General features: G+C 64.2%; 39 protein-coding genes. 18 read left to right on the top strand and 21 right to left on the bottom strand.

What is annotated here, in order from left to right; translation table 11 throughout:
- The first annotated feature begins 227 nt into the window (after nucleotides 1–227).
- A complete protein-coding gene (locus tag QM672_RS28380; RefSeq protein ID WP_367622519.1) occupies nucleotides 228–2,543 on the top strand; it encodes a xanthine dehydrogenase family protein molybdopterin-binding subunit in 2,316 nt (771 codons plus the stop codon).
- 132 nt (nucleotides 2,544–2,675) lie between these two features.
- On the opposite strand, the gene QM672_RS28375 is transcribed toward QM672_RS28380, so the two are convergent.
- A complete protein-coding gene (locus QM672_RS28375) occupies nucleotides 2,676–3,104 on the bottom strand; it encodes a VOC family protein (RefSeq protein ID WP_367622520.1) in 429 nt (142 codons plus the stop codon).
- A 69-nt stretch (nucleotides 3,105–3,173) separates the two neighbouring features.
- Nucleotides 3,174–3,986 (bottom strand): helix-turn-helix domain-containing protein, encoded by an 813-nt coding sequence (locus tag QM672_RS28370; protein WP_415086627.1) that lies wholly within the window; start codon nucleotides 3,984–3,986, stop codon nucleotides 3,174–3,176.
- 251 nt (nucleotides 3,987–4,237) lie between these two features.
- Between QM672_RS28370 and QM672_RS28365 the strand changes: the two genes are divergently transcribed.
- Nucleotides 4,238–4,849: a helix-turn-helix domain-containing protein gene (locus QM672_RS28365; RefSeq protein ID WP_311940376.1), complete on the top strand. Its 612-nt coding sequence runs from the start codon at nucleotides 4,238–4,240 to the stop codon at nucleotides 4,847–4,849.
- Here QM672_RS28365 and QM672_RS28360 read toward each other — a convergent pair.
- From QM672_RS28360 to QM672_RS28345, 4 genes are all read right to left on the bottom strand, one after another.
- Complete coding sequence (locus tag QM672_RS28360; RefSeq protein WP_415086625.1) at nucleotides 4,839–5,945, bottom strand: S-adenosylmethionine:tRNA ribosyltransferase-isomerase; 1,107 nt, start codon at nucleotides 5,943–5,945, stop codon at nucleotides 4,839–4,841. The two genes, QM672_RS28365 and QM672_RS28360, sit on opposite strands and share 11 nt — an antisense overlap.
- Nucleotides 5,942–6,661: an SDR family NAD(P)-dependent oxidoreductase gene (locus tag QM672_RS28355; RefSeq protein ID WP_415086623.1), complete on the bottom strand. Its 720-nt coding sequence runs from the start codon at nucleotides 6,659–6,661 to the stop codon at nucleotides 5,942–5,944. The genes QM672_RS28360 and QM672_RS28355 overlap by 4 nt, the downstream gene beginning before the upstream one ends.
- 103 nt (nucleotides 6,662–6,764) lie before the next feature.
- Complete coding sequence (gene dinB / locus QM672_RS28350; RefSeq protein ID WP_367622524.1) at nucleotides 6,765–7,850, bottom strand: DNA polymerase IV; 1,086 nt, start codon at nucleotides 7,848–7,850, stop codon at nucleotides 6,765–6,767.
- Nucleotides 7,851–7,999: 149 nt separating this feature from the next.
- Nucleotides 8,000–8,656 carry a TetR/AcrR family transcriptional regulator gene (locus QM672_RS28345; protein WP_367622525.1) on the bottom strand — a complete coding sequence of 219 codons (657 nt, stop codon included), beginning with the start codon at nucleotides 8,654–8,656 and terminating at the stop codon, nucleotides 8,000–8,002.
- 107 nt (nucleotides 8,657–8,763) lie between these two features.
- Here QM672_RS28345 and QM672_RS28340 point away from each other — a divergent pair, with 107 nt between their 5' ends.
- On the top strand, nucleotides 8,764–10,320 hold the full coding sequence (locus tag QM672_RS28340; RefSeq protein WP_415086620.1) for an FAD-dependent monooxygenase: 1,557 nt from the start codon (nucleotides 8,764–8,766) through the stop codon (nucleotides 10,318–10,320).
- Between the two features lie 22 nt (nucleotides 10,321–10,342).
- On the opposite strand, the gene QM672_RS28335 is transcribed toward QM672_RS28340, so the two are convergent.
- Nucleotides 10,343–11,752, bottom strand: a complete 1,410-nt coding sequence (locus QM672_RS28335) for a helix-turn-helix domain-containing protein (RefSeq protein ID WP_311940364.1) — start codon at nucleotides 11,750–11,752, stop codon at nucleotides 10,343–10,345.
- 172 nt (nucleotides 11,753–11,924) lie between these two features.
- On the opposite strand from QM672_RS28335, the gene QM672_RS28330 reads away from it, so the two are divergent.
- Nucleotides 11,925–12,158, top strand: coding sequence for a hypothetical protein (locus QM672_RS28330; protein ID WP_068298726.1), 234 nt, complete (start codon nucleotides 11,925–11,927; stop codon nucleotides 12,156–12,158).
- A 150-nt stretch (nucleotides 12,159–12,308) separates the two neighbouring features.
- The gene (gene aceA, locus QM672_RS28325; RefSeq protein WP_367622527.1) at nucleotides 12,309–13,607 is read left to right on the top strand and encodes an isocitrate lyase; all 1,299 of its coding nucleotides are present in this window, start codon (nucleotides 12,309–12,311) and stop codon (nucleotides 13,605–13,607) included.
- 151 nt (nucleotides 13,608–13,758) lie between these two features.
- Here the strand turns inward: aceA and QM672_RS28320 are convergent, their stop codons facing one another.
- Nucleotides 13,759–15,132 (bottom strand): sigma-54-dependent transcriptional regulator, encoded by a 1,374-nt coding sequence (locus QM672_RS28320; protein ID WP_415086617.1) that lies wholly within the window; start codon nucleotides 15,130–15,132, stop codon nucleotides 13,759–13,761.
- An 85-nt stretch (nucleotides 15,133–15,217) separates the two neighbouring features.
- Nucleotides 15,218–17,050, bottom strand: a complete 1,833-nt coding sequence (locus QM672_RS28315; RefSeq protein ID WP_415086615.1) for a sensor histidine kinase — start codon at nucleotides 17,048–17,050, stop codon at nucleotides 15,218–15,220.
- 243 nt (nucleotides 17,051–17,293) lie between these two features.
- On the opposite strand from QM672_RS28315, the gene QM672_RS28310 reads away from it, so the two are divergent.
- The gene (locus tag QM672_RS28310) at nucleotides 17,294–18,616 is read left to right on the top strand and encodes a dicarboxylate/amino acid:cation symporter (RefSeq protein ID WP_311940357.1); all 1,323 of its coding nucleotides are present in this window, start codon (nucleotides 17,294–17,296) and stop codon (nucleotides 18,614–18,616) included.
- Nucleotides 18,617–18,712: 96 nt separating this feature from the next.
- Here QM672_RS28310 and QM672_RS28305 read toward each other — a convergent pair whose 3' ends face one another.
- Nucleotides 18,713–19,771 (bottom strand): hypothetical protein, encoded by a 1,059-nt coding sequence (locus tag QM672_RS28305; protein ID WP_311940355.1) that lies wholly within the window; start codon nucleotides 19,769–19,771, stop codon nucleotides 18,713–18,715.
- 449 nt (nucleotides 19,772–20,220) lie between these two features.
- On the opposite strand from QM672_RS28305, the gene QM672_RS28300 reads away from it, so the two are divergent.
- Complete coding sequence (locus tag QM672_RS28300; protein ID WP_367622530.1) at nucleotides 20,221–21,555, top strand: OmpP1/FadL family transporter; 1,335 nt, start codon at nucleotides 20,221–20,223, stop codon at nucleotides 21,553–21,555.
- A gap of 153 nt (nucleotides 21,556–21,708) precedes the next feature.
- Here the strand turns inward: QM672_RS28300 and QM672_RS28295 are convergent, their stop codons facing one another.
- Entirely contained in the window at nucleotides 21,709–22,557 is an 849-nt protein-coding gene (locus QM672_RS28295; RefSeq protein ID WP_367622531.1) for a fumarylacetoacetate hydrolase family protein, read from the bottom strand.
- A 445-nt stretch (nucleotides 22,558–23,002) separates the two neighbouring features.
- On the bottom strand, nucleotides 23,003–23,428 hold the full coding sequence (locus QM672_RS28290; RefSeq protein WP_367622532.1) for a DUF2852 domain-containing protein: 426 nt from the start codon (nucleotides 23,426–23,428) through the stop codon (nucleotides 23,003–23,005).
- A 236-nt stretch (nucleotides 23,429–23,664) separates the two neighbouring features.
- On the opposite strand from QM672_RS28290, the gene QM672_RS28285 reads away from it, so the two are divergent.
- From QM672_RS28285 to QM672_RS28275, 3 genes are all read left to right on the top strand, one after another.
- Nucleotides 23,665–24,525 carry an undecaprenyl-diphosphate phosphatase gene (locus QM672_RS28285; RefSeq protein WP_415086611.1) on the top strand — a complete coding sequence of 287 codons (861 nt, stop codon included), beginning with the start codon at nucleotides 23,665–23,667 and terminating at the stop codon, nucleotides 24,523–24,525.
- Between the two features lie 299 nt (nucleotides 24,526–24,824).
- A complete protein-coding gene (locus tag QM672_RS28280) occupies nucleotides 24,825–25,640 on the top strand; it encodes a UDP-2,3-diacylglucosamine diphosphatase (RefSeq protein ID WP_367622534.1) in 816 nt (271 codons plus the stop codon).
- A gap of 9 nt (nucleotides 25,641–25,649) precedes the next feature.
- Nucleotides 25,650–26,714, top strand: a complete 1,065-nt coding sequence (locus QM672_RS28275) for a glycosyltransferase family 4 protein (RefSeq protein ID WP_415086609.1) — start codon at nucleotides 25,650–25,652, stop codon at nucleotides 26,712–26,714.
- A gap of 51 nt (nucleotides 26,715–26,765) precedes the next feature.
- Here the strand turns inward: QM672_RS28275 and QM672_RS28270 are convergent, their stop codons facing one another.
- Entirely contained in the window at nucleotides 26,766–27,407 is a 642-nt protein-coding gene (locus QM672_RS28270) for a LysE family translocator (RefSeq protein ID WP_415086607.1), read from the bottom strand.
- A gap of 194 nt (nucleotides 27,408–27,601) precedes the next feature.
- Nucleotides 27,602–34,756, bottom strand: coding sequence for a hypothetical protein (locus QM672_RS28265; RefSeq protein ID WP_415086605.1), 7,155 nt, complete (start codon nucleotides 34,754–34,756; stop codon nucleotides 27,602–27,604).
- Between the two features lie 399 nt (nucleotides 34,757–35,155).
- Here QM672_RS28265 and QM672_RS28260 point away from each other — a divergent pair, with 399 nt between their 5' ends.
- Both QM672_RS28260 and dgcA read left to right on the top strand, forming a co-directional pair.
- Nucleotides 35,156–35,476 carry a 2Fe-2S iron-sulfur cluster-binding protein gene (locus tag QM672_RS28260; RefSeq protein ID WP_068298777.1) on the top strand — a complete coding sequence of 107 codons (321 nt, stop codon included), beginning with the start codon at nucleotides 35,156–35,158 and terminating at the stop codon, nucleotides 35,474–35,476.
- Nucleotides 35,477–35,484: 8 nt separating this feature from the next.
- Nucleotides 35,485–36,468: an N-acetyl-D-Glu racemase DgcA gene (dgcA, locus tag QM672_RS28255; RefSeq protein WP_415086603.1), complete on the top strand. Its 984-nt coding sequence runs from the start codon at nucleotides 35,485–35,487 to the stop codon at nucleotides 36,466–36,468.
- On the opposite strand, the gene QM672_RS28250 is transcribed toward dgcA, so the two are convergent.
- The gene (locus QM672_RS28250; RefSeq protein WP_415086602.1) at nucleotides 36,438–37,640 is read right to left on the bottom strand and encodes an MFS transporter; all 1,203 of its coding nucleotides are present in this window, start codon (nucleotides 37,638–37,640) and stop codon (nucleotides 36,438–36,440) included. The two genes, dgcA and QM672_RS28250, sit on opposite strands and share 31 nt — an antisense overlap.
- On the opposite strand from QM672_RS28250, the gene QM672_RS28245 reads away from it, so the two are divergent.
- Nucleotides 37,621–39,066: a hypothetical protein gene (locus QM672_RS28245; protein ID WP_367622540.1), complete on the top strand. Its 1,446-nt coding sequence runs from the start codon at nucleotides 37,621–37,623 to the stop codon at nucleotides 39,064–39,066. The two genes, QM672_RS28250 and QM672_RS28245, sit on opposite strands and share 20 nt — an antisense overlap.
- Nucleotides 39,067–39,169: 103 nt before the next feature.
- Here the strand turns inward: QM672_RS28245 and QM672_RS28240 are convergent, their stop codons facing one another.
- The 4 genes from QM672_RS28240 to QM672_RS28225 are packed head-to-tail and all read right to left on the bottom strand — an operon-like array spanning nucleotide 39,170 to nucleotide 43,278.
- On the bottom strand, nucleotides 39,170–39,796 hold the full coding sequence (locus QM672_RS28240) for an ABC-type transport auxiliary lipoprotein family protein (protein ID WP_415086601.1): 627 nt from the start codon (nucleotides 39,794–39,796) through the stop codon (nucleotides 39,170–39,172).
- Between the two features lie 16 nt (nucleotides 39,797–39,812).
- On the bottom strand, nucleotides 39,813–41,390 hold the full coding sequence (locus QM672_RS28235) for an MlaD family protein (protein ID WP_367622541.1): 1,578 nt from the start codon (nucleotides 41,388–41,390) through the stop codon (nucleotides 39,813–39,815).
- A 56-nt stretch (nucleotides 41,391–41,446) separates the two neighbouring features.
- The gene (locus tag QM672_RS28230; protein WP_311940331.1) at nucleotides 41,447–42,253 is read right to left on the bottom strand and encodes an ABC transporter ATP-binding protein; all 807 of its coding nucleotides are present in this window, start codon (nucleotides 42,251–42,253) and stop codon (nucleotides 41,447–41,449) included.
- 2 nt (nucleotides 42,254–42,255) lie between these two features.
- Nucleotides 42,256–43,278, bottom strand: coding sequence for an MlaE family ABC transporter permease (locus QM672_RS28225; RefSeq protein ID WP_311940329.1), 1,023 nt, complete (start codon nucleotides 43,276–43,278; stop codon nucleotides 42,256–42,258).
- A 295-nt stretch (nucleotides 43,279–43,573) separates the two neighbouring features.
- On the opposite strand from QM672_RS28225, the gene dgcN reads away from it, so the two are divergent.
- From dgcN to QM672_RS28210, 3 genes are all read left to right on the top strand, one after another.
- The gene (gene dgcN / locus QM672_RS28220; RefSeq protein ID WP_415086630.1) at nucleotides 43,574–44,581 is read left to right on the top strand and encodes an N-acetyltransferase DgcN; all 1,008 of its coding nucleotides are present in this window, start codon (nucleotides 43,574–43,576) and stop codon (nucleotides 44,579–44,581) included.
- 57 nt (nucleotides 44,582–44,638) lie between these two features.
- Nucleotides 44,639–45,325: a fumarylacetoacetate hydrolase family protein gene (locus QM672_RS28215; RefSeq protein WP_415086598.1), complete on the top strand. Its 687-nt coding sequence runs from the start codon at nucleotides 44,639–44,641 to the stop codon at nucleotides 45,323–45,325.
- A 148-nt stretch (nucleotides 45,326–45,473) separates the two neighbouring features.
- The gene (locus tag QM672_RS28210) at nucleotides 45,474–46,421 is read left to right on the top strand and encodes a L,D-transpeptidase family protein (RefSeq protein WP_415086596.1); all 948 of its coding nucleotides are present in this window, start codon (nucleotides 45,474–45,476) and stop codon (nucleotides 46,419–46,421) included.
- Nucleotides 46,422–46,433: 12 nt separating this feature from the next.
- Here QM672_RS28210 and QM672_RS28205 read toward each other — a convergent pair whose 3' ends face one another.
- Nucleotides 46,434–47,315 (bottom strand): AraC family transcriptional regulator, encoded by an 882-nt coding sequence (locus QM672_RS28205; RefSeq protein ID WP_415086594.1) that lies wholly within the window; start codon nucleotides 47,313–47,315, stop codon nucleotides 46,434–46,436.
- A gap of 236 nt (nucleotides 47,316–47,551) precedes the next feature.
- On the opposite strand from QM672_RS28205, the gene QM672_RS28200 reads away from it, so the two are divergent.
- Nucleotides 47,552–48,583, top strand: a complete 1,032-nt coding sequence (locus QM672_RS28200; protein ID WP_311940320.1) for an NAD(P)/FAD-dependent oxidoreductase — start codon at nucleotides 47,552–47,554, stop codon at nucleotides 48,581–48,583.
- Between the two features lie 159 nt (nucleotides 48,584–48,742).
- Nucleotides 48,743–49,267, top strand: coding sequence for a universal stress protein (locus QM672_RS28195; RefSeq protein ID WP_311940318.1), 525 nt, complete (start codon nucleotides 48,743–48,745; stop codon nucleotides 49,265–49,267).
- Between the two features lie 100 nt (nucleotides 49,268–49,367).
- Here the strand turns inward: QM672_RS28195 and QM672_RS28190 are convergent, their stop codons facing one another.
- On the bottom strand, nucleotides 49,368–50,624 hold the full coding sequence (locus tag QM672_RS28190; RefSeq protein WP_394309313.1) for a hypothetical protein: 1,257 nt from the start codon (nucleotides 50,622–50,624) through the stop codon (nucleotides 49,368–49,370).
- Nucleotides 50,625–51,029 lie beyond the last annotated feature (405 nt).

The following is a 51,029-nucleotide window of genomic DNA, read 5'->3' as shown; positions in this document are numbered from 1 at the left end:
GGACCCGCTGATTAAGAGTCAGCTGCTCTACCAACTGAGCTATGCGCCCATCGAAACCACCGAAGCGCGACGCGGTGCCGCGTTCGATGGCCGCGATGTAGCAAAGCTCTTTGTGTGTGTCTAGCGTGTGACGGAAAAATTCTTCAGCTTTTTTGAAATTGCGCTTCGGCGTGCTATTCGAAGGCTCTATTCAAAAGCGCCATTCATTAAATCGCCGGAGGTCCCCTATGCCGCCCACCAAATTTGGCGTTGGCCAAGCCGTGCGCCGCAAGGAGGATCAGTCCTTCATCACGGGCGCCGGCCGTTATGTCGACGACGAATCGCGTTCCGGCGTGCTCAGGGCCTATGTCCTGCGCTCTCCCTATGCCCATGCCCGCTTCAGCATCGGTGATCTCTCCGACGCCGCGGCGATGCCGGGTGTCAGGCTGATTCTGACGGCCAATGACCTCGACGGGCTCGGAGACCTGCCATGCCTGGCCTTGATGAAGAACGCCGACGGCTCGCCGCAGCGCCCGCAACCCTATCCGCTTTTGGCGCGTGACGTGGTGCGCCATGTCGGCGATGCGGTGGCTTTCGTGGTCGCCGATTCGCTCACCGAGGCCCGCGATGCCGCCGAGGCGATCCCGGTCGACTATGATTCGCTCGACGCCATCGTCGGATCCGTCGCGGCCCTGGAACCCGGGGCTCCCCTGGTCTGGCCGGAGCACGGCTCGAATCTGGCTTTCGATGCTCAGATCGGCAACACCAAGAAGGTGGCCAAGGCCTTCGACAAGGCGGCCCGCGTGGTCTCCCTGGATGTGGTCAACAACCGCCTGGTCGCCAATTACATGGAAACTCGCGGCTGCCTCGCCGAATGGGACGGCAAGCGCTTCACCCTGACGGTCGGCAGTCAGGGCGTGCACTCCATCCGCGATACGCTCGCCAACCATGTCTTCAAGGTCGAGCCCGACAAGGTGCATGTGAAGACCGGCGATGTCGGCGGCGGCTTCGGCACCAAGGCCTTCATGTATCGCGAATATCCGCTCTCGCTGGAGGCGGCGCGGCGTCTGGGCAAACCCGTGAAGTGGTTCGCTGACCGCGCCGAGCATTTCCTCGCCGACACCCAGGGCCGCGACAATATCAGCCGCATCGAGGCAGCGCTGGACCGGCGTTCGCGCATCCTGGCGGTCAAGATCGACATTATCGGCGACCTCGGCGCCTATCTTTCGCAGTTCGGGCCCTTCATTCCCTGGCTCGGCGCCCTGATGGCGACCGGAGCCTATGCAATCGACGCCATGGATGTGCGGGTGCGCGGCGTCTTCACCAACACGCTGCCGGTCGATGCCTATCGCGGTGCCGGCCGGCCGGAGGCCGCCTATCTCATCGAGCGGCTGATGGACGCCATCGCCTTCGAGACCGGGCTTTCGGTCGATACGGTGCGCTCGCGCAATTTCGTCAAGCCGGAGCAGATGCCGTTCAAGGCGCCCACCGGCCGTACCTATGATTCGGGCGAGTTCGAGGGCCACATGCGCAAGGCCATGGAGGTCGCTGGCTGGGGCGACTTCAAGGGCCGCTGGCAGACCTCGAAGAAGGCGGGCAAGTTCCGTGGCATCGGCATGTCCACCTATATCGAGGCCTGCGCCGACGGGCCCAAGGAAGCCGCCAGCGTCACGCTGGAAAAGGACGGTACCGCCACCGTGCTGATCGGCACGCAGACCAACGGGCAGGGCCACCTGACGGCCTACGCCCAGTTCGTCTCGCAATATCTCGATCTGCCGCTGGAGCGTATCAACGTGATCCAGGGCGATTCCGACCTGATCAAGACAGGGGGTGGCACAGGCGGCTCGCGCTCGATCCCGGTGGGCGGCGCGTCCGTGGCCCGGGCCAGCCAGACCCTGGCAGAGAAGCTGAAGACGCTCGCCTCCGACGAGCTCGAGGCCGGTATCGCCGATCTTGAAATCGTCGACGGCCGGGTGCGGGTGGTCGGCACCGACAAGGCGATCGACTTTGCAGCGCTCGCCCGCCTGCCGAAGGCGACGCCGGATCTGCTCAGTGCCGAGACCGACTATCAGCCCGGCGAGGCGACCTATCCCAACGGCACGCATATCTGCGAGCTGGAGATCGACCCGCAGACCGGCGTCACCGATATCCTCGGCTATACCATCGTCGACGATTTCGGCATGGTGGTGAACCCGCTGCTGCTTGAGGGACAGGTGCATGGCGGCGTGGTGCAGGGTATCGGCCAGGCCTTGCTGGAGCGCACGGTCTATTCGGAAGACGGCCAGTTGCTCACGGCTTCGCTCACCGATTATGCTCTGCCGCGGGCTGACGATCTGCCCTTCATCCATTTCGAGACACGCAACATTCCCTGCAAGAACAATCCGCTCGGCGTCAAGGGCGCCGGCGAGGCCGGCACCATCGGCGCCGCCCCGGCGGTGATGAACGCAGTGATCGATGCGCTCAGGCGCGGCGTCGGCGTCACCAGGCTCGACATGCCGGCGACGCCGGAGGTGGTATGGCGCACGATCCAGGATGCACAGGCCAGGAAGCTGGCGGCGGAATAGCGTGAAGGCAGCCGCGGCGCCGGCCCCGATTCCGGAAGAAGGTCCGACGCCGCGGATTGTCTCTGCCGCGGCGTTCGTGTCGAAAACCTCTATCTGCTTTCCGGTGGCTTTCGTGACTGCCGCCCTTGCTTTTCAGGGGGCGGCCGGCTCGGATGCCTTCGGCCAATAGGTGCCGAAAGCCCAGATATTGCCTTCCGGATCACGGCAGATGAATTCGCGGCTGCCATAGTCGCGATCGACAGGTTCTTCCTCGATCTTTGCCCCAGCAGCCTTGGCGCGCTCATAGGCGGCATCGGCGTCGTCGACGGCGATATAGATCGACTTGCCGCCGCCTGATCCTGGCGAGCCGACGATCTTGCAGAAATTGTCATCGCGCGCCGTGCCGAGCATGATCATCGAGGAGCCGAGGGCAAGCTGGGCGTGCTCGACGATGTCGCCCTTGGCGTAGCAGGCGTGCAGGGTGAAGCCGAAGGCCTCCTGCAGCCAGTCGATCATGGCGCGGGCATTGGCGTAGCGCAGGGCCGGGTAGAGGCGTGGGGCTTCGGTCGATGATAGCGGCATGGGGGATGTCTCCGTTTGCGAACCGGAGCGATCCTTGTTCGCATGGCCATGGGCCGTCTTGAAGAAATGTTACCCGCCCGTGCGCCACGCCGTCGGCGAACAGCCGGCCAGCGCGGTGAATTCGCGGGTGAGATGCGCCTGATCGGCATAACCGCAAGCCGCTGCGATATCGGCCCAACCCGTTGCCGTGCCCTTGGTGGCGAGATCCTGCGCTGCATTGAAGCGGATGATGCGGGAGACGGATTTCGGAGGGAGGCCGATCTCTTCGCGAAAACTTGCGACCAGGCGCCGGCGGCTCCAGTCGAGTTTTTCCGCCAGCGCGCCGATGCGCACGTCGCCGCCTTTTCGCATGAGCTGGCAGAACGCCCAGCCAGTGGCGGGATTGGCCTGCGAGGCCCGTCCAAGGCGGGTTGCGACGAAATGTTGGGCGAGATCGAGGCGCGCTTCCCAGCAGTTCAGGTCAGCGAGCCGTCGGGCGAATCGGTTGATGCCGGCATCGGCCAGATCATCCAGTGCGACCATGCTGTCGGCCAGCTCGCTCATTGGCAGCCCGAAGAACAGCCGGCCGCCGAGTGGCGTGAAATTGATCTGGATGCATTCGGCCGCACCGTCCGAATCCATGACGATGGGGCCGGCAAACAGGCCAGCGGCAAAGCTGCCATAAGTGTCCGTGCAGGTCGGTGGCTGGCCGAGGCCGATGCGGAACGGGCTGCCGAAATTGACGATCAGCGGCACGGTCAGCGAGGCCGCTTCGGTGAGGCCCTGCATGGCAGTGCCGTTCTCCCGATAGCCGTAGATCCCGCTGACCAGCGCGTTCAGGCCGGCGGCCGGAGGCCGGTACCAAAAGACAGGCTCGCCCGAACTGTTTTGCCCACGTCCCATCGTCGATCCTGTAGCCCGCTTGCATGCAATCGAGAGGCCGATCTTAAGACGATCTGCTTCGCTGAGGGAGTCTCGCGCCAAAGTTCGCCTTCCGCAGCTTTGACAGCGTCGGCACCATGCAAGGTTCATACAGGATAGACAGGGCACTGGACTGTCCCTGTTTCCCATCAAAGGGCTTTTCTCCTGCACGGCTTGGCCGTATTGTCCGCCAGAACAAACAATCGTTCGTCATAACAAACGAAAGGCTGGCAATGAGTGGGTTGGACAGGCGGGGTGAGCTCGATGCGGGCGCGGTTGCGCTATCGGGACAGCTCGGCAAGACGGTCCAGCGCCTGCGCAAGGCCTATAATCTCTCTCTGTCGGAACTGGCCGAGCAGTCGGGCGTGGCCAAGTCGATCATCAGCCAGATCGAGCGCAACGAGACCAATCCCACCTTGGCGACGATCTGGCGCCTGTCCCAGGCTCTCGACGTTTCGATCGAAAGAGTGCTGGGTTCGAGCGACGACGAGCCCTTCATCGAGAAGACCACCCGTGTCGATACGCCCGTGATCATTTCCGACGACGGCAAGTGCCGTCTGGCGGTGGTCGGTTGGCTGAAGACGGTGGAATGGCTGCAATGGTATGATTTCCGGGCCGAGCCGGGCGGGGTGCTCGAAAGCGACGCCCACCAGCGTGGCTCGGTCGAATGCCTCTCGATCCTGGCCGGCATGGTCGAGGTCGACGTGGCCGGCGTGCGCGAACGGGCGGAGCCCGGCGAGACGCTGCGCTATCGCTGCGACCGGCAGCACGCCATCCGCGTGGTCGGCGACGAGCCCGTCCACGCCACCATGGTCTGCTTCATGAAGGCGGCCCTCATGGAGTAGGGGCCGTGCCCGCCCATAAGGAGGTTGCCGTCAGGCGCCCCGGCCGATCTGCGCCCTGTTCTTTCCGCTTCGACGCCCGGCGCTCGATCAGCACGGAATCGCCGAATTCGTGGGCGCGATAGTTCCAGGCTTCCAGCATCAGCGAGACGCGGTCGAGCGTTAGGTCGTCGGCAAAGGCGCGCAGCAATTCGAAATGGCTTTCGCCCGGCTGATGGACGCCGCTGAGAATGGCATCAACGAGGCGAAGCCTCGATTTCGGCCCGATTCGGCCCTGTGCCACGCCGTCGCCGGCCCTGAGGCCGCAGGGGGCTGAGGCGGCATGTTCGAGCGCCCGCACCACGCTGGTGCCGATGGCGATCACACGTCCGCCGGCGGCTTTCGTGCGCGCGATCGCGGTCGCGGTCGCCGCAGGGATGCGATAGGGCTCGTCGAAGGGAAGGCGCAGATCCATCACCGCGTCGCCTGTCGAGGAAATGCCGGCGGCGTGGGTCAGGCTGGCAAAACCAACACCGCGGCGTCGCCAGGCGGCGATCGTGCGCCAGTCGAGCGCGAAACCGGCCGAGGGTGGTTCGAAGGCGAACGGTTCGGCCGCGATTGCCGTCCACATGGCCCAAAGAGCGAGAGGCTCGGGCACATGGGCATATTGGATCGGCCGCCCGTGCCGCGCCAGCCCGGCGAGAATCCGTTCCGGGGGACCGGAGAAACGCAGCGATACCAGGCGGGGATAGCCGTGCAGGCGCTCGACCACGGCCGTCAGTGGGCCAAGCTCGAGCTTGTCGCCGGCGAGAAGCTGCGGTGGTGCGGGGCGGTCTTCCGTGCGCATGCGGTGATCGCCGGCTCCGAAGACGATGGCGATGAAGCGACGGTGATCACCGGCCGCGACCCAGGCGGCGAGCCGGACCTCGAGAGGCCTGCCGCTGTCGGCATGGCTGCCGGCAAGGCTGGCGGGAAGCGTGGCCGCATCATTGGCGACGACAAGGTCGCCAGGATTGAACAACAGCGACAGGGCGCTGCGCGGCAAATGGCGGATCTTGCCGGAGTTGGAGACGGCGAGCAGCCGCGCAGAGCCTGGTTCAGGGTTGCCGACGGCGATCATGGCCGGGTCTCCAGGGTCAAGGCGAGACGCGGTTGGTCCAGGCCCAAGACACCGATGATGTCGGCAGCCGCTTCCTCCGGGCGCTTGAGCGCGGATCTGTCGGCCTCCGGAATGGCTTGCGCGTGCAGGGGCGTGTCCATGTCGCCGGGGTCGATGGCGAGGAAGCGCACACCCTCTTCGCGGGCTTCCTCGGCCCAGATGGCGGTGAGATGCTGCAGCGCAGCCTTGCTGGCGCCATAGGCGCCCCAGCCCGCATAGGCGTTGACGGCCGCATCGCTGGTGATGTTGACCACGACCGCGTCACGCCCCTGCCGAGCCGAGGCCGTGAGGGCACCGAACAAGGCCTTGGTCAGGCGAAAAGGGCCGACCAGATTGGTGGCGAGGGCCTCCTCCAGTTCCTCGCATTGGGTATCGGCCAGCAAGGCGAGGGGAATCGGCCCCAGGCTTGAGGCATTGTTGACGAGGAGATCGAGGCCGCCGAGATTGCCGGTGATCTGCAGGGCGATGGCATAGATATCGGTCTTGCGTCCGACATCGCCGACAATGCCGAGCGCACCGGTTTCCGCGGACACGCGCTCGACGGCCTCCCTGGTGCGGGCGACGAAGGCCACCTGCGCGCCCCTTTTGGCCAGCGCCCGCACGAGGGCCAGCCCGAGCCCGGAGGTGCCGCCGGTAACGGCGGCGCGCAGGCCCTTGAGATCGCTATGAACGCTCATCGATCGAGACTCCCTGAATCACTCAGGGCATATTGATAAAAGTTCAAGTGAACTTTAAGTCAAGTGGCAATTCGACGGGCGGCTGGGCACGCTTCTTCGGCGGTCATGGCTCCCCGAAGCCGAGTTCGAGCTGTTCGCTGTCCGACGCGTCCTCAGAGGCAAAACCGGACATGGTGACACCGAGCAGGCGGATGCCCTTCGTCGGCGGAAACACGCTGCGGATGAGGTCCAGGCTGACGGATCGCAGACTTTCATGGGTGTGCACCGGTGCGGCCAGGGTGCGGCTGCGGGTGGCCTGCTGGAAATCGGCATATTTGATCTTCACTGTCACGGTGCGGCCGAAGGCCTGGGTTTTCTCGCACCAGGCCCAGACTTCGTCGGCCATGGCGAGGACGCCGGCCTCGATATCCTCGGGTTTCGTCAGGTCGTCGGCGAACGTCGTCTCCGAACCGGAGGATTTGCGCGGGCGGTCCGGTTCCACCGGCCTGTCGTCCTCGCCCCGTGCAATTGCATGGTACCAGGCGCCGGCCTTGCCGAAATGGCGGACGAGATCCTCCAGGGGCTGCGCCTTGAGGTCGCCGCCGGTCATGATGCCGAGCCGGTTCATCTTCTCGGCCGTGACCGGGCCGACGCCGTGGAACTTGGCCACCGGCAATGTCTCCACGAAAGCCGGTCCCATCGCAGGTGTGATGACGAACTGGCCATTGGGTTTGCGATGATCGGAGGCGAGCTTGGCCAGGAACTTGTTGTAGGAGATGCCGGCAGAGGCGGTTAGGCCGGTCTCTTCGAGAATGCGGGCGCGGATGGCCTGCGCCGTTGCCGCGGCGCTGGGCAGGCCCTGTAAATTCGCGGTGACGTCGAGATAGGCCTCGTCGAGCGATAGAGGCTCGATCAGCGGCGTGAACTCGGCGAAGACAGCGTGGATCTGACGCGAGACGGCTCGATAGACCTCGAAGCGCGGCCTGACGAAGACGAGATCGGGGCAGTTGCGCAGCGCGGTCGAGGAGGGCATGGCGGACCGCACGCCGAAGGCTCGCGCTTCATAGCTTGCCGCCGCCACCACGCCGCGGCGTTCCGAATAGCCCACCGCCAGCGGCCGTCCGCGCAGTGAGGGATCGTCACGCTGTTCGACGGAGGCGTAGAAGGCATCCATGTCGATATGGATGATCTTGCGGATGAGGGCGGACATGGAGACAGTCTATACCAATGGTCGCGATGACGGTGCCTCATCGGGCAAGCAGCAATACCGTCGGCACCAGCAAAGCTGCAGCGATGAGGGGAGGTTGGCTGTGAGGCCCAGCCTGCGTTCTGACGCCTCGCTTCGGAACAATGGCCGCTTCAGAACTCTTTCGCCAGCAGGCCGAAACTTTGTTCGACATAATGGGCGAGAGGAAGGGCCGCCTCGTCCTGCTTCCATCTCTCCAGGGCCAGTCGCAGTGTACCGAGCGCCACCATCGCCACCAGCCGAAGCCCATCCCGCCGTTCCGGCGATGGCCATAGTTCGCACATCGCTTCGAGCAGGATTCGCTCGGTCTCGACGAAGCCGGCCTCCTTGCGCGCACGCAGGGCCTCAGTCGATTGCATCAGGCGGTCGAAAATGACGGACTCTTTGGTCTCACGCCGTGAGGCCAGCTTGACCAGGCAGTTCTGGACGGCAGCGAGCGGACGCTGCTCGGGAGATTCCGCCAGCATGGCCGGCTTGAGTTCCTCACGGAAGCCGCCGTCATGCGCGGCCAGCAGCACATCCTCCTTCGACTTGAAATAATAGAAGAAGGTCCGGCGTGAAATGCCGGCGGCCTGCGCGATCGCTTCCAGCGTCGTGCCTTCGTAGCCGTGCTTCACGAACAGTTTAAGGCCCTGCTCGACGATGCGCCCGGAGGTTTCACGCCGCTTGCGTTCCCTTAGGCCATCAGGCCTTTCCGAGGCGTTTTTCATGCGAACCGGTTCCATTGCGACCTCTTGCAAAATTACACTGAGTGTAATAAAAAATCGCACTCAGTGTAATTTTTATAATGATATTGGTGACATGCCTCAAGGGATGATTGGGCCTATGGCGACGCCTTCGAGCGAGGTAATGCCGCCTGGCATGCCGGCGTGTACCGATGCGATGGAGGATCGGTTCCTTGCTGTATGATGTCGTGATTGCCGGCGCGGGGCCGGTCGGACTGTTCCTTGCCTGTGAACTGCGCCTTGCCGACCTGTCCGTGCTGGTGCTGGAGCAGAACGAGGACACACGGTCCCCTCTGAAACAGCTTCCCTTCGGCCTGCGGGGCCTGTCGGTGCCCAGCGTCGAAGCTCTCTATCGTCGCGGTTTGCTGGAGGAGATCGCGTCCTCGCAGCCCGCGAAAGACGGTCCGGGCCATGGTGCCCAGGCCAGCGCGCATTGGATGCAGCAGCCCCGCCGTCCCGGCGGGCATTTCGCCGGCATCCAGTTCTTTTATGACAATATCGATGCTTCCAGGTGGCCCTATCGCCTGCCAAGCCCGGCCGACTCCGGCATCGCAGTCACGATGGAGCATCTCGAAACCGTCCTGGCCGCGCGTGCCCATGCCCTGGGGGCGGAGATCCGGTACGGTGTTGGTGTCGAGAGCTTCGATCAATCGGAGGAAGACGTGACCATTCGTGCCGGCGCCTCGACCTTTCGCGGGCGCTGGCTCGTCGGGTGCGACGGCGGCCGCAGTACGGTGCGCAAGGCCGGCGGTTTTGAGTTCGTCGGCACCGATCCCGAGTTCACCGGCTATTCCGTCGACGTCGACATGGCGGATCCGAACAGGCTCAGCCCGGGCCGTCACTATACCCCGACAGGCGTGTACACCTATTCACAGCCCGGGACGATCGCGATGGTCGATTTCGACGGCGGCGCCTGCCATCGAAGCCAGGCGATCACGCTCGACCATGTCCAGGCGGTGCTGCGCCGTATTTCCGGCACCGATGTCACCCTGACCGCCCTGAAGATGGCCGCGACTTGGACGGATCGCGCCTATCAGGCCACGGCATATCGGAAGGGGCGAGTGCTGCTGGCCGGCGATGCCGCGCATATTCATTCTCCGCTGGGCGGGCAAGGCCTCAATCTCGGCGTTGGCGATGCGATGAATCTCGGCTGGAAACTAGTCGCCACCATCCGGGGCGATGCTTCGGCCGGCTTGCTCGACAGCTATTTCGAGGAGCGTCATCCGGTGGGTGCACAAATCCTCGACTGGTCCCGCGCTCAGGTCGCGGTCATGCGGCCGACCGCCAGTACACGCGCGCTCGAAGCCATCATCCGCGACCTCGTCGAGACGCGCGATGGCGCGACCTATTTCGCCGAGCGCGTCTGGGGGGTGTCGCTGCGCTATGATCTCGGTGACAGCCATCCGCTGGTGGGCCGCAGTGCCCCCGACTTCGCGTTGAACGACGGTACCAGGTTGGCCGAACTCCTCAGGACAGGCAAAGGCGTCTTCCTGGACTTCGAGGCCCAGCCCCATCGTCGCGCCCTTGCCTCGCAGTGGAGCGACCGGGTCGGCTATGTCGCCGCTGGCGTCCATGATCGGCTCGACCTGAGCGCCGTTCTGGTTCGCCCCGATGGTGTCGTCGCCTGGGCCAGCGATGGCACTACCGCCGACCCGGAGGAAGCTTCTCAGGCCCTAGCACGATGGTTCGGCAAGCCTGGTGAGGCGTAGTATTTCTTCCCGCAGCCGGTTTTCAGATACGCGAATAGAGACTTTCGGCATGCTCGTGCTCGTTCAGCACCAGCTTGTGCTCGGCCGGAGGATGGGCCCGTTGCCCGCAATCGAGACGCGGACAGATGCGGCAGCCCACCCCAATCGCCACCGCCTGGGCGGCATTGGAGACGTCCATGCCGTCGGAATAGACCATCTCGGCGGCATGGGAGATGTGACAGCCCAGGCCTATCGAGAGATGGCGCCGGGGAGCGTTGTGGCGATGCCCCCCCTTTGTCAATGACTTCGCAATGCAGAAATAGCGTGTGCCTTCCGGCATCTGGCTGATCTGGATGTTGATCTGCCCGGGCAGCAGGAAGGCGGCATAGACGTTCCAGCGCGGGCAGGCGCCGGAATGGCGCGGGATGTGAATGCCGGAGAGCGAGAAACGCTTGGAAATGTTGCCGGCGATGTCGGTACGGATCAGATGCAGCGGAATACCGCTGGCGCCGGGGCGCTGCAGCGTGGTCATGCGATGGCAGACCTGCTCGAAGCTGGTCTTGAAGCGCCGGGCGATCCTGTCGATATCGTAGCGCGTCTCGCGGCAGGCGGCGAGGAAGGGCTGATAGGGCATGATCACAGCGCCGGCGAAATAGGCGGCCAGGGCATGGCGTGCCAGGGCGGGGGCATCGGCCGGCAAGGCGCTTTCGGTGATGAGATGCTCGATCTCGCGCGAGGCGGCGAGCAGGCCGAGGCGGTGGGCGGCCGTGAAGGTGGCGCTTTCGGGTGAAAGCACGTCGGCCGTCTCGAAGGTTTCCTCGTCGCGGCCGAGGCGACCGGCCAGGCCCTGGGGCAGGGGGGCCAGCCGCCACTGCACGCCGAACACGTTGGAGAGGTAGAGCTTGAGGCCGGGCTCGAAGGAATCGGAGAGATTGTCGATCTCGCCGCGAATGCGTTCGGCCTGGGCCTCAAGACCCGGGAAATAGTTGGCGTTGGCCTGCAGGAAGTCCGAAACCGCATCGGTGGCGACGTGATAGCCAGCCTCCTGCGCCGAGGTGGCGCCCTGATTGGCATTGCGCAGCGAGCGGAAGCGATCGAACAGATGGACGATGGCCCGGCCGATCTGCGGGTTGGAGCTGGCGAGATCGCGCACATCCTGGTTGGTGACGTCGCTGTCGGCGAAGAGATCGTCGCCGAACAGTTCCATCAGGTCACCGGCCAGGCGCGAATCGTCGTTCTCGGCGAGCTCGGTGGCATCGACACCGAAATAGCTCGCGGTTTTCAAGAGAAGCGGCACCGTCATGCGCCGGCGATTGTGTTCGATCAGATTGAGATAGCTCGCCGAAATGCCGAGCGAGCTGGCGAGCTGCGCCTGCGAAATCCGGCTCTGCCGGCGCAGTCTCTGAATCTTGCCGCCGATGCGCGGATCGGCTTCTTGCATGGCGCTTGTCATGGCTCGTCTCTGGTTCCGACACGTTGTAAATATTTACATGATTTACAACATTACAAAATTTTCTTTACAGCGCTTTTCCGGTTGACGCCCCGGAATTGCGATACGTCTTGCTTTATTGCGCCGCGGTGTCAATCATTGACTTAACACGAAACGCGGCACGGAGGAACGTGTTATGGACCAAATGCGCCAGAGCAACGAACACGACGAATTCATCACCATCATCGGTGCCAGCATGGCCGAGATCAACGCCGAGTATCACGCCCAGGGACTGGCGGATCGGGACTTCTCGATCGTCCACAAGATCGGCCGGCATCGCTTCACCCGCGTCGGCGGCGGCGCTTCCGAACACATGTTCGACGGGCAGTCGATGATCGCCGCCACCTTCACCCGCACCCGGCGCAATTGAGCCGTAGGACCGCCGGTATCTCGGCCACGACCGCAGGATGGTCGTGGCGACAGCCGGCCTTTCCTTGCCAGCAGGTGGCGCAGCACCAAGGCAGGCAGGGATGCTGTCACCGTCAATCTCTTTACACGTCTCCACGTTAGGAACTTTGTGATGCTCGATACCCAGAAGAACCGCCCCGCCGAGACCTTCCCCGCCCCGGAATGGGCGCCGGATCGCTGGCGCAACGTCCGCCGCAACTACACGCCGCGTGACGTGGAGCGGCTCGCCGGGTCGCTGCCGATCCGCCATACGCTGGCCGAGAATGGTGCCAAGCGCCTGTGGGAGCTGCTGCACAAGCGCGACTATGTGCCGACGCTCGGTACCTTCACCGGCAACCAGGCGGTGCAGCAGGTCAAGGCCGGTCTCGAGGCGATCTACCTGTCCGGCTGGCAGGTGGCGGCGGATGCCAACACCTCGGGCAACATGTATCCCGACCAGAGCCTCTATCCCGTCGACAGCGTGCCCTCGGTGGTGCGCCGCATCAACAAGGCCCTGCAGCGTGCCGACCAGATCCAGACCATGGAGCGCGTCGACGGCAAGGGCGGCGAGCAGCTCGATTATTTCGTGCCCGTCATCGCCGATGCCGAGGCCGGCTTCGGCGGCCAGCTCAACGCCTATGAATTGATGAAGGCGATGATCGAGGCCGGCGCCGCCGCGGTGCATTTCGAGGACCAGCTCGCTTCGGAGAAGAAGTGCGGCCATCTCGGCGGCAAGGTGCTGGTGCCGACGCGCACCTTCATCAAGACGTTGAATGCGGCGCGCCTTGCGGCTGACGTGATGGGCGTGCCCACCTTGATCATGGCCCGAACCGATGCCGAGGCGGCCCGCCTGATCACCTCCGATGTCGACGAGGCCGATCGGCCCTTCATCACCGGTGAGCGCACGCCGGAAGGCTTCTATGTGCTCAAGGGCGGCTTCGAGGCGGCGATCGCCCGCGGCATTGCCTATGCGCCCTATGCCGACCTGATCTGGTGCGAGACCTCGACGCCCAGCCTGCCGGATGCCAAGCGTTTCGCCGAAGCGGTGCGCAAGGTCCATCCCGACCAGATGCTGGCCTATAATTGCTCGCCCTCGTTCAACTGGGCCAAGCATATGGATCCGGCGGCGATGAAGGCGTTCCAGCGTGAGTTGGGTGCGATGGGCTACAAGTACCAGTTCATTACGCTGGCTGGCTTCCACAACACCAGCTACACCACCTTCGATCTCGCCCGCCGCTACAAGCAGGATGGCATGGCCGCCTATTCGCAGCTGCAGCAGGCCGAGTTCGCCGCGGAAGCCGACGGCTTCACTGCAACCCGCCACCAGCGCGAAGTCGGCACCAGCTATTTCGATGCGGTCGCCACCATTCTCGGCGAAGGCCAGAGCTCGACCACGGCGATGGAACATTCGACCGAGACGGCTCAGTTCTAAGGCGATAGCCAGGTCCTGAAGTCATGGAGGCCCTTCCCGCGACAGTGGGGAGGGCCGTTGTGTTTCGGGCTGCGCGGACATCTTGCCCGCTCTTGGAAATGCGACGCATTCTGGAAGGGGAGAACGGCCAAGATGCGCGTGCACCCGCAGATTATGGTTCTCCCGCTTCGAAGCTCGCGCGGTTGATGCCGTATTTCGTCAGCTTGTCGTAGAAGGTCTTGCGCGGGATGCCGAGGGCTTCGAGGCTGGCCCGGACATCCCCCTTGTGCTGGGTGAGAACCTCGCGGATGAGGTCGGCCTCGTAGCGCTCCAGGCGTTCGGGCAGGGAGGCGCCTTGCGGCCCGGCCGAAGGAGGGGAGGCTTTCCCCGTCGCGGCGAGGTCGATCTCGGCGAGGCCCAGCGCTACGCGCTCGGCGAAATGCACGATCTCGCGCACATTGCCGGGCCAGTCGTGGCTGGCGAGGTGATGGCGCACGGCCGGAGTCAGCATCGGTACCTCTCGTTGGAAGCGCCGGCAGGCCCGGTCGAGATAGACGGCGAACAGCAAGGGCACATCCTCTTGCCGTTCGCGCAGGGGCGGAATGCGCAGCGTCACCACATTGAGCCGGTGAAACAGGTCTTCGCGGAAGCTCGCTTTGTGCGCGGAGGAACCGAGATCGCTCTTGGCGGCGGCGACCACGCGCAGATCGACCTGCCGGGCCGTATTGGAACCGAGCGGCGTGATTTCGCGCTGTTCGAGCACGCGCAGCAGGCGGGCCTGTGCGCTGAGCGGCATGCTCTCGATCTCGTCCAGGAACAGCGTACCGCCGCTGGAATGCTCGATCAGGCCAACCCTTTTCTTCAACGCGCCGGTGAAGGCGCCGCTCTCATGCCCGAACAGCTCGCTTTCCAGCACCGTCTCGGGCAATGCGCCGCAATTGAGGGCGACGAAACGCCCGCTGCGCCGGCGGCCAAGATGGTGGAGCTGGTCGGCCACCAATTCCTTGCCGGTGCCGGTTTCGCCCACGATCATCACGTCGACATCGGCATCGGCCACCGCCTTCAGCGTCTCGCGCAGACGCTCCATTGCGGGAGCATCGCCGAGCAGGGGCGAGGGGGCATGGGCCTCCTCCGCCGCCTGGCGCAGGCGCCGGTTCTCCATCACCAGCGCCCGCTTTTCGGTGGCGCGCCTGACGCTCTGGATCAACCTGTCGGAGGCGAAGGGCTTGGGCAGGAAATCATAGGCCCCTTCGCGCATCGCCTCGACTGCGGTGGCGATGTCTCCATGGCCGGTGATCATGATCACCGGCAGGTCTGGATCGCGGGCGCGCAGCGTGCGGAACAGTTCCATGCCGTCGATGCGCGGCATGCGCAGATCGGTGATCACCACGCCTGGAAAGCGCTCGTCGATAGCCTTGAGGGCTTCGACGGCGGATTCGAACAGGAAGGGCTCGAAGCCGGCAAGCCGCAGAGTCTGCGCGTTGGCTTCGCGCAGGACGGCATCGTCATCGACGAAAGCGACAGGCAAGGAGGGGCTGGCAGTCATAATGCGCGCCTCGCCGGGAAAAGGCTCGCAATGACGGGAGGCGAAGACCGAATGAAGTGGAATACCAAAGTGTTGCCCATTCCGTTCATCCTTCTTTCTCGGCTCGCTTCAATGTCACCAGGAAGCGGCAGCCCTGTCCCGGCTGGCTTTCGACCTCGAGACGGCCACCGAATTCCTCTACGATGTCCTTGGAAATCACCAGCCCGAGGCCGAGCCCGCCGGCTTTCGTGGTGGTGAAGGGCGTGAAGAGGTTGGCCGTCACCTCCGGCGCGAGGCCGGGGCCGTTGTCGGCGACGACGAGCCGGACCAATTCGCCCTCGCAGGCGACGCCGATCTGGATTGTTTGCTCGGACCGTCCCTCCAACGCTTCCAGGGCATTCTGCAGGAGATTGACGAGCACCTGCTCGAGCCGAACGCGATTGGCAGCCACCTGGAGATCCTCGGCGACCGGCTCGACCTCGATCTCGGCCCCTTGGCGCCGTGCCCTGATGCCTACGAGCAGCAGTGCGCCGTCGAGCACGTCCTGCAAGGCAACTGGACCGACATCGCCACTGGCCTTGCGGGCAAAGCGGCGCAGTTGCGCGATGATGTCGGCGATCTTCTCGGTCAGCCCGGCAATGGTCGCCAGGTTCTGGCGTGCTGGCTGCGGCTCGCTGCGATCGAGGAAAATGGCGGCGTTGTCGGCGAAACTGCGGATGGCGGCGACCGGCTGATTGACCTCATGCGCAAGGCCCGCCGTGATCTGGCCGAGGATCGCAAGGCGGTTGGCCTGGGTGAGTTCGTCCCGCGCGGTCTGCAGCTTGGCCTCGACCTTGCGGCGCTCGTCGATCTCGGCCGAGAGGAGGGCGTTGCTCTGGCTGAGGTCGAGCGTGCGTGCCTCGACGCGATGCTCGAGTTCGATCTGCGCCTCGGTGAGTTCGGCGGTGCGCGCGATCGCCCGCTGGCGCCTGTGCAGCAGAATGCCGAGCAGGACCAGAATGGCGCCGACCACGGCAAAGGTGATGGAGCGCAAGGTCGCGGCGCCGGCCGCAAGCGCTCGTGCGGCGGGCTCGAGCAGATGCAGCTGCCAATTCGTGGAAGGGACCTCGCTTGCGCTGGCAAGATGCAGTCCGCTGCCGCGCAGCGAGACGAAGTCCGCGCCCGGCGTCGCCGCCTGGCTGCGTCGGATCGGCAAGACGGCCAGTGGCGAGTCGCCGAATTGCAGAGAGGCGCGGATCTTGGCTGCCTCCTCGGCGGTGATCGGGGCCTGCGCCATGAAACGCCATTCCGGCTGGCTGGTCAGCAGCACGATGCCGCGAGGGTCGGTGACGTAGACGATGGCGCCCGAGCGATGCCAGTCTTCCTCGACCGAGAAGAACTCCACCTTGACCACGATGACGCCCTGCATGCCGCCTGGGCCGTCGATGCGTCGGGCGATGTAGAGGCCGGGCCGCTGGCTGACGGTACCGAGGGCGAAATGCTCGGTATCACCCTTGGCCACGGCTTCGGTGAAATAGGGGCGGAAGGCATAGTTGGTGCCGACGAAGCTGATGTCCTCCTTCCAGTTGGAGGAGGCGATCGCCAGGCCCGTGCGGTCGATCAGATAGATCACGGCCGAGCGCGCGCCGGCGTTCAGGCTTTCGAGCTTGGCGTTCATGGCGCCGATATGGGCCGTATCCGGCGTGCTCAAGGTAGTGAGCACATCGGGATCGCGCGACAGGACCAGGGAAAGCGTGCGCTGTTTTTCCAGCTCGCTGCGCAGGACCGCGATATCCAGCGTCGCGCTGCCGGCAGCCTGGGCCCTGAGGGCGTCGGCGGCCTGGCGCGTGCCGTAATTGCCGGCGAGCCAGACGGAGAGTGCCAGGCTTGCCAGGCTGAGGGCAGCAAAAATCAGCCATTCGATCCGTCGCCTTCGCCGTCTTTGTGCCGCTCCGCTCATCGGTTTCCGCTGTCATCCTTCATATCGAGCATGTGCGGAAATCCGCACAAGAGCAAGGTCGATGTGCGGGACTTCGCTCAATGCTGCCGGCGCCGTCATCGGGTAAGAATCGTGAAGGTAAGCAATATCAATATCTTGGAAGGTTGGCACGAGACTTGCTGTTCACAGGGGAGCCGCTAGCAGAAAGCGGCGTCGAGGAAACCCATGGGCCAGGCTGCCTGCCAAGGCCCCACGGAGGAACAGATGATCGCCCTCAGCGAGACGCCCAAGGCAGAAGCTCCGCGCAAGCGCCCCTTCTATGCAAACCTCTATTTCCAGGTCCTTGTCGCGATCGCGCTGGGGATTTTGCTCGGTCATTTCTATCCCGATATCGGCAAGTCCCTGAAGCCGCTGGGCGACGCCTTCATCAAGCTGGTGAAGATGGTGATCACCCCGGTGATCGCGCTGACCGTGATCACCGGCATTGCCGGCATGAGCGATCTCAAGAAGCTCGGCCGTGTCGTAGGCAAGGCCTTCATCTACTTCCTGACCTTCTCCACACTGGCCCTGATCATTGGGCTTCTGGTCGGCAATGTCGTGCAGCCGGGCGCAGGACTGAACATCAATCCGGCCACGCTGGATCCCAAGGCAGTGGCCGATTATGCCGCCAAGGCGCATGACCAGACCATCACCGGCTTCCTGATGAACATCATCCCCAACAACCCGATCAGCGCGCTTGCGGGCGGGGACGTGTTGCAGGTGCTGTTCTTCTCGGTGGTGTTCGGTATCGCGCTGGCCCAGATCGGCAGCGCGGCCGAACCGCTGATGATCGTGCTGAACTCGATCTCGCGCGGCATGTTCCGGCTGGTCGCCATCCTGATGAAGGCCGCCCCCATCGGCGCCTTCGGTGCCATGGCCTTCACCATCGGCGCTTATGGCATCGGCTCGGTGGCCAATCTCCTGATGCTGATCGGCACCTTCTACCTGACCTCGCTGCTTTTCGTGCTGGTCGTGTTAGGGGCGGTCGCCTGGTATAACGGCTTCTCGATCCTTGCCTTGATCCGCTATATCAAGGAAGAGCTCTTGCTGGTGCTCGGCACTTCTTCTTCCGAGGCGGCGCTTCCCAGCCTGATGGACAAGATGGAGCGGGCCGGCTGCCGCAAGTCGGTGGTGGGCATCGTCATTCCGACCGGCTATTCCTTCAACCTCGACGGCACCAACATCTACATGACCCTGGCGGCGCTGTTCATCGCGCAGGCCACCGGCATCCAGCTGAGCTGGGGTGACCAGATCCTGCTGCTCCTCGTCGCCATGCTGAGCTCGAAGGGCGCAGCCGGCATCACCGGAGCCGGCTTCATCACCCTGGCGGCGACGCTGGCCGTGGTGCCCGCCGTTCCGGTTGCCGGCATGGCGCTCATTCTCGGCATCGATCGCTTCATGTCCGAATGCCGCGCCCTCACCAATCTGGTCGGCAATGCCGTCGCCACCATCGTGGTAGCTCGCTGGGAGGGCGAACTCGACAAGGCCCAGCTCGCAGCGGCGCTGAGCGGCGACGACGCGCCGCAAACGGTCGCTGCGGCGGCCTGAAGTCCAACGACAGGTAACACCGGAGAGGGGCGGGCCAACGGTCCGCCCCTTCTTCTATGGTGACGCGAGTGCGCGTGTTTCCCGCCAGCGCTGTCGTCAGACCTGCAGCTCAAGGTCGGCAGTGACGGGCATGGCATCGCTGCGGTCCGGGGTTGCCTCATAGCCGCGGACACGCAGGCTGCCCTGGCGGGCGTCGGCCTCGACGGCAAGCCGGGTGATGGCATTGCGCAAGGGGGGCTCCACCCAGGCGAAGGGCGCCATGGCCCGGCCGGCATGGGAGGCGATCGCCAACCGGCGGCTGGGACTGTCGCTTTCGCACAGCATCCCATTGTTCCAGCTCGGCGCATTGGCCCAGTCATTGGCGGCGGCGACCGGGCCGGGCTGCGTGACGAAAGCCTCAGGCCTGCGCTCGATCACGCAGGTCTCGGCAGGCGAGAGGCCCGTCAGCGTGAAGATCGTCTCGGCGGCGATCGGTATACGTTCCATCAGGTCCCGCGCGGTGGCGAAATCGGGAGCCTCCTCGAAGACGCGGCGAAGCAGGTGCATGGCGGGCATCAGCCCGCGCCGCAAGCCGGACAGATCCGGCACGATCGCACCGCTGGCGCTGGCCGCGCCGGCTGGTGCCGGACCCTTGTTGATCGTGGCGGCAAAGCGGCCGGGCGCCAGAGCCGTCAGCACCCCCACCGCACCAGGCCAGGTCACGTTGAGGAATTCTCCTGCAGGGCCGCGCTGGCGGACCACCTCGACGAAGCGGCCGAGACCGTCGAAATCCCAATCGAGCGTCCGCAGCAGCCGGGCACCGCGTCCGTCCGGAGCGGCCGCCGCCAGGGTTGTACAGCCCCACTCATAGGCTGCGTTGATCAGGAAGGCGCCAGGCATCGGCAGGAGCGCGGCGATCGCCTCGATCTCGCCGACATAGGGGGAGGGGCTGGCGAGCAGCCAGGCATGCGCGCCGGCGTCGAGTTCGGCCACCTTGCCATGGGCCTCCGCCGGCATCGAGATCAGGCAGGAGCGCAGCAGCGCCCGCACCGTATCCAGGCGGGCCTGGGCGTGCAGGGCCAGGCCGCTGTCGCGTGCATCGAAGATGGGAATGGGCGGCAACAGGGCTGCAGGGCCTTTCTGCAGGCCGACGCGAGGAAAAGGGATGACGCTCATTGCCGAGCTCCCGCCTGAAGAAGTTCTCGGGAATTATCTAAGCTTTGCGATGTATTGTCATCCAACAAGATGATGATGGAGACGTTTGTGTTTCACTCCTCTTTCATCGAGCCGTCGGAGTGCCCCCGACCCGCGTGGTCGCGAGCAAACGAGCTTTGGGATGGTTTTTCACTCGGTAAAGCATGTTTCTCGCCCCAAGTTGACGTAAAAACCGAGTGTTACAGGAACGCAACAACCCCGCTGAATTGAGACACAGGTGTGACGGAAACACGATGAAACGGCGACCCCGGCCGTTACGAAGCGTCGAATATTCTGGTACGAAGAATCATGAGTTCGAATGAACCGTCCGCAAGCAACACTTACTTGCTTGTGGTCAGACAAAAGCAATAGGCAGCTGAGATTACTCAGCCGGACCTGCCGTAGCGGCGGGTCATGATATGGGGGAACGAATGGCAAGAAACACCCAACTCGCATTCCTGCTGATGGCCGGCGTTTCGCTGGTTGCGAGCCAAGCCTATGCCGGCTCTTTCGCGCTGCGCGAGCAGAGCACAATTGGTCTTGGCCAGGGCTTTGCCGGTGTTGCGGCCGGATCGGGTGGCCTCAGCTCCATGTATTGGAACCCGGCGACGATGACCGCCATTCCTGGCTGGCAGTCCCAGTGGTCTGTGAGCGGCATCTTCCCGCAGGCTGAAATCACGCCGACTTTCGTCGGTTTGCCGGCGCCTTTGTGGCAGGGGACCAGCACCGGCGACATCGCGCAGGACGGCATCCTGGCGGCGGGCTATACGTCTTATCAGGTCAATGACAGGCTCTGGATCGGCCTTGCCACCAACACGCCCTTCGGCTTGGTCACCAAGAATCCCTTCAATTCGCCGGGACAGGTCTATGCCCGCACCTCGAGGGTGATCTCCTTCGATGTTAATCCGACCATCGCCTACAAGGTGACGGATTGGCTCTCGGTCGGCCTCGGCTTTCAGGCCATGTATTTCAAGACCCGCCTGACACAGGCTGCTCCGTTCCCAGGACTTCCGCCGGGCAGCGCAACTCTTCCTGGCGCGCCGACCGCCTCAATCGAGGGCGATAGTTGGGGCTATGGTCTGACTGCCGGTCTCACGATCACGCCGGTCGACGGCACCCAGATTGGCATCGGTTACCGTTCGGCTGTTAAACAGGATCTTGAGGGGACCCTTAGAAATCCGGGCGCTGCGTTGCCGATTTTGCGCCAGATGCGCGTCAAGGCCGATCTGACTTTGCCCGATCAGCTCACCATCGGTATCACACAAAGGGTGACGCCCGAACTCACGCTCTCCGCTGGTTTCGAATGGACGAATTGGAGCCGCTTCGGCGTGATTCCCGTCGTTGCGACGTCAGGACCCGCGGCCGGCCGCGAGGTCACGACCCTGCCATTCAAGTATGATGATGGCTACTATGCCTCGATCGGCGGAGAGTATGCCTGGAGCCCGGAGCTGACACTGCGGGCTGGTCTCGGCTATGAATGGTCGCCGATTTCCGACACCAATCGCGACCTGCGCCTGCCTGACAGCGATCGCATTCATGCCTCGATCGGCTTGGGCTACAAGTTCAACAACAAGCTTTCGGTCGATCTTGCCTATTCGCACCTGTTTGCTTTGAATGGCGATATCAAGCTCGATTCTCGCAATCCCCATTATTCAGGATTGCCCTATTTCGGCAAAGTCGATGCTTCGGTCGACATCGTCTCGGCGGGCCTGACCTATCGCTGGGATGATCCGGGCGAACCCAACCAGCCTGGTATCTTCAAGTAAGACGCTGAATTTCCAATAAAAAAGCCTTCGCGCAGGTTCATGCCGGCGCGAAGGCTTTTTCATGTTGTGCTGTCCAGCCTTGCGACACCTGGCACCCTTCCTCCCGTCGAGCGGGGAAGGGCGCCGGTCATGCCGTCAGGGCTGGCGGACGGCTCAGGCGCTCCAGGCAACCGTGGTCTGGCGCTGGTCGCCGAGCTTCTCGATGCCGAGCGTCATCACATTGCCGGGCTTGAGATAGCGCGGCGGCTTCATGCCCATGCCGACGCCGGGAGGCGTACCGGTGGTGATGACGTCGCCCGGTTCCAGGATCAGGAACTGCGAGATGTAGTGCACGATGTGGGCGACACCGAAGATCATGGTCTTGGTCGAGCCGGTCTGCACGCGCTCGCCGTCGACATCGAGCCACATGGAAAGGTTCTGGACGTCGCCGACTTCGTCGGGGGTAACCAGCCAGGGGCCGAGCGGACCGAAGGTCGGGCAGCCCTTGCCCTTCATCCACTGGCCGGAGCGCTCGATCTGGTAGGCGCGCTCGGAGACGTCGTTGCAGACGGCATAGCCGGCGACGTAGGAGAGGGCGTCCTTCTCCTCGACATAGGAAGCGCGGCTGCCGATGACGATGGCCAGCTCCACTTCCCAATCCGTCTTCTCCGAACCGCGCGGAATGACGACGTCGTCATTGGGGCCGACCACGCAGGACGGTGCCTTGTTGAACAGCACCGGTTCCTGGGGGATCGGCATGTTGCTCTCGGCGGCGTGGTCGGCATAATTGAGGCCGACCGCGATGAAGTTGCCGGGCTGGGCGACGCAGGAGCCCAGGCGCGGATTGCCGGTCACTTCCGGCAGCGAGGCTGGCGCGAGGGCGGCGATCCGGGCCAAAGACTGCGGCGAGAGGGCGTCGCCCTTCCAATCGGCGACATGGGCCGACAAGTCCCTGATCTTGCCATCCGCATCGATCAAACCGGGCTTTTCAGAGCCCGGCACGCCAAACCGTACCAGCTTCATTGTGGGGTCCTTTAGACGAAAGTTGCAGCCCTTCGGCTGTCGTTGAAATTATCGATCCTGAAAGCCGGTCCTCGCGAGGCAAATGCCATCAGCCGGCCGGTGCGGACCATGCCCGATCGGGGGGGCGGTCGCAAGCACTGTGTGGGATGCCACACCAATATTTGTCAGATGAATGGTTGGAATCATGTCGAGAAGAGGGAAGACACCCCTCAATCTGCGGGCAAAATGTGGTGGAAGCGCGCTTTGCGCAAAAAGAACGGATAGTCCTTCGCGGGTTTCGCGAAGGTTGCGCCCAAGCCTGTCGTCCCCAAGCCCCGCACATGACAAAGCCCGCACAGCCGGGCTGTGCGGGCCTCGTGATCGGTTTGGAAACATTGGTGGCCTGAGCAAGGTGCGACCCGCTCGGTCTACATCGCTCCCGCCCAAACGCACCTTGCTCTCGGGATCAGGCGGAGTGTCCCTCGCCACCATTGCGAGCGGCATTGCGCTCGGCCATGAAGCGATCGAACTCTTCCTTGTCGCGGGCACGACGCAGATTGGTGACGAATTCGGCGAAGGCGCGGCCTTCTTCCTCGAGGCGCCGGCGTTCCTCTTCCAGGCGGCGCAGCGTCTCGCGGCGATAGTCGTCGAAAGCGGCATTGCCGGTGGCCGACCAGCCATGGCCGGCATAGCTGCGCTGATCACGCGAGAAGCCGGCGAATTCCGCCTTGGCCCGCTCGAAGCCTTCACGCACCTTTTCCCGGGGAAAGCGGTCGCCCCAGATGAAATAGGCCAGCGCCGCCAGGCCAAGCGGCCACCAGATCAGAAAGCCGGCGATGACCGCCACGACATGAAGCGGATGCCAGCGGCCACGCGTAGAACAAGAGGTCATTATCCTCTCCCATGTTGCAACCCAGCACCCGAGCAATTGGGGGTGGCTGGGGGCAGCTTCAAGGGTACAAGCCGAAGTTGTGTCCGATTTAATCTTGCCGCTCGCCGCAGCGGCAACACGCCGTCACATGAAGCGCACCGCAATTTCATCGGCGACGCTGGCCTGCCGTAAAGTTGCCGCGATCGAAAGTTTTGTGGGTGCGCGTGCTGGGTCGGGCGCAATCCTTGAGGTGTGGAATGAGTGGCGCTTGCACCGACGGCGTCGACACCGGCTTTATGACTTTGGGGGTGGCAAAGGTCGCTTTCCTCGGCGTGGTCCAGGGGATCACCGAGTTGATGCCGATCTCCTCCACGGCCCATATGCGATTGGTGCCGGCCCTGCTCGGCTGGCAGGACCCCGGCTCGGCCTTCTCCGCGGCTATGCAGCTTGCGGCCCTGTGCGCGGTGGTCTGCTATTTCTGGACGGATATCCGCTCGATCACCCTTGGGTCGCTGGCGGCCGTACGCACGGGGGATTGGATGTCCCCGAAATTTCGCCTGGCGGTCGGCGTGGTGCTGGGTACGGTGCCGATCGTGCTGGCCGGCCTGCTGCTCGCGCCAACGCTCAATCGTTGCCACAGTCCCCTGCGGGCCCTGCCTGTGATCGGCCTTGCCTGCCTTGTCATGGGCGGCCTGCTCGCTGCTGCCGAACTCCTGGCTCGCCATCGGCGCCGGGTCGAGGACATGCGATTGCGCGATGCCCTGATCGTCGGGCTCGCTCAGGTGGGCGCCCTGATCCCCGGCGTGTCGCGGTCCGGCTCGACCCTGACGGCGTCGCTGTTCTGCGGTTTCTCGCGCGAGGAGGCGGCACGCTTTTCCTTCCTTCTGGGCATTCCCGCGATTGCCCTGGCCGGCCTGCACGAAATCGCCACGCTTCTGCGTGCCCATCTCTCCGTTGAAGGCTGGCTGATCCTCCTGGTGGGCCTGGTGGTCGGGGCGATTTCCTCTTTTGCCGCCCTTTGGGGACTGATGCGCATCCTCGAGCGCTTTTCGACCTGGCCCTTCATCATCTACCGCATTGTGCTTGGTGCCATCGTGCTCTGGGTTGCCTATCACTAGAGCGAAAGGCCCTCATGAGTGAATGCCTGTTTGCTGGAAGTCTTTGTTTCGGCGTGTCTTTGCAAATCGAGCTGTTTTCGTCTCGGCTCAAGACGCCATCAGAGAAAAAGCGGGCGAATGGGCAGCGATCCCCCTCGGACATGTCGCCTGTCATAAAACCATGAACTGAATCGTGTTTGTGACAATCAGGATGCGTCGTCGATTTCGCTGATGTCTGCAGCAAAGCGCATCAAAGCAAGCGCCGCGTTCTCATGCTTCGTTTCGACGACAGGTTTTTTGGGCCAGGCGAGGATGGTGCCATGAACAGCGACAGCGAAGGCACGCGCTACCGAGCGCTCTTTATCTCGGATGTGCATCTGGGGACGCGTGGCTGCCAGGCCGGCATGCTGCTGGACTTCCTGCGCGCCTATGACGCCGAGACGATCTACCTCGTCGGCGACATCGTCGATGCCTGGCAGTTGAAAAGCGGCTGGTACTGGCCGCAGGCCCACAACGACGTGGTGCAGAAGCTGCTGCGCAAGGCCCGCAAGGGCGCGCGCATGGTCTATATTCCGGGCAATCACGACGAGTTCCTGCGCGATTTCCCCGGACATCACTTCGGGGGCATCGAGGTCATCGAGCAGACCGTGCATGTCGCAGCGGATGGCAAGCGCTACCTGGTAATGCATGGCGATGCCTTCGACGTGGTGGTGCGCCACGCCAAGTGGCTGGCCCTGCTCGGCGACTGGGCCTATGTCACGGCCCTGGGTGTGAATACCTGGCTGAACGCCATTCGCCGGCGCCTCGGCATGTCCTACTGGTCGCTGTCCGCCTGGGCCAAGCTCAAGGTGAAGAACGCCGTCAGCTTCATCGGCCATTTCGAGGAAACCCTGGCCAAGGAAGCCAAGCGTTTGAATTGCGACGGGGTCATCTGCGGCCACATCCACCACGCCACGCTGCGCGACCTCGATGGCGTCACCTACATCAATTCCGGCGACTGGGTCGAAAGCTGCACCGCGATCGTCGAGCATTTCGACGGCCGTTTCGAACTGGTGCGCTGGAGCGAACTGGTCCGGCAGGCCGACAAGCCTCCGGCCCTCCAGGACGAGACGCTGGTTCCTCAGCGCGCCGCCTGAGCCGGTCCCATGAAGATCCTGATCGCCACCGATGCCTGGCGCCCGCAGGTGAACGGCGTCGTCCGGTCCCTGGAGCAGACGGCTGCGGCTGCATCGCGACAGGGCGTCGAAATCGACTTCCTGGCGCCGGATCGCTTCTGGTCGGTGCCGATGCCATCCTATCCGGAAATCCGCCTTGCCATGCCGCCGCTCGGTGCTATCGAGCGGCATATCGAGGCCGAGAAGCCGGATTATGTCCATATCGCCACCGAAGGGCCGATCGGCCTGCTGACCCGCCGGGCCTGCTTGAAGAAGGGACGCCCTTTCACCACCAGCTATCACACGCGCTTTCCCGAATATCTCGCCGCGCGCGTTCCGGTACCGCTCGACTGGAGCTATCGCTGGATCCGGCGTTTCCACAATGCCGGGGCAGGGACGATGGTCTCTACGCCGGCCCTCGAGCGTGAACTGGCGGCCCGCGGCTTCAAGCGGCTGATGCGCTGGTCTCGCGGGGTCGATGCCGAACTGTACCAGCCAAGACCGGTGCGCATCTTCGACCTGCCGGGACCGATCTTCCTCTATGTCGGCCGGGTTGCGGTCGAGAAGAACATCGAGGCCTTCCTCGATCTCGACCTGCCCGGCTCGAAAGTGGTGGTTGGCGGTGGGCCGGCCCTGGAGATGCTGCGCTTGCGCTATCCGGCCGTCCATTTTGCCGGCATGCTGGAGGGAGAGGACCTGGCGAGGGCCTATGCCTCGGCGGATGTCTTCGTCTTCCCGAGCCTGACCGATACATTCGGCATCGTCCTGCTCGAAGCGATGGCCAGCGGCCTGCCGGTGGCAGCCTTTCCGGTGACGGGGCCGATCGACGTGATCAGCTCCGGCAGGACCGGCATCCTCGACAACGACCTTGCCGTCGCGGCGCGCGCCTGCCTCGACCTCAAACCCGCGGACGCCCGGGCGGAGGCCTTGAAATATTCCTGGGACGCCTGCGCCCACCAGTTCGTCGCCAATGTGGTGGATGCCTGCAGCCGGGCAAAGACCACGCCTGCGCCAGCCAGTGCGGTCAAGCAGGGCCGTGCCAGCCTGCCGGTTTGACTATCAAGGTTGGAGCCCGGCGCGCGGCCTATGACCAGGCGATGTCCGGACTCACATCCGCGACAGCAGCAGGCGGATACCGGCCAGGCCGAAGAACAATGCCAGCGTGGCTTCGATCCAGCGCCACGCCTTCTGATAGAGGCGAACCATGGGGCGGGCGGAAAAGACCAGGGCGTAACCGCCGAAGGTCGTCAGTCCGATCATGGCGCAGCCGACGATGATGGCCAGGGCCGTATAGCCGGGAGCGTCCGATTTCAGGCCGAGCGACATGATGGCGATCCAGGCCAGGATCGACTTCGGATTGGTCAGATGCAGCATCAGGCCACGCCAGTAGAGCCGGCGGTAGTCGATCGGACCCCGTTCTTGCCTGGTTTCGTCCTGGCCGGCCTTGAAGGCCGAACGCGCCGATTTGACGGCCAGATAGAGGAGATAGAGCCCACCGCCGATCTTGATGGCGGTGATGGCGTTGGCATAGGCAGCCAGCAAGGTGGAAACCCCGGTGGCCGCCAGCATTGCCCAGATCATCGAGCCCGTCATGATGCCGGAAGCCAGTACCAGCGCCGGCAGGCGCCCCTGTCCCATGGCCACGCCCATGATGGCCATGTTGCTCGGGCCGGGGCTGGCGACGGCGACGGTGTAGAGCGCATAGACCGCCAGCAAGGCATGGAACTGATGGAGCAGGGCGTCACCCATCGCAAACGTCTCACTGCAAGCCGGGCGTCGGCATGTTGGCTGAGGATTGACGGACAATAGCGGCGCCTAGCTTCAGCGCAAGCCCGGCTTCGGCATGGCAGCCATCCTGCCGACACAACGAAAAAAGGCCCCGGGATTTCGGGGCCTTTTCCATGCTCAACCAGGCAGTTGAGAAAGGTCGTTTCCAGCCGGGCTCAGGTGAGCTTGCCGGCTGCGTGCGCCAGGATCGTATAGACCTTGCCGGAATCGGCGGTGAGATAGGTCCGGGCCATGTTGCCGCTGCGATCCTCGCGGTCCACTTCGGTGATGAGCTGTTCGAACTCCTGGACGTAGCGGTCCACCGTCGCCTGGAAGTCCGCGTCGCGCCGATAGCGCCGGCGGATTTCCTCGAAGGCCTGCTGGCCCTGCAGCGTGTAGAGCCGGCGCGAGAAGGCGTTGCGCTCGCCACGACGGTAACGGTCCCAAACCTCGGCGACGGCGTCATGCTCGACCATCTTTGCGATGTCGACCGACAAAGTATCGAGGGAGGAGGCCATCACGGCGGGCGTGTTGGCCTGGGGAGCCGGTTCGGGCTCTTCGCGCGAGGCGCGGGCCAGCACTTCCGAGAGCCAGCCGGTACCGCGACGTTCCCCTCGCGAGGCGGGTGCTGCCACAGCGGTGCTGCGGGCCGGAGCGGCGGGCTTCAGTTCGGGCACCGGAGGCAGCGTGCCGGCGCGCGGCATTTCCGCCCGGCGGGCAGGGGCGTCGGCCGTCACGTCGGCGCGCTCGCGCAGCCGGAGCGGGGCAGGGATCGGCCGGTCGGTCGGCTCGGCGATATCGAGCGAGCGGCTGGAGCGGCTGACGATATCGGCGAGGTCGTTGAGGGCCTGGATCTGCTCGGCCACGACACGGCGCATGGTCGCGGTGGAGTCCGAGGTTTCCTTCGGGATCTCCAGGAGGCCGCGCTTGAGCTCGGAGCGGGTGGCTTCCAGCTCCTGCTTCACGGTCTGGGTCATGCCGCGCATCTCTTGGGCCACTTCGGCGAAACGCTCGGTGGCGCTGCCGAACAGGCCGGAGATTTCCTGCACTGCCTGCTCATAGGTCGATTTGAGGGCCGTGGAGGTGCGGTCGCGCTCCTTGCCGGTGGTGGCGCGGATGAGCTCGAACTGGTCGGCGATGGCCTGGGCCGTGGTGTTGGCGTTGTCGGCGAGCAGGCCGCTGGTCTGGCGCGCCTTGCTTTCGGCATTGGCGAGCTTTTCCTCGATCACCTCGGCGAAGGACTTCATCATCGCTTCCATCGCCTCGACCTTGCCGCCAACGGTGGAGACCAGGGCCTCCAGGGTGGCGCGGCGTTCATCGAGGGCATGGTCGACACGGGCCTGCGTATCGCTGAGGACCGCGGCGGCGCTGCTGAGGTGGCCGCTCTGCTCCTCCAGGCGATTGGCCATGGTGCCGACATCGCTGATGACGTGGGCAGCAAGGTCGCGCAACGTCGAGACCTGGTCGCCGACGCGATCGGTCGCGCCGCTGGTCTGGTCCGCCAGGCTCAGCATGGTCGACTGGAAGTCGCGCAGGCGGCCGGCCAGGCCACCCTCGATGGCATCGAGGGCCTTGGTGGAGTTGTCGAGCGATTCCTGCAGGGCGGTGTTGGTGCCGGCAACCCGATCCAGCAGCGCGGTGATTTCCTCGCGCAGGCGAGCCTGCAGCGAACCGAGATCGCCGATCGCCTGGCTGGCCTTGGTCTCGATGGACGAGGAGAGGGCCTGCGACGAAGCCTCCAGCGCCTGGCTGAGTTCGAAACGCTTGGTCGAGAGAGCCTCGACCAGGTTGCCACCCTTCTGGCCGATCAACTCGGCGAGCTGGCCGGCGCGCTCGTCGAGCGCCTTGGCCACCGTCTCGGCGATGTCGCCGAGCTCGCTCGACATGCTGGTGCTGCGGGTCGACAGGGCGTCGACCAGGAACCGGCTGCGTTCGTCGAGAGTCTTGGCCATCGCCTCGGCGATATCGCCGAGTTCGCCGGACATGCTGGTGCTGCGCGTGGACAGCGTCTCCGCCAGGAACTGGCCGCGCTCGTCGAGAATCCGGGCGATCTCGCCGGAGCGGGCGCCCAGGAGGCTGGCGAGGGCGCTGGTCTTGTCGCGCAACTGCGTGCTGACATCGCCCGAGATCTGGTTCAGCGTGTCGATCAACTGCTGACCGCGTTCGCTGAGCAGGCCGGCCATGGCGTTGGCGCGGGTGTCGAGCAGGGCATTGATCTCCTCTGCACGCTCGCCGAGCTTGACGCTGACGTCGCCGGACAGGCGGCTCAGGGTGGCATCGACCGAAGCGACGCTCTGCAGGAGGTCGACCGAGACGTTCTGCACCTTCTCGCTGAGGGTGTCGGCAATATGCAGGCCGCGCGAGTCGAGCGAGTCCGAAAGATCGGCAAGGCGGCCGAGAACGTCCTGCTCGAAGCGGGTGATCCGCGAGTCGAGCGTGTGCGCGATGTCGTCGGCACGCGTGCTGAGGGCGCGATCGATTTCGCCGACCTTGCTGGACAGCGCGTCCGCAATGGCCGTGGTCTTGCTGTCGAACTGCGCTGCGATTTCGGCCGCCTTGACCGTCAGGTCGTTGCTCATCAGCGAGGAGCGGCTGTCGAGATGCGAGGTCAGGTCCTCGGCGCGGGCGCCGAGCGTTTCGGTCAGGTCGGCACCCTTGTTGCCGAGCGCCACGACGATGTCGTCGGCGCGGCGCGACAGGGTCTCGGTGAGCGCCGCGCTGCGGCCGTCGATGAGCGAGGTGATCTCGCGGGCCCGCCCGTCGAGCAGGGTGCCGATCGCCTGGGTACGCTCGTCGATGAGGGTGCTGATCTGCGTGGCGCGGCCGCCCAGCAATTCGTCGATGGCACTGCTGCGGCCATCCAGGAGGTCGCTGATCTGGGAAGCGCGGTTGTCGAGCACGCTGCCGATGGCAGCGGCGCGGCCGTCGAGCAGGTCGCTGGCCTCGCGGGCCTTGGCTTCCAGCGTGGCGCCGACTTCCTTGCCGCCTTCGCCGAGGAGCTTGGCGAGTTCGAGCGTGCGGGTCGCCAGGGTCTCGTTGAGCAAGCGGGCGCGGCTGTCCAGGCCCTGATCGATCCGGGCGAGGCGGCCCTCGATGGCCTGGGCGACGTCGCTCGCCTTGGTGGTCAGGCGGTCATCGAGATCCGACAACTGTCCGTCCAGTGCCGCCAGCTTTTCTTCCAGCGTCTGGGCAACGGAGGCCGTGTGGGTCCCGAAACGGGCATCGAAGGCTTCGAGCTTGCCGCCCAGCAGTTCGGCTGCCTGGGCGGTGTGACCCTGCACCTGGTCGGTGAGGCGGGTACCGTGCAGGCGGATTGAGCTCTCGAAGCCGAGCAGCTTCTGGGCGAGGTCGTCGCTGAGGGCCCGGGAATCGTCGCCGATGCGGGCGGCAAGGGCCTGGCCGCGGTTGCTGACGATGTCGTCGAGCTCGGAGATCTGGCGCCCCAGCGACTGGTTCACCTCGCCGATACGCTGGCTCATGCCATCCTCGAAGGCCTTGAGCTGATTGTCCAGCGTGGCGTGGATGGTGGTCGCGTTCGACTGGAACTTGGTCTCGAAGGCGTTGAGCTTATCGGCAATCGCGCCATGGATGACGTCGGTATTGGCCGCGACCTGCGCCTGCAGCGTAACCAGACGTTCGTCGAGTGCGTCCTGCAAGACGGAGGAGTTGTTGAGGAAATGCGTCTCGAAGGCGCCGAAGCGCTGGTCGAGCGAGGAGCGCACCAGAGCGGTGTTGCTGGCGAAGCGCATCTCGAAGGCGGCCAGGCTGTCGTCGAGCGCGGCCTGGGTGTTCTGCACATCTCCGTTGAAGCGGCTCTGGAAATCGCCGAGACGGGCGGCGAGATCGGCCTGGTTGGCTTGCAGCGTGTCGCTGAAGCTGGCCTGGAAGTCGCTGATGCGGTTCTCGAAATTCGAGGCGGCCGTCGAGGCCATCAGCTGGAAGCGGCGCTCGAAATCATTGAGGCGGGTATCGAGCAGGGTATGGGCGTCATTGGCGCTGCCGGCGAAATACTGCTCGAACTGGTTGAGGCGCGTGTCGATCCGGCCATGCGCATCCTCGGCACTGGCACCGAAGCGCTGTTCAAATTCGCCCAGGCGCTGGTCGAGAGCCGATTGAGCGCCGTTGGCACTGGAGCCGAAGCGCAGTTCGAACTCGCCCAGGCGCTTGTCGACCGAGGCCTGAACCTGGTCCGCGCTGGCGCCGAAGCGTTGCTCGAAATCGCTGATGCGCTGCTCGATCGCGGCCTGGGCCTGATCGGCGCTGGCGCCGAAGCGTTGTTCGAAACCACCCAGCTCGCGGCTGAGCGTGGTCTGGATGTCGCGGGCGTTGGAACCGAAACGCTTCTCGAACTCGCCCAGATGCTGGTTGAGCGTGGTCTCGATCCCCTGAGCACCGGAGCCGAAGCGCTGTTCGAACTCGCTCATGCGCTGGGCGAGGGCGGTCTGGATGTCGCCCGCTCCCGACATGAAGCGCTGTTCGAATTCGCTCATGCGGTCGGCGAGGGCAGTCTGGATGCCGCCCGCTCCCGACATGAAGCGGTGCTCGAACTCGCCGAGGCGCTGCGAAAGGGCGGTCTGGATGTCGCCGGCGCCCGACATGAAGCGCTGCTCGAAGTCACCCAGACGCTGGCTGAGGGCGGCGTGGATGTCATCGGCACCCGCACCGAAGCGCTGTTCGAAGTCGCCCAGACGCTGATTGAGCGTGGTGTGAATATCCTCAGCACCGGCGCTGAAGCGCTGCTCGAACTCGCCGAGGCGCTGGCTGAGCGAGGCATGGATGCTGTCGGCGCCCGAGCCGAAGCGCTTCTCGAAGTCGCCCAGACGCTGATTGAGCGTGGTGTGGATAGTCTCGGCGCCGGCGCCGAAACGCTCTTCGAATTCGCCGAGGCGCTGGCTGAGCGAAGCATGGATGCTGTCGGCGCCCGAGCCGAAGCGCTTCTCGAAGTCGCCGAGGCGCTGGCTGAGCGAGGCGTGGATATCCTCGGCATTGGTGCCGAAGCGCTGCTCGAAGTCACCGAGGCGCTGGCTGAGAGCACCATGCGCCTGCTCGGCATTGGCGTTGAAACGCTGCTCGAAGCCCTTGAGCGTATCGTCGAGGCCCGAACGGTTGTTCTGGATATTGGTGGCGAAGCGCACCTCGAATTCGCCCAGGCGCCGGTCGAGATCGGCATGGGCGAGGGTGGAGAGCGACTTGAAGCGATGCTCGAATTCGGACATGCGGGTGTCGAGCCCGGCATGGATGGTGCCGGCGCTTTCGGCAAAGCGCGTATCGAAGCCCTTGAGCGTGTCGTCCAGGGCCGAATGCACTTTCTGGGCATGGTCGAGGCTGCGGGATTCCAGGCCCGACAGGCGCTCGTCGAGACGCGTATGCAGATTGTCCGCGATCTCCTGGCTGCGCTTCTCGTGGCTGTCCAGCCGTTCGGCGAGGGCCTTGCCGAAGGCATTGGTCTGGGTTTCGACGGTGTTCTCGAGCCGCGACACGCCGAAATTGATCTGCGAGACGGCGGCAGCGCTGCGCTCGCCGATGACGCGGGTCAGCGTGTCGCCACCAATGGCGAGAATGCCGGAAGCGTCGCGGGCGGCCGTGTTGATACGGGCTGAAAGCTGTGTGCCTTCCTCTTCCAGCACGGCCTGCAGGCGCTGTGCCGATGCCGTGACAGCAGACTCGGCTTCGGTGCTGCGCTTTTCGATGTTGGCCACGATGGTCTGGCCGGTCGCTGCCAGCCTGCGATCGATGTCGCCGCCGCCGACCACGATGGATTCGTGAATGCGCTCGCCGGTCTGGGTGAGGCGATCGGCAAGGTCGCCGCCGCGGGTGGTGATGATCTCTGCGATCTGGGTGGCCGTGCTCTCGAGCTTGCCGGCGACGTCCATGCCGCGGTTCTGCAAGTCGCCGAGAATGGCATCGCCCGTCGAGCGCAGCGTGCTGTTAACGTCGGCCACGGAGCCGATGATCTGCTCGACCATCTTGGCGCCGGTATCGCGAATGGAGCTGACCACCACGTCGGTGCCCTCGGCGAAGGCATTGGTCAGGCCCGAACCGGTGCGCACCAGCGTGTCGTTGACCGCGGTGCCGCGTTCGACGATGTCGTCGACGATGCGCTGGCTGCTGGTGGTCAGGGTCTCGTTGAGCTCGAGGGCGCGCGAGGACAGCGTGTTGCTGATCTCGTTGGCGCGGGTCGCGAAGTTCTCGTTGACCTGGTTGGAGGTCGAGGTCAGGTGTTCGGTGATCTCGGAGACGCGACGGTTGAGCTGCTCGGTCACCTGCTCGGACGAGCTCGACAGCGATTTGTTGACGTCTTGGGCCGTCGTCGTCATGCGGTCGATCAGCGAATTGCCACGATCGGCCATGGCGCCGACCATGTGGTCGCCGACCTTGGCGAGTTCCGATGTGAGCTGGCTGCCGCGCTCGCCGAAGGAGCGCATCACCTGCAGGCCGGCTTCGGAGACTTCCGAGGAAATGCGGCCGGCGACGGAGCCGAGCGCCAGGGTCAGGTCGTCATGAGCGACCACGATGGCCGAGCGTACGCGGTCGGCATTGCCGACGATGGCTTCGCGCTGGGTCGAAAGATCGTCCACCAACGAGCGGATGCGCTGCTCGCTCTCCGTATAGGAGCGCTCGAGCATCGAAACCTCGTTATGCACCATGATCTCGAGTTCGCTGGCGCGGGCGAGGGCGCGGTCGATGCCGTCGCCCATGGCGGCGACTTCCCGGCGGATGGCCTGGCCGACGGAGGTGACAGCCTCGGCCGCGGCTCCTTCAGGCTCCGCCAGACGCAGGGCGACCTGCGTCATCGAACGGGTGACGAAGCGCATTTCCTGAGAGCGCCAGATCAGGCCGGCCACGGCAAAGAAGAAGAAGGGCGGCAGCACCACGGCGAGAATGCCGAGCGCCAGGCCCGGATTGGCCTGGTAGGTCGAAGCCTGGAACAGGTTGGCGAGGTTGAGGTTGCCGAGGATGCTGAGAAGCAGGGCGCCGCCGGCGAGCCAGACGACGGAAAGGGCGAGGGCGGTCCAATAGGGCGTGCGCGAGGGGCGGCGCTGGAGGGCCTGCAGCAATTGGCCAACGCTGGCGCGATCGTCATTGGCGGGCGAGCGGGGTTCACGGGCGAGCGGGCGGTCGGCAGCAGGCTTGTCTTCGACGCGAGGTGCGGCGGCCGGTGGTTCCTGTGGCTCGGGTTCCACTTCGAAGTTGAAGCCCTCGTCGGCCTTGGGCAGCTGCGCGGGCTCCTTGTCAGGCGTCTGTGAAGCAGCCGTGCTCAGATTGAGTGCTTCCTCGATCGCAGACAGGGCGGCATCCGCCGGATCCTGCATCTTCGACTTGTTCGCCATAATCTGCCTCACGCTACTCAATTCAACGCCGCCCGCCTGGGATCCGGACGACCCCAGGCTGAAATCGCTGCACCTGTTTCGGCCCCCATCCCAGGCGAAATGGGGTTCGCATCGGTCCGCCTATGCGAAGGACAATGCTGCCAGCTTGAAATCCTATCCTGCACGGCTGGGAATGGAAACCGCTTCGGCACGCTTTCCAGCAGCATCGTTAACGACTTTTTTACCACGTCGAAATCGCGCGAAAATGAGGCAAATTCGAGGTTTTCCCGGGATTGGGACCGCGTTGGTGAAAAGTGGAGCGTCCGGAAAGCCCGCCTCGCGTGCAATCTCGACGGGGCCGGACTGGAACCTTGCCAATGCGCTCTATATAGAACGCTTGTCAGAAAGCTGAGATGGACGATGGTCAAAATCATATTCCGAGATCACACCGGCGAAAGCCGGGAGGTGGAGGCCGAGCCGGGCTCGACGGTGATGGAGGCGGCGATCCGCAACGGCATTCCGGGTATCGTGGCCGAGTGCGGCGGCGCCTGCGCTTGTGCCACCTGCCATGTCTATGTCGACGAGGCCTTCATGCCTCTGGTCGGTGAGCCCGAGCCGATGGAGGAGGACATGCTGGACTTCGCCTTCGACGTGCGCCCGACCTCCAGGCTCTCCTGCCAGATCCGCGTTCGCGACAATCTCGACGGATTGATCGTCAACACGCCCGAAAAGCAGGCCTGATCTTCGCCATGGCCGCGCATCTTTCCGTCGCCGTGGAGCGCTGGCCGCTCGCCAACGTTTTCACCATTGCCCGCGGATCCAAGACGGAGGCCGTTGTGGTCGTCGTCGAGATCTCGCGCGATGGCCTGAGGGGACGCGGCGAATGCGTGCCTTATGCGCGCTATGGCGAGACGGTAGAAGGCGTGGTCGAGGCGATCGAGGCACGGCGTGGGGCGATCGAGGCCGGGCTGTCGCGTGCCGCTCTCCAGGACCTCGTCCCAGCCGGTGCCGCCCGCAACGCCATCGATTGCGCCCTGTGGGATCTGGAGGCCAAGCTTGCCGGCAAGCCGGCCTGGGCCATGGCGGGCCTGGCCGAACCCGGCCCGCTGACCACCGCTTATACGATTTCACTGGGCGAGCCGGAGGCCATGGCAGAGGCAGCGGCAGCGGCCGCGCATCGGCCACTGCTCAAGATCAAGCTCGGCACGCCCGATGATGCCGCGCGCATCGCCGCCGTCCGCCGCCATGCCCCTCAGTCGCAATTGATCATCGATGCCAACGAGGGCTGGCGGGCCGACAATCTCGCGGCCAATCTGCGCGCCTGCGCGGAGGCCGGCGTCACGCTGATCGAGCAGCCGCTGCCGGCCGGGGATGATGGCGCCCTTGCGCAGGTGGAGCGGATCGTGCCGGTCTGTGCCGATGAATCCCTGCATGACCGCGCGTCGCTGCCGAGCCTCAAGGGACGCTATGACGCCATCAACATCAAACTCGACAAGGCGGGCGGCCTTACCGAAGCCATCGCGCTGGCCGGGCAGGCGCGTTCGCTGGGGCTCGACCTGATGATCGGCTGCATGGTTGGCACGTCCCTAGCCATGGCCCCGGCATTGCTGCTTGCCGGCCAGGCCGTCGTCGTCGATCTCGACGGGCCGCTGCTGCTCGCCCGCGACCGGGAACCCGGCCTGCGCTATGACGGCAGCACCGTCTATCCACCCGAAGCCGGGCTCTGGGGCTGAGCGCCACTCCTGCGCTCGATCGTACCGGCGACGACCACCAGGCCGGTGCCGATCATGGCGATCAGGGCCATGGCGAAATAGCCATGGGCTGAAAACAGACCGTAGAGTTCGCCGGACATCACGGTGCCGAGGGTGAGGCCGATGCCGATGACCGAGGCGACCACGCCCTGGCGCGCCGAGGGATTGCGCGTGAAGCGGGCGACCCATCCCATGGTGGCCAGATGCACGCAGGCAAAGGAAAAGCCGTGCAGGGCCTGGAGCCCGGCCACGGCGAAGCCATTGGCGGGAGCAAGGCCCAGCAGGATCCAGCGTGTGATGCCGACAGCTCCGCCGAACAGGATCAGGCGGTAGGGACCGAGCCGCCCGGCAATATTGCTGCCGAACAGGAAGACGCTGGTTTCCAGCACCACGCCGATGGCCCAGAGCACGCCGATCTGCAGGGAAGAAAAGCCCTGATCCTGCCAGATCAGCGTGCCGAAACTATAGAGGAAGGCGTGGGCCCCCTGCAGGCAGGCAATGCCGGCAACGAAGACGATCATCAGCTTGAGCGGGGGCGAGGTGCCTTCCGATGCCGGCCGCATGACCAGCCGCCGGCCGCGGCTGCGATCGTCCGGCAGGGACAGGCCGGCGAAAACCGTGAGTGCCGCCAGGATCGCCAGAATCGGCGGCACCGTCGTGATCGGCAGATGCTTCAGCACCAGACCGGCGGTGAGTCCTGAAACGAGCCAGGCGAGCGAGCCCCATTGCCGGATCTGGCCGTATTTATGGCCATGCAGGCTGACACCGCCCAGAACGATGGTGTCGAGCAAGGGCGTGGTTGCGGCCACGAAGGCAAAGGCGATGGCCAGATTGATGGCGACCGCGGTGAAACTCTCGGCAAAAGTGAGGCCGGCATAACCGAAGGCCGCGCAGCACACCATGAACAGAAAGGTGCGGCGTGGGCCGAGCGGACCGTCGCCGACCCAGGCGAAGGGGGCCGAAGTCACGCGCATCAGCATGGGGATGGCGAGCAGCAGGCCCATATCGCTGGCATCGAAGCCCCGCTCGACCAGCCAAAGGGGAAAGAAGGGCGTGTAGACGCCGGGGCCGGAGAGCAACAGGGCGTAGGTCACGCTGGCTGCGATCGCAGATTTGCGTGAGACGCTCCAATCCTTGAAGGAAATCAGCGACATCGGGGGAAAACAACCGCACAGGATTGGCTCCGGGCGGGCGCTTTGGATTATATGGGGTGAGAATCAGGACAACGACGATTCGTTGATTCTCTTACGCCCGCCTGTGCCAGTTGACGAGGGCCATTTCATGCAATCGCTTTCGCCCGAAACGCTGCTCAGCGAAGAGGATTACGGCGCCATCGAAGCGGCCGTGATGGAGACGGCGCGGGGGCGCTGGTTCCTGGCCGAATATGCCCGCCGAAACCGCAATGCCGACACCGAAGTGGTCTTGGCGGCGATCCGCCGTCTCGAGCGTCTCGTCCATAGTGCCGGGGCGCTGGATGCCCGTGACGAGGTCACGCGCGGTATGGCCGATATCGCGCAGGCGATCGCCGCTGCCCAATCGGCTCCGGTAACCGTGGAGGTTGCTGCCAGCGTGGCTTCGTCGCCGGGGAATGCTCCGCCCTCCCTTGTCGAGCGCCGCGTGGAAGAGCAGACGTCGGTTTTCGGAAGGAGCGATGCGGCAACCCAGACAGACAGCACCGGATCCGTTTCCGAAGCCGGATCGGATGGCGTGGATGCTGGTTCCGCCATGACTCCTGAACTGGCGGAAGATACGCCCAAGGACGAAGTTGCAGAGCCGATCGAGGCGGAAGCTTCCACGATGATGGCGTCGTCGACCGCCGAACCGGAGCAGGCTGAACCGGTTGCCGGGCACGGGGCTGAAGTCACTGGCACCGATCGGGGATGGGCAGGGCTCGAACTTGCGGCAACCGAGATCGCGTCCTTGGGTCTGCCGCCCGACCTGGCGAGCCCTGACAGCCCCGATGCCCCGTTCACCCAGCTGGCCGACGAGCAGGCTGGAGGCGAGATCGGCGCCACTGCCATCGAGCAAGACGAGGCTGTTTCCGCGACCGGCGGCGGCACGGCGGAACCCGGAGAGCTCTTTCCGATCCTGGAACTCGATGAGGAGGCGACCGAGGCGTTGCTGACGCTGGACGTGCCGCGCCAGGAACTGATCCTGCCGCCCAATCACCTCGCTACTCAGCGCTGGCACAGGGAACTGGCGGCCGGCGAGGAGACGGCTCAGCATCGCCTCGACAAATGGGCGGCAATTTCGGGCAAGGGCGATGGCGCTGCCGGTCTTTCAATACCGGAGAGCGAGCGAGACAAGGTGCTCGACATGGTGGCGGTGGTGGAGGAAGCACTCGAGCCTGCACCTCCTCCCGGGCTGGTGACCTTCATCGATGAGGAACCGATGGAGGAGGAGCACTCGATCTTTACCGCTCCCCTCAGGCTCGAGCCTGAGGCGGTGGTGGACAAGGACGTTGAGGTCGCCGTCGCACACCGGCCCGCCCCGCCGAAGGCACGCGAACTCGCGCCTCACCTGACTCTCGGCGAAATCGAGATCATGCCGTTCACCAAGAAGGCTGCGCTGTTCAGCTGAATCGAACCGGCAGGCGGCGGAGGCATGATCGCCGGGGCGGGTTGAAGGGAATCAAAGGATATCCCTTTTGTTTCAATCTATTATGATTAAATCCTAATCGAAATCATGATGCCAGGGATGCCTTGCCCGTCGTCCAGGCCACGATCTCGATCAGCACTTTACGCAGGGCTTGATCGAGGGTGGCGGAGGCCTGCTGATCGGTCAAGCCGGCGGCGGGGACACGGGCGGAAAACAGATTGGCGGCGACGATGCGCCCCGATTTCTGGCTGACCACCCGGGCGGCAACCGTGACCACGGCGACGGGCGAAGTGCCGGCATCGATCTGGAAATCACGCAGTTCCGTCACCAGCAGGGCATCGGGCGTGAACTTGTCGTCGGGTCGTCCAACCATGCCGATGCGGTGGGCATTCTCGAAGGTCTGAATCAGGCGGGCCTGCACCAGCACGGGCAGGCGGTCGGCCCATTGGGCCGCAGGCAGATAGGAAATCTGGCTGTTGGCGCTATGCACCAGGATGCGGTCGCTATTGATGGCCTGCAGCGCGGTCGGCTCTGCCACCATGATCTGGGCGCGGCTGTTGCCGCGTGCCTCGACGTCCCGGGGGGCGCTGAGGTCATAGGTGGCCGGCGGTGGCGAACCGGCCAGCGTGGAGCACCCGCCGGCCAGCAGGGTTGCCGCGAGCGCCAGGGCCTTTGCCGGACGGGCGGGCAGGGGGCGGAGGAGGGAACGCATACCGACACCACGCATATCATTTACCCTTGTAATCAGGGATATTCGATTTCGGCCCGAAGATCAGCTGTTGTGGATTGCGCTGAAGTCCGTTGAGGGTCCGCTGCAGATTCTGCAGGGTTTTCTGTCCGTCAACGGCCAATTGCCGATAATCCCGCAGACCGGCACCGGTGAACTGGTCGAGATTCTTGGCCAATGCCGCAGTACGGGCGTCGAGATTGGTGGCGAATTGGCGGATGGCTTTGGCCGCTTCGGTGATCTCGGCGAACATGCCCTGGCCGCCCTGGCCCGAGGTCATGGCGGTGATGTTCTTCATGATGCCGTCGAGCTGGTCGGCTGCGCGGTTGAGCTTCTTGGAGATATCGCCGGCATCGGCGACCACTTGGCGGACCTGGGCGCTGGAGTCGCCGAGGGTGGTCGCAAACTTGTTCACATTGGTGACGACGCCGTCGATCTTGGCCGGATCGAGCGCGGTCGCGACCCTGTTGAAACTGTCGAAGGCAGCGGCAAGCTTGGGCGTCATTGCCGACAGGTCGCCCGAAATCCTGCGGGCATCCTTGACGAAAGCCGTGATTTCTTCGGCGTTCTGGCCGAGGGCTCCGGTGAAGGCGGCGACGTTGTCGACCACCTGGTTGACCTTCCCGCTATCGACGGCAGCTGTGATGCGGTTGATGTTTTCGAGGCCCGCATCGAGCTTCGGCGCCATCGCATTGAGCTGCGCCGTCAGCGAGGAGGCATTGGTGGCGAACGCCTGCAGCGGCTCGCGGCTGTCGGCCAGGGTCTTGCTGAAGGCCGTGATATTGTCCACGGCAGCCTGCGCCTTGGCGGCGTCGAAGGCCTTGGTGAACGACGTCAGATTGTCGGAAGCCAGGGAAACGTTGCTGACGATATGATCGATCTTCTCGGGTGAAACCGCCTTGAGCAAGGCCTGCAGGTCGGATGTCATGCCGTTGAGGTTGTCGGCCACGCGCTTGATGCTCTGGGCAGCCTCGCCGGTGCTGTGCAGGAAGTCGGAGACATTGGCGGAATTGTCGGCGAGCGCCTTGGTGAAGGCTTGGACGTTCTGGATGGTCGCCGTGGCATTGCCCTCGTTCTGGGCGATCCAGCCATCCAGGCGGTTCATGGTGGAGGCCGCCTGGGTGATGGTGTCGCGCGCGCCATCGACCAGGTTCTGCAGCTCCGAGCGCTGGGCCTGGATCACGGCATATTGCTGGTCGTCCTTGGGCTTGAGGTCCTCGGTGTTCGGCTTGCCGCCATAGAGCTGGATGTTGGCGCCGCCGGTGATACCGGTGAATTCCAGTCTCGCCGAAGTGTCGACCTTCACCGGGGTCTTGTCGCGGACGCTGATGATGGCGATCACGCCCGAGGGATTGTTGGGATTGATCTCCAGCGTTTCGACCTGGCCAACCCGGATACCGTTGAAAGTGACACTCGACCCGACGGTAAGGCCCGTGACGGAACCGGCGAAATCCACCTGGAAACGCCGGACCGTCTGGCTCTCGCTGATGCGGGCGAACCAGACCACAAAGCCGAGCGCTGCGGCGACGACTGCAAGCGTGAACAGGCCGATCAGGGCATTGTGAGCGCGTGTTTCCATGGGTCAGGCACTATCCATGTTCAGCTCGATGTCCATGCTCAACTCGGTCTCCATGCTCAACCCGGTTTCCTGGCGCCGTTACTGGCGGTCGCCAAGGCGGCGCGGGCACGGGGGCCATGGAAATAGGCGCGCAGCCAGGGGTGTTCGGAAGCGAGCATGGTCTCCATCGGGCCTTGGGCCAACACGCGTCCCTCGCCGATCGCCACGATGCGATCGCAGATCGCGTGGAGACTGTCGAGGTCGTGCGTCACCATATAGACGGTCAGGCCGAGTGTCTGCCTGAGCGTGGCGATCAATTCGTCGAATTCACCGGCGCCGATCGGATCGAGGCCGGAGGTCGGTTCGTCCAGGAAAACCAGGTCCGGATCGAGGGCCAGCGCCCGCGCCAGTGCCGCGCGCTTGATCATGCCGCCGGAGAGTTCCGAGGGACGCTTGTCGGCAGCATCGGGCTTGAGGCCGACCAGCGCGATCTTCAGCATGGCGAGCTCGTCCAGCAGCTTGGGCGAGAGCTTGAGATATTCGCGCATCGGAACCTGGATGTTCTGCTTCACCGTCAGGGAGGAGAACAGGGCGCCTTGCTGGAACAGCACCCCCCAGCGCCGGGCGATGCGCTGCTGTTCGCGCGGGCGCAAATTGAGATAGTCCAGGCCGAAGACCTCGATCTGTCCGGAGTGAAGCGGCGCCAGGCCGATGATGGTGCGCATCAGTACCGATTTGCCGGTGCCCGAAGCGCCGACAACCCCGAGGATCTCGCCGCGGTAGACGTCCAGGCTGAGACCGTCGAGGATGAATCGGGGTCCGAAGTTCACGCGGACGTCGCGGGCGGAGATGATGGTTTCGCGGGATTGGTCTGGGGGCGCCATGGTCAGAAACTGATGGATGCGAAGAAGATGGCGAAGAGGCCATCGACCACGATGACGATGAACATGGATTTGACCACCGAGGCCGTGGTCTGACGCCCGAGCGATTCAGCCGATCCCTGGACCTTGAAACCTTCGATGCAGGCGGTAATGCCGATCATCAGCGCCATGACCGGCGCCTTGATCAGGCCGACCAGGAAAGTGTGCATGGTCATCGAATCGCGCAGGTTCTGCAGGAAGGTGGTGGGCGTGATGCCGCCATAGCCCCAGGCCACCAGAGCGCCGCCGAACATACCCGCCATCGCGGCCAGGAAGGTCAGCATCGGCAGGGCGATGATCAAGGCGAGGATGCGCGGGATGACCAGGACTTCCATGGGATCGATGCCCATGACATGCATGGCATCGATCTCCTCGCGCATCTTCATCGAGCCGAGTTCGGCCGTGATCGCCGAACCCGAGCGGCCGGCCACCATGATGGCCGCAAGCAGCAGGCCGACTTCCCGGAACATCAGCACGGCCAGGGTGTACACCACCAGCAGCGTGGCACCGTAATAACTCAGCTGCAGGATCATCTGCTGGGCCAGAATGGCGCCGACGAGGAAGGAGATCAGCGCGATGATCGGCACGCCGCGCAGGCCGATCAATTCGATCTGGTTCACCACTGCGGCCCAGCGAAAGCGTGTACGCGCCGTAAGCAGGCGTCCGATCGCGCGCATGGTTTCGCCGAGGAACACATTCATGTTCACGGCATCATGCACGATCCGGCGCATGGACTGGCCGAGATCGGCCAGGAGTTCGATGAGATGATGCGCTTCCGGCGGCTGTGGGGGCGACGTAATGTTCTGCGCCGCGATCTCCGCCAGCAGGATCGCCTGCGCTTCGGTAGCATTGGTGATCTCGAGCGTGGAGTTGCGCGCGCCGAAGGCCGCCCGGATATTCTCGATGACGACCCCACCGAGCGTGTCGAGCTGCGAGACGCCGGACAGGTCGAACTCCACCACCGTATTGGCCGGGGCGGCCTTGATCATGATCGCGGAGAGTTTTTCCAGATGCCGCGAATTGCGTGCGACCCAGGCGCCTGTTGGCGCCAGCCGAGCGGGACCCGTCTGGGTCAGATCGCTGTTGTCTATGTCCTGCTCGGGCTTCAAGTTGCGAAACGGGCTCTTGCGGGGGAATCACTGGAGGTCATACTAATCTTTCGGGCATGATGCGCAAAAAGCCCCGTGCCATTTTGCCAATATTTCTGTGCAGTCAATAGGATAGCGTGTGACGGCGCGACCCGGCAACCACTGCGCGCATATCTTCAGGAAGGTCGCCGCCCCCATGCAGATCGAAAAGCCCTATCTGATGTTCGTTGGCGACGTGGCCGACCAGCTTGCCGCCAAGACCGCGGCCGGTATCGTCGACTGGCGCAGGGACTGGTGCCTCGGTCAGTTGCGGCTGCCGGGGTGCAGGGCGGATCTGGGGCTGGAGGACATCGGCATTGGCGAGGGTGTTCGACGTGGCGCGCGGACGCTGGTGATCGGGGTGGTCAACGCCGGCGGCGTCCTGCCGGAGCATTGGATCAGCGTGATCGTCGAAGCGCTGGAAGCCGGGCTCGACGTCGCCTCGGGCCTGCATCGCCGGCTGGAGGAATTTCCGCAAATTGCCGAAGCCGCCCGGCGCCATGGCCGGCAGCTCCACAATGTGCGTATCCCGGGCCAGAGTTTTGCCACCGGCAAGGGCACCAAGCGCAGCGGCCTGCGTCTGCTCACTGTCGGCACCGATTGTTCGGTCGGCAAGAAATATACTGCCCTTGCCCTGGAACGGGAGATGCGGGTCCAGGGGCTCGACGCCGATTTCCGGGCCACTGGGCAAACCGGTATCCTGATTTCGGGGCGGGGCGTGGCTGTGGATGCGGTGGTGGCCGATTTCATTTCCGGCGCCGCCGAATGGATCAGCCCCGATGCCGACCCCCGTCATTGGGACGTGATCGAGGGGCAGGGCAGCCTGTTTCATCCCTCCTTCGCCGGCGTGACCCTCGGGCTGCTGCATGGCGCCCAGCCCGATGCTTTCGTCGTCTGCCATGAGCCGACCCGCACGACCATGCGTGGTGTGCCGGCCGCCTTGCCGAGCATTCGAGCCGTCATCGACGCCACCATCGCCAATGGCCGCCTGACCAATCCGGGCATTCAATGTGTCGGTATCGCCGTCAACACCCAGGCCCTGGACGAGACGGCTGCCAGGGCCTGCCTGGCCGAGATCGGCGAGACCGAGGGCCTGCCCACGACGGATCCCGTGAGGTTCGGTGTGGCCGATATCGTCAGGCGCTTGAGGGAAGTGTTCGACTGACTTGCGCTTGTCGGCGCGATGAGCCGGAGCGTTCCAATCAACCAGGAAGATCTTGCGATGGACTATGTCATTGAACCGCCGCCACAGGCCTTCGTAGCGGTCGCCGGTGAAGCCGCCGTCTTTCCGGTACGGCGCATCTGGTGCGTCGGCCGCAACTACGCCGACCATGCCCGCGAGATGGGAGCCGATCCTACGCGCGAGCCGCCCTTCTTCTTTGCCAAGCCTGCCGATGCCGTCAATCCCGGCGGCCTGTTGCCGTTTCCGAGCCAGACCTCGGATCTGCATCACGAAATCGAGCTTGTGGTCGCCATCGGACGGGGCGGACGGGACATTTCGGTCGAACGGGCGCTCGACCATGTCTATGGCTATGCCGTCGGCCTCGACATGACACGCCGGGACATCCAGGCCGAGGCCAAGAAGCTTTCCAGGCCGTGGGAGCTTGCCAAAGGCTTCGACCAGTCCTGCCCGATCGGCGCCATCGTGCCGGCGGCGCGCATCGGCCACCCCGACAAGGGCAGGATCGAGGCGACGGTCAACGGCAAGGTGCAGCAGTCCGGCGATCTGTCGCAGATGATCTGGTCGGTACCGGAGGCGATCGCCTATCTGTCGCGTTATGTGGCGCTGGCGCCCGGCGATCTCCTGATGACTGGAACGCCGGCCGGGGTCAGCTCGGTGAAGCCGGGCGACACCCTGCGCGGCAGCTGCGAGGGGATCGGGGAGATCGTCGTGAGCTACGAGGAGTGACGGGGCGACGACTTGTTCGCCGCACATTTCCCATGAAAATCCGGGCGGGACCGTAACCACCAAGGCCGCAGCAATCACAAATCCGCCGGAAAAGCCTGCGATTGCTGGGTCGATTCATGTAGATGATAGAGTTGGAATGACGAGGCGCATGATCGGTATTGGCGTTTCGATACTTGCGCTGACAGGAGCGTTCACGGCTTTGCCCGCGATGCTTGATCGCTCGGGGCTCCATCTGCCGTTCAAGGATGAAAAACCGCCTGTTTTTGCCGCCCTTCCGCCTGGTATTCCGCTCGAACAGCGTCACCTTCAACCCATACCGATGTCGGTTCGAACGGTGATGGCAAAAGCAGGCATGAAGAGCGCCGATCCGGTGTTGATCCGCATATTCAAGGCCGAAAACGAGCTTGAAATCTGGAAGAAAGGCGCAGACGGGCGCTTTTCTCTTCTGAAGACATGGCCCATCTGTAGCTGGTCGGGTGAACTCGGGCGCAAAAGGCGCGAAGGCGACCGTCAATCGCCGGAAGGGTTCTATACCCTGACCAAAACCTCGCTCAATCCGCGCTCGGCCTATTACCTTTCCTTCAACCTCGGCTTTCCCAACTCGCTTGAACGTTCCCTTGGCTATACCGGGTCTGCCCTGATGGTGCATGGCGCGTGCCGCTCTGTCGGCTGTTTCGCCATGACGGATGGTGGCATCAACGAAATCTATCCGCTGGTGCGCGACGCCCTGGACGCCGGGCAGCAAACCATTCAGGTGCAGGCTTTTCCTTTCCGCATGCATGCCCGGAACATGGCCGTCAACGCGAGTGGCCCCGACCTGGCCTTCTGGCTGAATCTGAAGGAAGGGTATGATCATTTCGAAGCCACGCGGCGGGAACCAACCGTGGCAAGCTGCGGCGGGCGCTACGTCTTCAACGCCCGCAGCTCGGTCCCGCTGGAGCCGGCAAAGCCGTGTCCTTCGCTGGTTGTCTCCCCGGATACTCTCGCTGCCGTTGCAAAGTACCGTGCCGGAGACGAAGCCGATTTTACCAAGGTGGCGGTTGACGTCGCACCAAGCTGGCGCCGCTGGCTGACTCGATTGGGTGCCAGCCTCTGATCCGGATGGATGTCACTTCAACGGCAGGTTCACGGCCGTCAGCCATTCGGACGGCGGCGCGCTACGCGGGTCGTTGAGATATTCCTCGAAGCAGGGCGCCTCGCCCGGCTGACGCCCGGAATGCGGCAGCCAGCTGTGGTAGAGATAGGCATAGGCGATATCGAGATCGGCATAGGTGCCCTTGTGCACAAGCCGGGCCACGGGGCCGCCGCCAACCTCGCGCCAGGCCATATCCGGGGCGAGCGGGCTATCTTCCGGCACGGCGAGGCCTGCCTCGGAGCGCAGTTCCGCGAGAGGCTTGCTGTCGGGATCGTCATAATAGATGCCGATCATGCGGACGCCTGGGCGCAGCAGGCCGTGGCCGCCAGCCCAGGCGAACAGGCGCTCGAAACTGGCGCCGATCTTCTGGTAGTCGCCGCGATGGGGCAGGGTGACCAGGCGGAGTTTGGGCACAGTCTCGATGGTGACGTCATAGTGCAGGGTTGAGCGCAAAGCAGTGGCACGGGTCATGGCTTGAGATCCTGATGGCTGAAGGACCGGGCGCAGATCCTGGCCCGCACGCCGATAGGCGGCCGGCGGCGAGCCATAGGAGGCCGCAAAAGCGCGGGTGAAGGCCGCCACCGATCCGTAGCCTGCCCGGGTGGCGATGCGTACCAGCGCGTGCTGCGAGCGATTGAGCTCGACGGCGGCACGATGGAGGCGCAGCCGCCGCACAGCCTCTGCCACGGTTTCTCCCGTGACCGCGACGAAAACGCGGTGGAAGTGGTAGGGCGAGAAGCAGGCAATGTCGCTCAGATCGTCGAGTTCGAGCCTGTCGTCGAGATGATCGGCGATATGGCTCATCACCCGTTCGATGCGAGCTGCATAGGCAAGGCTGGTTTCGTGTCGGGTCATGATCTGTCTCCGGTGGCCTCACCCTAGCTGCGCTGATTTGATCATGATTGCGGAGTTGACGAGGGCATGCGCTTCGTTGACTTTGGTCAGCCTTGCTGCCCTAGAGCAAAGCGCGTTTAGACGGAAACGCTGCATTGCTCTCACTCTTTGATCGGACGCGTCTTTGCGATTCTTGGCGATTCCGCCAAATCGCAAAACGCTTTAGAAGCTGCTGTGAACCACCTATCGGACAGATCATGACTGAGATTATCAAGACCGACGTGCTCATCGTCGGCGCCGGGCCTGTCGGCCTGTTCTCCGTATTCGAACTCGGTCTGCTCGATATCAGGGTGCATGTGGTCGACATTCTCGACAAGATCGGCGGCCAGTGCGCCGAGCTCTATCCCGAAAAGCCGATCTACGACATTCCCGGCTTCCCGATCGTGACGGGGCAGGAACTCGTCGACAATCTGCTCAAGCAGATCGAACCGTTCTCGCCCGTCTTCCATCTGTCGCGCATGATCTCCACGATCGAGCGCATCGGTGATCCCCTGTTCCGCGTCACCACGGATGCCGGCGACGTGTTCGAGACCAAGACCGTGGTGATCGCCGCCGGCGGTGGCTCCTTCCAGCCCAAGAAGCCACCGATCGAGGGCATCGAAGCCTATGAGGGCAAGTCGGTTTCCTATGCCGTCAGGCAGATGGAGGCTTTCCGCGACCGCTCCGTGCTGATCGTCGGCGGCGGCGATTCCGCCCTCGACTGGACGCTGAACCTGCAGCCCATCGCCAAGCGCGTGACCCTGATGCACCGCCGCGATGCGTTCCGGGCTGCTCCCCATTCGGTGGAGAAGATGCGGGCCTTGGCTGCAGAGGGGGCGATGGACCTGAAATTCGGGCAGGTCGTCGGCCTGGAGGGAGCGGATGGCCAGCTCTCGGGTGCGGTGATCCGCGAGGATTCCGGCACGGTCTACACCTTGCCGGTCGAGCACATGCTGCCCTTCTTCGGCCTGACCATGAAGCTTGGACCGGTGTCGAGCTGGGGGCTCGATTTGCACAATGACGAATTGGTGCTGGTGTCCACCGAGACCTTCGAGACATCGCAGCCGGGCATTTTCGCCATTGGCGACATCAACTGGTATCCCGGCAAGCTCAAGCTGATCCTGTCGGGCTTCCATGAAGGCGCACTGATGGCGCAGAAGGCTTTCCGCTATATCTACCCAGAGAAACGCTTGACGTTTCAGTACACAACCTCATCGTCTTCCCTGCAAAAAAAACTCGGTGTGCTCTGAACTTTTTGGCATCCCAAGCGTTTGCAATTCGTCAGGGGGCCCTATATCGATTAGGTACATCCGTCCAAGGATGGCTGGGGCGTGCTCTTTCAACTGAGGCGTGACGCCATAACGTCTATTCTGTTCTGTGCGTCAGCTCGGCCAACGGGAGTAGACAAGATGTTCAAGTCGATCGTCGTTCCTGTCGATATTGCAGATCTGAAACTGGCCAGACTCGCCATCGACAGCGCAGTGAAACTTGCCGATACCGCCGGCGCGACGCTGACCCTGGTCCATGTCGTGCCGATCATGCCCCTGATGATGCTGGATACGGTGCCCGTAAGCTTTGAAGGCGAAGTCGCCGAAAAGGCCAAGGGCTCGCTCGCCGATCTCGCCCGCACGGTGCTGCTGCCGGGCGGCCAGGTGCAGAGCGTGGTGCGGATCGGCGGCATCTACCACGAAGTTCTGGCCATCGCCGAGGAACAGCAGGCCGATCTCGTGGTGGTCGGTTCACACCAACCGAGTGTCGCCACCTATCTGCTTGGCTGCAATGCGAGCGCCATCGTACGCCATTCCGGCTGCTCTGTGCTGGTCATCCGTGAGGAGAAGCCACACGCCGAGGAAACCACCGACGATGTGTCGCCGCATTTCGCCTCGGTCGACGATGCCATGCGGGCAGCCTGGGAAGCCGACAAGCTGCATTGAAGCGCGAGACGGCGCCGTTCCTGATGGATTAGGCCTCTGCCTCATAAAAAAGGCGCAGCGAGGCCGCGAAGGCCACAGCCTGTCCCGGGGCGTCGGGCTCTCAGGCGCCGCAGGACGCCATGGCGTCGTCGAGCGTTTTCGAGGCGTCTTCGGTCGGGATCGCTTCCGATCGACCGACCGGCTCACCGGCCTTGTCGAGCACGGCGACGGTGAGATTGCCGCTCCTGCGCAAATCCCTGACATCCTTGGCGGCGAGCAGGGCGGCAACACTCTGTTCGCCATTTCCGGCCGCCTCTACGCTGTCTATCGCAATCTGGCGCCCGGCAATTCTAAGCGATCGCGCCGAGACGGCAGCAGCCCGCATACGTTCGAGATCGAGCGGCGCCAGGGCCTTGAAGGATAGTTCGAGGCGCGCCGTCTTGCTGTCGCGGCAGGCGAGGGCGACACGGAACTGCTCGCTGGCGAATTCCGCGGTTGCCGGCAGGCCCGCGGCCTGGATGAGGGTCCAGCGGCCGTGGCCGGCCGGCGGGATGCCCGGCGAGGCCTTGAGCCCCACGCTCGGCTTGGCGACAGCGGCCATCGGCTGCTCGTTCCCCCTGCCGGTGAGCAGGCTCGAGGTCGTAACGGGTTCATCGGAGGCCGGCAGCAGGGTCGTGGCGACCCCGACCGGGATCCACTGGCTTTCAGGCAGTACGTCGAGGCTGTTGAAGGGGGTGCGCAGGGTGGTGGTGAAGAACGCTTCGTTCACCCCCAGAGTCTTGACGAAATCATAGACACTGACGACCTCGCGACCATAGTCACGCACGATCTGGCCCATTTCGCGGGCATCGAAGCTTTCGCCATCGGTGAATTGCGGCGAGAACTGGTGCACGCCGACCTTCGAGCCCGGCACGACGAAACGCGCTGTACCGCCCAGCATCACCATGGTGCAGGCCGAGAAGCAGCCGGCCTGATTGAAGACCGGCTGGCCGCGCTGAAGGCGGGCCTGGCCGATCACGGTCGTCCATCCGGCCTTGCGGATGCGGCGCCCCATGATCAGGGCAGGTTGCACCTTGCCGCCGATCGACTCGAAAGCGATGATGACCTTCGTCGCATCGCTTGGTGGGAATTGCCCGTCCGCAGGTTCCGCCGGCAGCACACCGCTCAGGCGGTTCTGCGAGAGGAAGACGGCAAAATTTCGCGAGGTTTCGTCGACGATCTGGCCCGAGGCATTGATCACCACGCATCCCGGACAGGATTTGCCGGAGGCAATGATGCTGAATTGCATGGGCTGCGAATCGTCGCCTGCCTGGACCGTGCCGGTTGCTGCGAGCAGGGCGAGAACCGCGAGGCTGGCCGGTTTGCCCGGCCGTGGCATGAATTGTTTCGCAATGGCGGTTGCCTGGCGCAAATCCACGGCCTCTCCGATCCCGTACACAACACTTGGGTGGCAGCCTTCATGGCCGTAAGCGCTGCTTCGTTGCAAGGGTGAAATCGGCGAAATTGCCTTGAATCATGAGACGGTTGGTCGGCGTGACAATCCTGCCACAGCCATCGCTCCTCAAAATTGTGCTGGGGGCTCGATGTGCTTTTTCGCGCGTTCGATGTGTTAACAAAAGGTGATACTCTGCGAAGGTGCATAAGACCGGTCGGGCCATGATGATGCGACGTTATATGTGGGGTCTTTTTCTGCTCGCCGGCCTGCTTGTCGGGGGCGAGGCTCTGGCGGCCCAGAAGGCGGCTCTGGTGATCGGCAACAGCGCCTATCGCTCGGTGACGCCTT

The organism is Labrys sp. (in: a-proteobacteria) (assembly GCF_047605565.1).
Lineage (GTDB): Bacteria > Pseudomonadota > Alphaproteobacteria > Rhizobiales > Labraceae > Labrys > Labrys neptuniae.
Note: the sequence above shows the minus strand (reverse complement) of the source record. Positions and strands in the feature narration are given on the sequence as shown.

What these genes read in the sequence shown, in the direction of transcription:
- QM672_RS28270 (WP_415086607.1), bottom strand. Translation starts at nt 27,407, where the DNA reads ATGGGTGACGCCCTGCTCCATCAGTTCCATGCCTTGCTGGCGGTCTAT.
- QM672_RS28335 (WP_311940364.1), bottom strand. Translation starts at nt 11,752, where the DNA reads ATGACAAGCGCCATGCAAGAAGCCGATCCGCGCATCGGCGGCAAGATT.
- QM672_RS28305 (WP_311940355.1), bottom strand. Translation starts at nt 19,771, where the DNA reads ATGAGCGTCATCCCTTTTCCTCGCGTCGGCCTGCAGAAAGGCCCTGCA.
- QM672_RS28300 (WP_367622530.1), top strand. Translation starts at nt 20,221, where the DNA reads ATGGCAAGAAACACCCAACTCGCATTCCTGCTGATGGCCGGCGTTTCG.
- QM672_RS28290 (WP_367622532.1), bottom strand. Translation starts at nt 23,428, where the DNA reads ATGACCTCTTGTTCTACGCGTGGCCGCTGGCATCCGCTTCATGTCGTG.
- aceA (WP_367622527.1), top strand. Translation starts at nt 12,309, where the DNA reads ATGCTCGATACCCAGAAGAACCGCCCCGCCGAGACCTTCCCCGCCCCG.
- QM672_RS28360 (WP_415086625.1), bottom strand. Translation starts at nt 5,945, where the DNA reads ATGATCGCCGTCGGCAACCCTGAACCAGGCTCTGCGCGGCTGCTCGCC.
- QM672_RS28190 (WP_394309313.1), bottom strand. Translation starts at nt 50,624, where the DNA reads ATGCCACGGCCGGGCAAACCGGCCAGCCTCGCGGTTCTCGCCCTGCTC.
- QM672_RS28215 (WP_415086598.1), top strand. Translation starts at nt 44,639, where the DNA reads ATGGACTATGTCATTGAACCGCCGCCACAGGCCTTCGTAGCGGTCGCC.
- QM672_RS28205 (WP_415086594.1), bottom strand. Translation starts at nt 47,315, where the DNA reads ATGACCCGACACGAAACCAGCCTTGCCTATGCAGCTCGCATCGAACGG.
- QM672_RS28295 (WP_367622531.1), bottom strand. Translation starts at nt 22,557, where the DNA reads ATGAAGCTGGTACGGTTTGGCGTGCCGGGCTCTGAAAAGCCCGGTTTG.
- QM672_RS28225 (WP_311940329.1), bottom strand. Translation starts at nt 43,278, where the DNA reads ATGATCAAGGCCGCCCCGGCCAATACGGTGGTGGAGTTCGACCTGTCC.
- QM672_RS28250 (WP_415086602.1), bottom strand. Translation starts at nt 37,640, where the DNA reads ATGTCGCTGATTTCCTTCAAGGATTGGAGCGTCTCACGCAAATCTGCG.
- dinB (WP_367622524.1), bottom strand. Translation starts at nt 7,850, where the DNA reads ATGTCCGCCCTCATCCGCAAGATCATCCATATCGACATGGATGCCTTC.
- QM672_RS28320 (WP_415086617.1), bottom strand. Translation starts at nt 15,132, where the DNA reads ATGACTGCCAGCCCCTCCTTGCCTGTCGCTTTCGTCGATGACGATGCC.
- QM672_RS28230 (WP_311940331.1), bottom strand. Translation starts at nt 42,253, where the DNA reads ATGGCGCCCCCAGACCAATCCCGCGAAACCATCATCTCCGCCCGCGAC.
- QM672_RS28355 (WP_415086623.1), bottom strand. Translation starts at nt 6,661, where the DNA reads ATGAGCGTTCATAGCGATCTCAAGGGCCTGCGCGCCGCCGTTACCGGC.
- QM672_RS28260 (WP_068298777.1), top strand. Translation starts at nt 35,156, where the DNA reads ATGGTCAAAATCATATTCCGAGATCACACCGGCGAAAGCCGGGAGGTG.
- QM672_RS28365 (WP_311940376.1), top strand. Translation starts at nt 4,238, where the DNA reads ATGAGTGGGTTGGACAGGCGGGGTGAGCTCGATGCGGGCGCGGTTGCG.
- QM672_RS28265 (WP_415086605.1), bottom strand. Translation starts at nt 34,756, where the DNA reads ATGGCGAACAAGTCGAAGATGCAGGATCCGGCGGATGCCGCCCTGTCT.
- dgcN (WP_415086630.1), top strand. Translation starts at nt 43,574, where the DNA reads ATGCAGATCGAAAAGCCCTATCTGATGTTCGTTGGCGACGTGGCCGAC.
- QM672_RS28195 (WP_311940318.1), top strand. Translation starts at nt 48,743, where the DNA reads ATGTTCAAGTCGATCGTCGTTCCTGTCGATATTGCAGATCTGAAACTG.
- QM672_RS28340 (WP_415086620.1), top strand. Translation starts at nt 8,764, where the DNA reads ATGCGATGGAGGATCGGTTCCTTGCTGTATGATGTCGTGATTGCCGGC.
- QM672_RS28210 (WP_415086596.1), top strand. Translation starts at nt 45,474, where the DNA reads ATGATCGGTATTGGCGTTTCGATACTTGCGCTGACAGGAGCGTTCACG.
- QM672_RS28380 (WP_367622519.1), top strand. Translation starts at nt 228, where the DNA reads ATGCCGCCCACCAAATTTGGCGTTGGCCAAGCCGTGCGCCGCAAGGAG.
- QM672_RS28280 (WP_367622534.1), top strand. Translation starts at nt 24,825, where the DNA reads ATGAACAGCGACAGCGAAGGCACGCGCTACCGAGCGCTCTTTATCTCG.
- QM672_RS28285 (WP_415086611.1), top strand. Translation starts at nt 23,665, where the DNA reads ATGAGTGGCGCTTGCACCGACGGCGTCGACACCGGCTTTATGACTTTG.
- QM672_RS28310 (WP_311940357.1), top strand. Translation starts at nt 17,294, where the DNA reads ATGATCGCCCTCAGCGAGACGCCCAAGGCAGAAGCTCCGCGCAAGCGC.
- QM672_RS28240 (WP_415086601.1), bottom strand. Translation starts at nt 39,796, where the DNA reads ATGCGTTCCCTCCTCCGCCCCCTGCCCGCCCGTCCGGCAAAGGCCCTG.
- QM672_RS28315 (WP_415086615.1), bottom strand. Translation starts at nt 17,050, where the DNA reads ATGAGCGGAGCGGCACAAAGACGGCGAAGGCGACGGATCGAATGGCTG.
- QM672_RS28275 (WP_415086609.1), top strand. Translation starts at nt 25,650, where the DNA reads ATGAAGATCCTGATCGCCACCGATGCCTGGCGCCCGCAGGTGAACGGC.
- QM672_RS28370 (WP_415086627.1), bottom strand. Translation starts at nt 3,986, where the DNA reads ATGGGACGTGGGCAAAACAGTTCGGGCGAGCCTGTCTTTTGGTACCGG.
- dgcA (WP_415086603.1), top strand. Translation starts at nt 35,485, where the DNA reads ATGGCCGCGCATCTTTCCGTCGCCGTGGAGCGCTGGCCGCTCGCCAAC.
- QM672_RS28375 (WP_367622520.1), bottom strand. Translation starts at nt 3,104, where the DNA reads ATGCCGCTATCATCGACCGAAGCCCCACGCCTCTACCCGGCCCTGCGC.
- QM672_RS28200 (WP_311940320.1), top strand. Translation starts at nt 47,552, where the DNA reads ATGACTGAGATTATCAAGACCGACGTGCTCATCGTCGGCGCCGGGCCT.
- QM672_RS28330 (WP_068298726.1), top strand. Translation starts at nt 11,925, where the DNA reads ATGGACCAAATGCGCCAGAGCAACGAACACGACGAATTCATCACCATC.
- QM672_RS28235 (WP_367622541.1), bottom strand. Translation starts at nt 41,390, where the DNA reads ATGGAAACACGCGCTCACAATGCCCTGATCGGCCTGTTCACGCTTGCA.